The organism is Ruegeria sp. B1 (assembly GCF_056535885.1).
Window position 1 is genome coordinate 1,154,744 of sequence record NZ_JBQFJA010000001.1, and the last position, 57,197, is coordinate 1,211,940.

A 57,197-nucleotide genomic window follows, 5' to 3' on the forward strand; every position below is an offset into this window, starting at 1 on the left:
AAGAACTGTTCAACCTGATCTTCGGTCGCAAAGCCCATGACCCGCTCTACCCCGGCGCGGTTATACCAAGACCGGTCGAACAGCACGATCTCACCGGCAGCAGGCAAGTGCGGGACGTAACGCTGGAAATACCACTGGCTTTGCTCTCGGCGGCTGGGTGCAGGCAAAGCCACAACGCGAGCGACACGGGGGTTCAGGCGTTGCGTGATCCGTTTGATCACGCCACCCTTGCCGGCACTGTCGCGTCCTTCGAACAGGATGCAGACTTTGGCGCCGGTATGCTGAACCCAGTCCTGTACGCGGATCAATTCTGCCTGCAGTCGCAAAAGGTTGCGAAAATAGACCTTGCGATCCAGCATGTTGGGATGCTGATCCTTGTAAATCTTGCGGATTTCCATCGACAGCATCGGTTCACTGAACTCGATCTCAAAATCTTCGTCCAGCGTGTCTTCCAGTTCAGCCTCAAGCCAATCTTTGGAGTTATCGTTTTTGTAGTCCAAGGTCTGCTCCTTAGTATTCACTGGGTTCGGACCGTATCGGGTGTGTGTAACCGACTGATGTCATACCATAAGTCAACGTTTCTGTGACGCCGTAGCCTCATAAGTCAGGAACTATACCACATTGCTGACATCCGCGCCGCCTTTACCCAGAATGTGGGCGCTATTAGCGCGGATACAAGCGACAGAATTGACGCAATGCCAACGGTTTGACCCTGTCGGTTGCCGACGCATTTTGTGTCCGAAACACATTGGCCACCGGAATGTTTTCGGAAGTTGCTTGAAAGGGACAAGCTCTCCGTGACTGAGACCAGTTCGGTTCGTGCAATGAAGCCATCTCAACTTCACACGTTGGGCGGGCGCGCAGGAAGTCGCCCCAACCTTGGACTCCAGGCATGATGAAGGCAAGGTTTTCACATGGCAACCCCACTCCGCTTTGAGTGTGCCCAAAACAGCGTCGAATGAAAGTGGTGGGTGGCGGAGACGAAGGGACTAGAACCCAAGTTAAAATTAATTCATAAATAATATGAATTTGATACTAAATAGTAACATATACTGTAGCAGTATATTGTAGCAAATTGTGTCTGCTCGACGGATTCTGACCAGGTATTCACTACCATGTCGTTGGTGGTTTCCACAGACCTTCTAAGTCGCTGTTCATCGGGTCCAATTGTTCGATCTGTTCCCTGGTCCAAGCGACCCACTCGGCGGCTGGTATACCATCGATATCGTCGACCTGCTCAGTCTGCATTCGGTGTTCGATAGCATCAACAAATGCGCGAAGCCGCTCACACTCCCGCCATGATACAGCTTGTTCACGGAAGTGCTTCCACCGACGCGCTTCCAAATCACGTCGCTGCTGTTCCTCATACTGCTTACGCCGCTCTTCTTCATACCGCAGTCGCTGTGCTTCACGTTCAGTGCGTTGCTCGTCAAGCCGTGGACCACATCCCATGATGGAAGCGATGATCTTCGGCAGCAGATCGACCACCGTTTTGTTCTGCTTTTCGATCCACTCCAGCTTGGCACCGCCCACGTAAGTCTTGACCGCGATCCGCAAGAAGCCCGATGGATGCAACCCGTGTTGGTGGTGGTCAGGGTATGCCGACCAAGACTTATCGACATCGGACAAGCCTTGCCGCATCTTCTCCTTGATCGCGCATTCGAGGATGTGGTTTCCAACCTTGATGTCGAACTTGCCGATCATCTCAGCATCAACAACTTCCGCGCCTGCCTTCTCCAAAGCGGTGAAGACCGTGCTCGTTGCTTGGAATCTGTATCGATCTCGTTCTGTCAGGTCTGGGATTGGGTCCCGAACATAGCCCCAGGCCTCAAACCTGCGGCCTCGCCGTTCTTGCCGCCGTTCAGCCTGGTCCCCACGGTGTTGTTTGATCCAACGTTTGATGAGCGGATGTAGCTTTTTGAAGTCATCCAATACTGACACAGAAACCACAGCCATAGTCGCCTTAGCCTCAGCCTCTTCAACAGCCTGAGAGTGTTGACGCTTTGGTTCTGGCGGTATGATGTCAAATTCTTCGCGTTGGCCCTCACCCAAGTCAGGTAACGGGGTAACCTGGACTTGCTTACCAGCTTCTAACTTCGTCCAATGACCCTGAGGGGGTCGAGGAATACCATGACGGTCGCATATCTTGGCCAGGCCAGTGCCTGTGACGCCGTAGTGTTTTGCCAATTCGGTGAGTGGTTTTTCCCAAACCCGCTGATGTAATTCAGTTCTTGTTACTCTGTGCCTCTGCACGGGCTTACCTTCCAACCCTTGCCGTCAATCAAGGTTAGCCTCGCCGACGCTTCATTTGATACGCGACACCCGTCATCCGAGTCCGCCAAGTCAGCATCTCGGCACTGACCTGATAATGATCACAGGCAACGTGCTGTGGGGTTCGTCTACTTTGGATTGCCATTAGCGCAGGCCGTGGCAACAAGAGGGTTCCAGCCAACCAATCTGCTTCATCTTCCTGGTCCTGGTTAAAGTTGCCAGGGACCAGTGAGCCGTCTTCTAGGATGCAAGCTTCGGCAAGCTCGTGACCCAGGATTATGTGAGAGAGTTCGTGCATGATGACGTTGTTCCGACGACCCGAAGACGACACGGGTTTGAACAGCACCAGGTTAGACGTTCCGACCCGCATCGTAAGTGCAGACCACGAGTCGTCCCGTTCATCGTTGAGAACTTCAACATCGTTCGCACTTAGCTGTGTGATGTCGTCAGTGGACCACACGGTCACACCAAGATGCTTTGCCAACTCCTCTGCTGACAATGGAGCCGTAGTGTTCAGCCCAAGCTGTTTGCGGTATTCAACCGCTCGTCGTTCACACTGTGATTTGAAGCCGCGACGGAATGCCAACTAGTGGCCTCTGGCATCGACTTTGATGAACTGCTCCGATGCCTTTTCGATGAGATTGGCTAGTGATCTGGCAGTCTGCGGTGGCACCGCCTTCTTGTTCTTAAATGCGATCTGGAGATTCGCTACACCAGTGAATTTCGCGGTGTCCTCGCCGATCCACTGGCATATTTTTTCTAGCGTTCCCACGTCTGGCACATGGCCATTTTCGATTCTTGATAGTGTTGAAGGGCTGATGCCAATTTCTTTTGCAGCGGCCCTTACCCCCATATTTCCTCTATGTTTGGCGAGTATCCCGCCAAGTTCCCGGATATCCATGCGGCCTCCCAAGTGTCTCTCAGATTGGTATTAGTGTTTCACACGCTGGACAGGTGTTGGGTGATTTGTTAGTGTCCAACCTGTGAAACACTTCAAGCACTTCCTTTTGAGTGAGTCAACGTTGGTAGAATACTGGATGGGTGCTCGGCATCGATCTGCGCAGAAGCGAAAGAGGATGCGATGAAGGGTAGTAAGAACATTTTTATCAGCCACATTCACGAGGATGATGCTGGGCTCGCTAAGCTGAAGACTTTGACCCGTAACAACGGACTTACAGTGCGTGATGGGTCGATCAACAAAGCCAAACCAAATCGTGCAAAGAACGCCGACTACATCCTGAACAAGATCATTGGGCCGCGCATCAAATGGTGCAGCGTGATGGTCGTTTACATTACGCCAGGGACCAAGAACAGCAAATGGGTGAACAAGGAAATCATGCGGGCAGCCAGCTTGGGCAAACGCATTGTTGGTGTATGGGCCCACGGCCATGCTGGTTGCGAACCACCCTCCAACTTGGAAAAATTGGCCGATGCCATGGTGGGGTGGCATGGTGGTCGCGTCGTCGATGCTTTTACAGGTAACTTCAACGGTCGAGAAACAAAAGACGGGGAAGTCTGTGCTCCGATCCCGTTCAAGCGGGTGGTGTGTCAATGACGGTGTGGTCATACAAGGTTGCCCGTGACTACGGCTTCGCACCCAACCCATTTCATGGAGTCTGCACGTTGGCCTGCTGCAAGCCGATGATCCGAGGTCACGCTGAAATTGGAGACTGGATAATCGGGGCCGGGTCCAAGGCAAACGGGCTTTGGGGCAAGATCGTCTATGCGATGATCGTCGATGAAACGCTGACCTTCGACCAGTATTGGAATGACCCCAGGTTCCAAGTGAAGAAGCCCGTGATAGGCGGAACCCATAAGGGTTTTTTCGGCGACAACATCTATCAACGCAATGGCAGTGCTGACGGGTTTCGGCAAGCAGACTCCCACCACAGCCTGAACAATGGCCAGGTAAACAATGACAACCTGCGCCAGGACACCCAGCATGATCGTGTCCTATTGGCACGTAAGTATGTCTATTTCGGTGCCAACGCGGTTGCCCCACCGCCTGAAGCATTCGGCCATCTGCACGAACCATTTCCTCGCGATGTCCGCACATATAAAAGCTACTCACCTGCGATGCAGCAAACCATCAAAGACTGGTTGTCGGGCTCATTCGAATGGGGGCTGCACGGACTGCCCGAAGCATGGGACAACGCCATTGAGGGTCAGCGAAAGTGACCTATGACATCCAGGCATACTGCGATGAAGCCCAGGCAACAGACCGCTTCAGTAACGATGAAATCCAACCAATATTGTTGGGTCTGTTCGGCGAAGTCGGAGGCGTGATGTCGGCGGTAAAGAAGTTGCAACGGGAAGACAAGGCATACATTGGGTTCAGAGCAAACGTCATCGACGAGATGGGTGATGCGTTCTGGTATTACACCGCGTTGGCACGCAGGTTCGATGTTTCGGTAACCCAACTCTTGTCTGATTTGAACACCACCAATGAATCACAGTCCGTTCTGGCCTCAAACGACCCGCTGAGCCCAGTCGCAATCTCCAACAAGATCGGCCCAAAGAGGGGTATATGCGACCAAGCATTGCTGAAGCTAGGTCGTGTCAGTGCCGACATGATGCGCATACAGGGTATGGACCAAGATGAACGTCTCGATGTCATGAGGATGTTTGCACGAGTTTATCTTGCTGTGTTGGGCGAGTGTGAAGTCAATTTTGCAGAGGTTTTGTCCGTCAATGCCGACAAAACAAGATCACGGTTCGGCAAGCTGATCCTCGACACACAACCAGACTTCGACATCGGCTTTCCAGAATACGAACAACTACCTAGGCAATTTACCATCGAGATGCGGGAGCGGGACAACGGGAAAGTCTACTTACGCTGGAACGGCGTGTTTATCGGTGATCCGCTGACTGACAACATCGGCGAAGAAGATGGGTTCCGCTATCACGATGTCATCCATTTCGCCCATGCTGCGATCCTGCACTGGTCGCCGACGATGCGGGCACTGTTAAAGCGAAAACGCAAGAGTGATCACCACACGGATGAAAGCCAGGATGGTGGACGTGGTGTCGTGATCGAAGAAGGGCTGGCAGCTTGGTTGTTCTCCAAGGCCAAAGAACTGGACTACTTCGAAGGTCATAACAGCGTGTCACTGGACATCCTGAAGCACATCCAGGACTTTGTGCGCGGTTATGAGGTGGAGGAGTGCCCCATGAACTTATGGGAAAAGTGCATTCTCGACGGGTATGGGGTCTTCCGCCAAGTGCGTGAGAACAAGGGTGGCATGATTATCGGGGACCGTGACAAACGCACCCTTCATTTCAAGAAGCTCGACACATGACAGACCCAACCGAACAGGACGGTGAGCCATTGTTTTTGTTCCTTGTGGGCGATGACTTCGGCATCGCTTTCGAAGTCGGTGCGTGGGTTGCTCCTGCGATTCTGGCAATCGTAATCCTAATGCTCATCTGGCTTTGGTTCCGTGGTCGCATTGGCTTTGGGAGCTTTGAACTGGATAGCGCAGGTATCGGGATTGGCGACACAACAGTCAGCTTCAGGCCAAACCGAACAGACCGTCAGATTGCGTATGCTATATGGGTTGAATTGAGCACCAGAAAGGTGGGGCTGCCCATCGACCCAGATCACGACGTTATCTCTGAGGTCTATGATTCGTGGTATAGTTTCTTCGGCGTCACCCGTGACTTGATCAAGGAAGTGCCAGCCCACAAGTTGAAGAGCAAGGGGACCAGAGCAATTGTGCGGGCCTCAGTCCAAGTGCTAAATGAAGGACTGCGGCCACACCTCACTCAGTGGCAAGCTCGGTATAGACGTTGGAATGACGCTACGTTGAAAGTCGATGACATCAGGGACCCACAATCTGTCCAGCAGGAATTTCCAAAGTATGACGATCTTCTGAAGGACCTCTTGGAAATTAATGCCAAGCTGATCGAGTATCGGAAAGCAATATATGAATTGGCAACAGGCGATCCCGAAAGCATCATAGCCATAGACGATGAGACCCCGCTTTAGTTCTCGCTGATCATGCTGACACTTACATACCTCAACGCAGCTTGAGCTTCGTCGCGATTATCACGTATGCGTATATCCAGTCACTTTTTCGCCTTGGTAGAAGTTCCCTTGGCAACGCGTTCAAACATGCCCAATTCAACTATCTCTCGGGCAGCGTAGGCAGCAAGTTTCCCGCGAATTTTGCCTGTGGGCGCAATTCCCAGGTCACTAAGGAGTCCCATTATTTCACGTGACGAAACCATTCTATCATTGAAGTATCGGTTAAGCTCTTCAGCCGACATTTTAAGAAGGTAGTCCTTGGACTTCTCGATCCGCTTCAGGTCACTCATAGTCAACTCGATAACCAACTGCCGTCGAGGAGTCTTCTGCTCAACAACGTGCCCTGCTTCGCGGGCAATAACCATAAGTTCAGCATTGGTTAGATTACTTTTTTCAAGACCCGCCACAGCCCCTTTAACACCGAGCCAGTCGACAAGCTTGGCAATGTCATCTTTTGTCATGGGCATCTTCCCGTAAACTCTTGCACCAGGTTTCGAAATTGTGCGGCCTGCTTTTCCGCGTTGGCCAATGGAATGTCGAACACTGGAATCCGCTCGGCCGCCGCTTGACGCAATCCGTCGCCTTCGGTCACATAATGCTCAAATACATCACCCAGCCGTCTCAACCTGTTGTATTCAGTTTGTTCTGTCTGCTTCAATTCTTCGGCATATTCTCTCGCCATCATTCCTATTGACCCCGCAAAAACTGTGGGGTCGTATTCAAAGTCTTCTACGCTTTGACGTATCATCTCAACATCGTCATTCACGTTGGTGATCTCGCCGCGAATGGTTGCTACCCCGATGGATGACTGCCGATCCAGTTTGACGGGCGAAACGCAATAATCAGAAGCATAGATGACGGCACGCAGCACATCGGACACCTCGGGGTGGCTATCAATCAATATGTAATCATAGTCGTCTTGAATACTATCTAACGCGTAGTCGATGACCTGTAGGTGTTGAAGCAATAGGCGATTATTGGATCGAATATTATTGCTGCTCGGCAATTTATCGACTGTAACAGTCGATAATCGCGGGTCAGCAGCAATCACATCAATAGAGGTCGATCCGTAAGTCCATGTCCGCACATCGATATCAGGCGTCTGTTGACCTGCACTGTAAAGTTGCTGGAACTTATGGAATAGGGTGGTCCCCTCGATCTCTCCGCTTGCAAAGCTTTCAATGACATCTGGAAAGAAACGTCCCGATACACCACCTCGTTGATAGTCAGCATCCACAACCAAGACACGCATGTCATGATACCGAGCCAAACCAACAGCGACATGATAACAAGCCGTTGTTTTACCAACGCCTCCCTTCTCGCTTACGAATGAGACAACTGTGGCCATCAAAATACTCCAATCAATTTTGTATTATGGCACACTCGACGAACATTCAACCGAGGCGGCTCGACATCATAGCTGAACGGCCCGTTCTCACAAACGGTCGTTCTTGTGTCTCATAACCTAGCCGTCGAGCAGCGCTGTTTTTCTTGGCTTCCTGTGTTATCAAAACTCATTCTCGAAATACATCTTCGCGGATGATACAGTGAGATGAGTTTCAAGAATCGAAGGAGATGCAATGCTGATTGGATATGCGAGGGTATCAACGAATGGTCAGAACCTGGATGGTCAGATCGACCGATTACGAGAAGCTGGCTGTGAACGCATATTCGAAGAGGTTGCGTCAGGAGCTAAGCTGGACCGTCCTGTCCTTGACGAAGCCCTCAGCTACTGTCGTGCCGGTGATACCTTCGTGTGCCTCAGCCTTAGTCGGGTGGCACGGTCAGTGCAGCATCTGATCAAGATCGTCGCCGATTTTGAGGAACGGGATATCGGCTTCATGTCATTGACCGAGACTATCGATACCACCACGCCCACGGGCCGGATGCTATTCACCATCATGTCGGCCTGTGCTCAGCTTGAGCGTGATGTTCTCATTGAACGTACCAAGATCGGGCTGGCAGCGGCCAAGAGGCGCGGCAAGCTGGGAGGTCGCCCAAAAAAGATGACGGATGTACAGGTCACCTCTGCCAAAGAAATGTTCAACAAGGATATCCCCGCCGCAGAAATCGCCTCCGCCTTTGGAATATCGGTCGCAACTTTATACAGAACGATCCCGGCAAATAGTCGCTGACGACGATTTAGCACTAGCCCAGCGTTCGATTTGAAGATCGAGAAGTCAAACAAGACACGATCAAAGTGTCTTGTTTGTGACCGATACGATTATACTGAACTTTCGATAAAGCTGTTTTGGGTCACTCTTCTTCGAAATACGTCTCGTCAATCTGCTTGATGTGCAGGACTTCCTTGTCGCGACAGCCGATGTTGTACTTCATAAGTAACCTAGCCAGGTGTGTTCCATCGATCAGGACAATCCTTGAACCCAAGTCTCGTGCTGTTTGTTCTGCCGATGAAGTGAAGTATGAGGTTGTGACGAAAATGCCTTTGGTCGCCTTTTTTATGCTCAAGGCACCGTAGAAGTCGCGTATCTCACCAGAGCCAACTCCATTCTTCGAGCTATAGCGTTTAGCTTGCAGGTATATTTGGTCAACGCCAAGCGGGTCCTGGTCGATGACACCATCAACACCGTTGTCGCCAGACTGGCCCAACGCACGGCCCGCTTCCTCTGACGTTCCGCCGTAGCCCATCGCAATGAACAGATCGACAATCAAGTTTTCAAAGAACTGAGGTGACGAAGAGCGAACGCTGTCTAACAGATTGCTGGCCAGTGCTCGCTCCAACCGGCTGTGTGCGTCCTGCAAGCTTTCATCTGGCGTCCTAGCTGTTGTGGATGGATCATACTCGCCCGCTTTGGTATCTGTCGCACCATCATCCCTAGTCCTAGATCGAAAGTCCTGGAACTCATCAAACCGTTCTAGGTATTTTGCATCGAGTTGGACAGAAGGATTTTCGAGGACTTCTCGTCCTCGATCCGATAGCTCGTACCAGCCCCTCTTGATGTTCGTCACCAGCCCTGCTTGTTTCAGATAAGAACGGGCCCAATGAACTCTATTCGCAATAACAGTCTGCTTTCCACTGGGCAGCATTTGGCTGCGTTCATGATCTGACAACTCCAGTTGTTCAGAAATTTCATCTACAACGTCAGAGATTTTCCTTGCACCAGAAGTTGCGGCCTTCAGCACGGGTCGCATCAGGGATTGGTAATCGGGGATCAAAACACTTTGCCTCAAAAAACTATGTTGCTTGTAGGATGCCAAGTTTCTCATGGATGAGCAAATATCTCGGGCTGAAACTTCAGGTCCACAACCAGGTTTCGGTTGCCAATGAGTTCCAGTTTTCCTCAAATACCTTGAGAAACAGCTTTTTGAATCGTGATAACAGCCAATGTTTGCGTTTTATGATCTTGAAACGTCCGGTACATCACCGGCCTTCGACCAGCCACTTCAGTTCGCCGGAATTCTGACAGATGATACTCTGGAGGAAGTTGAACGCATCGACATCCGCTGTCGCCTTTCCCCACACATTCTGCCCGCCCCTTGGGCACTGGCTGTCACCGGCGTCAGTCCAGACATGTTGTCGGATTCAAGCCTGCCATCGGCATTTGAGTTTTCACAACAGATCAGCGGCCTGATACACCGATGGGGGCCAGCCACCTGGGTCGGTTTCAACAGCATCGCATTTGACGAACAGATGCTGCGTCAGATGTTCTATCAAAACCTGCATCCCAATCTCTATCTGACCCAGATGGATGGGAATGATCGTATGGACATCATGAAGCTCGTCTATGCGACCTGGGTGTTAGCCAATGATGCCTTGATCTGGCCAACTGACGATACTGGTAAGATCATTTTCAAACTCGATCAACTTGCTCCAGCCAACGGTTTTGTCAGTGACAATTTTCACGATGCCCTGGCCGATGTTGAAGCCACCATTCACATTGCCAAGCTAGTGCGGGATCGGGCACCAGAGGTCTGGACACAATCGCTGAGGAACCGATCAAAGACCGATGTCCAAGGCATGATTGAATCTGGTCAGGTGCTCACACTGGTCGAAAGGTTTGGTGCAGCATCGCCACGGGCGTACCGTGGTGCCTATGCGGGTTTGAACCCCAATAACAATAACTACGTGGCATTCATGGATTTGGACCTGGTTGATCCGGATACCTTGGACCATACCGACGCGACCGCAATGGCTGATGCGGTGACGGCATCCCCCAAGCGGGTCAGGACTGTCGCCATCAATAATGCCCCCAACATATTTGAAGTTCCAATTGACGATCCGGAATTGAAGAAACGTGCAGAAGACCTTCGCGGCAATCAAGACCTGCATACCGCACTCGGCGAGGCACTGTCAGAGCGCTTCTCAGATCGCCCTGACCCGGATGAAGTGGAGCAACAAATCTATTCTGGTTTTTACTCCACCGATGACAAGAAACTACTAAATCAGTTCCAAGATGCCACTTGGGCTAAGCGTGTTGGCATCGCCCAAGAGTTCGAGGATCGGCGGCTGCGTTGGCTGGCCAGTAGGTTGATTTATATGAACGAACCAAGTCTGCTTAGTCAATCCGCTGAGGATTATTGGCAGGACTCCATTGAACAACGTTGGCAAAGTGATGATCCCGGTAGTGAATGGACAACGTTTGACCAAGCCACTGACCAACTCGCTCAGATTGCTGAGCAAGGCGTGTTGAGCACTCACGATCTTAAAAAAATGGCGGAATACTTTTCGAAAGCGGCGACATCGAGGCAATAATCAAGTTTGGTTTAAAGCTGATTCACTCCTCTCCATCCGGACCCATGGTGTTGGATAACGCAATCCAGTTCGCATAGAGCTATTGATCATCGGCGATTTTGCACGATGTTACTCAGAGTAATGCAGTTGATATGGACGTTGTTCAGGCCCTGTCCGTGGTGACAGGTGATCGACATCATGGTGGACGAAGAACCCTGACGCCTAGACACAACTTGTTTGGCACCACCTGCGAAACCCCATGGGATAAGGGCTTTACGGCGATGGTGGGGCCAACCTCTTTATTACATGATAACCACTCAAGCTTTTGATCGCCCTTCTTAGTGTGCGAAATCACTGATGATGGTATCCAATCCTCTGAGAATACATTCACGTTCTGGATCGTTGCGACATCGTTCTTGCACTCATGCAGCGCTAAGCAATCAGCACTACCTGGGCCGTCCTGTACAATCTCTGTGCCCTTTTCTTTACAGGGATAGACTTCATCCTGGCTGTGAGCGCCAGGTGTATCGTCGTCAGCATCAACCCGATTGCGTTTGAAGATACCAAAAGAATGCATCTTTCTCTTGCCCTTTAGGGCACGTTCGATTTCTGTATCAGCATGGCATGCAATAACCATCTGCTCGTCGGTCATTGTCATCGCCACTGCTACAGGATTGTCAGGATCGACCGAATGATCAGCCAATCTGCTCTTTGCTTTTGGCAGGTGATCTTTACAGCAGTACCCAGCCCAACCGATCAAACCGGATAGCAGGTCGTGCTGATCTATGGTTGCCTGATCAACATGGAATTCCAATTGTTGATCATACTGATCTGCTAGGGCGTCCAGCCTTTCATCGATGGTAGGAGTATCTCGGTTTAGGTTTTGTGAACTGTAGCATTGATCCGACGAGCCATCTTCATCATTGGGATGGTCTGGTAGCCGATGTTCCACGTGCTGATCTGGGTACTTTAGTTGTAGCGGGTCCTGTAGCGTCAGCCACGACATGTCCCGGTTTAGGTCATTCAATGCATCATCCAGCTTTGGTTCTGCCACATGAACCTGCCAGGGGCCCTCAAAGACCATCCGGAAAAACTGACCAACTTCAAAATACTTGAAACCAGGCAAGTGGGCGAAGCCATGAGCATGAAACAGGCACACCACTTGGTCAGGATGCATGTCACCAACATCCATGAGACCAGGGGCTCTGAGCGGTAAGTCCCATTTGACCTGACCCGCTGCGGTCCAGGACCGTTCAAACCTGTAGGTCATCTTTACGTCGGGATGGATCAGGTCTTTGAAGCCTTTTCCGATCTCCCACATCCACCGGGCATAAAACTGCTTTGCGGCGAGGTAGTCCTCACCTCCCTGGAAAACGGCGAACTTGATGGTGAAGGGAGCAACCTCGTCCGCTGGCAGGCCGTAGAACGGCTCAATCATCTTCGTGATGTTCTGGATGTGGCGGTAACTACCTTTGCCAACATAGTGCGGGTAATAGACTGGGTTAACCACATCTGCGGCAATGTATCGACTGGGGTCCACACGCCACTCTTTGGGGGCCAGCGGGGCATTGTAGCACTTGTCACAGGACTTTTCCTGGCATGGGTAGGGATCACCGCATTTCCGTATCCTGTCCAGCACCGGCCAATTGACCGGATCGTGACTGAGGATTTCACGGTTAGCTGCGAACCGCGACTTCATCGACCCAGAGGACATCTGCTGGCCGAGCTTCAATTCGTGGTCGGATAACTGAGGTGTTTTTTGTTGATACTCCCACATCGCGATCAGCCTTTGATCACGGCAGAAAAGTCTGAGCCGAACAACTGGATATCATCACCGCCCAGCATCGCATTGCCAGCCGCAAAGCAGCTAAGCCCGATGTGCCCCATGATAGCGATATTCAAACCCAATCCTGTCCTCTCCAGCCTTGCACTGCATCCGCAATGCATCATTCGGCGAAGTATTTAGGAGCAAGTTGTCATCTCGATCAGAGGGAAATTTGAAAAATCTGAATTTGGCAATTTCGTTCGTCAGAAATGAAACTGCAAGGCGACTGAAATGCTAAATATCATTGGAGGTATCGCTCATGAACGAACGCAAACAAATCACTGTCAGATCAGTCAAGAAATCCACTTACGCGAAGCTTCAAGAAGTCAAATCAACGTCCCACGTACCACTTGGACCGCTCTTGGATGAGGCTGTCGAATTCTGGTTCGATCACTTACCAGAGGAAGGCGGAAATCAGCAAACCGTGGATACGACCACTTAATTAATCCGATCCGGGGCTCAACGCCGGACAGATGATACAGCGGAGCGGCATGTTGACTAGGCATGCACCCGGATCGGTGAATAGGAATGTTGAACAAACCAGCCTGAAATCAAGAGGCGAATAGATCGTCATAGGTGAATGGTGGATGCTTACGTTCATCATAGGACACACCCCAAAGCCCGAATCCAAGCATCATCAAATAGGGTCGCAGATACAGTGCCCGGAACCGATCTTCGATGTTCATCGCCTCACAGAAAGCCTGTTGATGCTCATTGCTCCAAACAAACGTGGCTTGAGCAGCCAGGATGTGGTTGTCTCGTCGATCCCACACCAAGATGTACCATCGGTTACTATCGTCAATACGACCGGTGCTGTGACCACCCAGGAAGTCAACCAAGGAACCGGGCATGGTGGTACCAGCCGCAATGAAACATGCTTCTGGTGTCAGGGGGTACGGTAATACTCTTCGTGCCCCAGGTTGTAGGTCAGATTGATGAAGGGAGAATTCCATAGTGATCTCCAGGCTTGTTGATGCCTGTATTTGGGGCGATCGGGTGATTTTCAGTGAGGTTTCGAGACGGGCACCAGTGGCAGTCCTCCGCCAGTGTAAAGCTTGAAGAATTCGATGAAGTTCACGGTTCGCTTTAGATGATCTGGGATACCCGCCAGGTCCTCGGCATACGCAATAACATCACTGTGCTGCTTGAGACGGGCTGGAAGCCCAGGGTTACCGGGATAACGATCATACGCCGCAGCCAGATAGGGCTTAATGGCATCATGGTATCGCTGATTCTCCAGCCTCTGCACCTTTCGCCTGAAGGTGGCTTTCACATCCAGCAACGGCAATCCCGTCTCTTTGCGGATGTGATTGCGCTCTACCAAACGCTCATAAATGACCCGCTTCTCGTCTGCGGTGACCTCAATATCCACCATAAGTTCAGTTTCATTTGTCATGAAAAAACGCTCCCTCAACTTTCTGTCACGAACGGTGACCCACCTCTATTTGGGGAAAGAGGCAGGCCAGTTGGTGAGGTTTTCTTGAGGGTTCAACGAGGAGGCGCTGCGATCTGAGCCTGGGCGTCACGTTCCAGCTTTTTTACCAGATCAGGGTTGGCCGCTTTCCAGGCCATATAGGCCAGTTTCCGTATGCATTGGCGACTTGATCTGGTTGTGGTGTCGAGATGTGAACCTGTGAGGGGCCGTCAAAGACCATCCTGAAGAACTGCCCTGCTTCAGCACGAGTGAAACCAGGGACCTGCCGACGTAAATCACCTGTCACCAATCTGGTGAATCTATCTGTCAATGTCGGCCAAAGCCTCGCAGAGGCGCTCTCCGAGACTCTGGAGGCCATTGGGTCCACCAAGCACCGACATAATCAACAAAGCGGCTTTGCGGCGTTCTACCCACGCTATCCGTTCGGCATCATCCATGGTGCACCAGCGTTGCCAGAACGATCCGCAATGGTGCTGGGGTAGGTCAGACAACGCAGCATCAATTTGGTTGACCCACTGGTCCGTCGTGAACACTGGTACAGTATCTGGTGGCAAGGTCGGGTGCAGGATTGGGTGCAGCAATCGACCCATCAGCCGATGAAACCAAGTCCGTTCGTCACGAGTGATCCGCACTTAGCTATCGGTGCGGGATAGCTGTTCACGTGCACGGGCTTCCATCTCTGCAACCAGATCAGGATTCTCAGCCCGCCATAAAACATACGCAGCATATCCGCGCTGGTTCACCTCAGCCCGTTCTACGGCATTCATAGACTGGTATGCAGCCATGTTCACATCAGGCAAGAACCCCAGCTTCACTTCGGTGTAGATGGTGGTGCAGGCTTCAACTTCGGAACGATCCAGAACACGCACTTCTGCGGCTTCGCTGCACAGGAAGTAAGATGCGATCAGGGCGAGGGCTTCAGCGGTCATTCGGTCTCCTTCAAATCGGTTTCATCAATGACGATGAGGTCCTGAATCTTCACAGCACCATCCGTCGCATTGACGATGGCATTCAACGTCCTGCGAGATGGCATATGCAAACCATCACGCACCCGAAGAACCGTCGGGGCGCTGAGTCCACATAGGTCCCCAAATGCCTTCAGGCTGAGTTTATTCTGATCCAAGTAGTCCTTGAGCGTCATGGGTGTGTTTCATAAAGTGAAACGTAATGATTCGCTATAGGTAACTTACATGAATGTTGCGTTTTCTCTCATGGTGTTTCACAACGTGAAACGTAGACACTTGAGAGAACCACTGTGGAACATCTGTACGAACGCATCAGGGATGCACGGGAACGTGCTGGGCTGTCTGTCAATGAAGCGGCAGAGAAGCTGGGTGTAAGTAGAGTTCAAATCTGGCGGATGGAAAACAAAACCAAAACAATCAGCGCGGAACGCCTGTTCATCATCGCGGCGATCTATCAGGTGGACCCATACCACCTGTTCAATGGCACGAAGGCAACCACGCAGTCGCAGACTGTCCTGTACCAACGCATCGGTGAAGTCGTCACCATGGTGGAAAGTGAAGCGCAGAAGCTCGACGTAAAACCACCGCCGCATCTGGTTGGAGAAGCCGTGGTTGAAGTTCTGCGTCAAGAAAACAGAGCGGATGCGACGCCCGACGATGAACCATTGGAAATAAGCAAGTATCAGGGCCTCGTTGCCCTCCTATTCAAGCAGGCAATCAAGTCATGACCCCAGTTACCCAGTCCGAAATTAACAATGCTGCGTGGTCAGCCTGTGACACGTTCCGTGGGGTTGTCGATCCGTCGGTGTACAAGGACTACGTTCTGACGATGCTCTTCCTCAAGTACATCTCAGATGTGTGGAAGGATCATCTAGCCACGTACCAAGCGGATCATCCTGACAGCCCTGAACTGGTCGATGCAATGATGCAGCAGGAGTCCTTTGTCCTGCCTTCAGATGCCAGCTTCGATGCACTTTACAACCGTCGTCATGAAGCTGGGAATGGTGAACGGATCGACAAGGCCCTTCACGCCATCCAAGAGGCTAATGGCAACAAGCTGGATCAGGTGTTTCAGGACATCCACTTCAACAGCACCAAGCTGGGGGATGAGGAGCAGAAGAACGACCTGCTGCGTCACCTATTGGAAGACTTCGCGAAAGACGCTCTCGATCTGCGTCCGTCCCGTGTGGGTCAGTTGGACATTATCGGTGGGGCCTATGAGTACCTGATCAAACACTTTGCAGCCACGGCAGGTAAAACAGCGGGTGAGTTCTATACGCCACCAGAGGTGTCTGACCTGATGGCCCGTCTGGCTGACCCTCAGGAAGGGGATGACATTTGTGACCCAACCTGTGGGTCCGCATCGCTGCTGATGAAATGTGGACGCCAGATCAGGAACAAGACGGGGACAAAACGTTACGCTCTGTATGGTCAGGAATCCATCGGGTCCACATGGGCCTTGGCCAAGATGAACCTGTTCCTGCACGGGGAAGAAAACCACGAAGTCCTTTGGGGTGACACCATCCGCAATCCCAAGCTGAAGGTGAAAGAGGACGCCCTGCGTCACTTCGATGTCGTCGTAGCCAACCCGCCGTTCAGTTTGGACAAGTGGGGAACCGCAACCGCAGAGGCGGACACATTCGGACGGTTCCGTCGTGGTATCCCGCCCAAGACCAAGGGTGACTATGCGTTCATCCTGCACATGATCGAAACGCTGAAACCCAAGTCTGGCCGTGCCGTTGTCGTTGTCCCCCATGGGGTTCTGTTCCGTGGGTCCAGCGAGGGCAAAATCCGTCAGAAGCTGTTGGAAGAGAACCTGCTGGATGCGGTGATCGGTCTGCCAGAGAAACTGTTCTTCGGGACTGGGATTCCTGCCGCATTGCTGGTGTTCCGCAAACAGAAGACGGACGACTCAGTCCTGTTCATCGACGCAAGTCGTGAATTTGAACCAGGTACGAACCAGAACTCCTTGGACCCGTCCCACATCGACAAGATCGTGCAGACATACGAGTCACGAGAAACCGTAGACAAATACGCCTACTGCGCTTCAAGGGACGAGGTCGCAGAGAATGATTTCAACCTGAACATCCCCAGATACGTGGACACGTTCGAAGAGGAGGAAGAGATCGACCTGATGGCCGTGCGGGCCGAACGGGTGAAGCTGAAGGATGATTTGGCCGAGCTAGAGGCCCGTATGGCGGGCTACCTTGAGGAGCTTGGATATGGTGCCTGAAGGGTGGGATTTGGTTGAAGCAGATGATGTCTGCGAACAAGTACGAGTCGGCATCGTTGTTAAACCGAAAGACTACTACGTCCCCGAAGGCCAAGGCGTCCGAGCATTTCGGTCCGCGAATGTTCGCGAAGGTTTTGTGGAAGACAGTAACTGGATTTACATATCTGAGGCGGGGCACAACAAGAACAAAAAATCGATCCTGCAAGCCGGTGATGTGCTTGTTGTCAGAACTGGCTACCCAGGCACAGCATGTGTAGTCCCAGAAAGCTACGCGGGTTCCAACTGCATCGACATCATCTTCGCACGACCTAATCAATCGCAGGTTCTTCCCAAATACCTCTGTGACTTCACCAATTCAGAGTATGGGAAGAAACAGGTCTTGGATGGTCAAGGCGGGTTGGCGCAGCAACATTTCAACGTTGGGGCATATAAAAAGCTGAGACTGCCACTTCCTCCACTCCCCGAACAACGAAAGATCGCGGATATCCTTTCGACGTGGGATGAGGCCATTGAGAAGACCGAGGCCCTGCTGACCAACGCCCAAACGCAAAAACGCGCCCTCATGCAGCAACTCCTCACAGGCAAACGCCGCTTCCCAGAGTTCGAAGGCCAGCCTTGGGTAATGAAGAAGATCGCAGAGATAGCGACTGAGGCATCGCAACGCAACAAGCAAAACGAACTGCTTACGGTGATCTCATGCACCAAGACAATTGGGTTTGTGAACTCGCTAGATTACTTCAAGAAGAAGGTCTTCAGCGATGATCTGACGGGCTACAAACGCATCCATCGCAATCAAATTGGTTACCCTTCGAACCATATTGAAGAGGGGTCCATTGGCATCCAGACATTACACGATGTGGCATTGGTTAGCCCAATCTACACGGTGTTCGAAACCAATGACTTGATGAACTCAATGTTCTTGTTCCGTGTGTTGAAGACAGAACGATATCGCCAAGAGTTTGCAGCAGCCACGAATGCCAGCGTTGATCGTCGTGGTAGTCTTAGGTGGAAAGCGTTCTCATTGATCAAAGTTCCCTGTCCAACTGGACGGGAACAGCGTTTGATCAACGACGTTTTGGACGCTGCTGACGCTGAGATTGCTAAGCTATCCTCTCAGGTCACCAAAATACGATCTGAGAAAAAAGCCCTGATGCAGCAGCTTCTGAGTGGTAAGAGAAGGGTTGTTGTCGATGCTTAGTGGGCTTGCCAGAGTTGCTTTGACGGCCACGGCCATTGCACCCGTTGGGTTTACCTATGCGGCAGTTGCGGCACTCAACGACCACTATGGTACGATGCTATGGTTGCTCTTCGGGTCAGCAATACTGGTGCGTCTGTGCGTCTGGGTTCTAGACGCTACGAAGGGAAAAAATGCACCCGCATCAGAGGAACATCCAATCACCTCGGTTGAACCCGCAGATCGTGAGAACACCGCAATAATTTTGCTGTATCTGATGCCGCTGTTCACGGCAGACTTCAACGACTTGAACTGGGTGATTTGGATACCCACGCTGCTGATCTTTGCAGTCATCGCGTTCACCAGCCACAGCTATTTTTTCAACCCGCTGCTCGGATTGTTCGGGTGGCACTTTTACAAGGTGGGGACGCCAGAGAACGTCACCCGCGTTCTGATATCGAAGCGCACGATCCGCAAAGGTAATTGCACCATCACTGGGATCGAGCTTGGGGATTATGTCATTTTGGATACGGAGTAATCTATGCCCAGAAGTTTTTTTGCCCTTTGCCGTGTTGGTGAAGACAACGTAGTTAAACGCATCCCTCTACAAGCTGCGGTGCAAAATGAACTAGAGCAATTGTTTGACGAGCAAGAAGCCGCTTTTCTCGCAGGGCGTGATGAAGAGGTAGAGTTCAATGGTGACTGGAAACCAGATCGCAATCAGTTGCTTACCATATCCGACGAAGACTTGATTGAACCCTTCACTAGCACTTTGGAAAATGGTCCAGCAGCGTTCGAGAACCTAGACATTGCGAACTATGATGATGCTGGCATCAAGGCGATCTTCACTCATTCAGATGATGAGGAGGGGCGCATCCTGGTACAGCGGTTCAGGACATCCCAATACTTGCAGAAGAGTGGCATCACGCTGGTTTTCAACAACAACCGTTTTGGCAAGTTGTCTGACCATGGCTTTGCCTTGGACGCACGTCTAACGCTTGTTATTGAAGATGATTTGATGAAGTTCCACAGTTTTCACAGCCTCCGAACGGTACTGACGGTCCAGTACCACTTCGAACAGGCGACTGATGCTGAGGTTAACACCTTCGCCGAACATAGCCATTTCCACATTGAAAACCGCGCACTATTTGATGCTGCGATGGACGAAAGATCACGAAAGCTGATCCGTGGAATATCGTCATCAGGAATACTCGCAGATCATGATGCTGCGACCATTCGTGACAAGGCTGCAAGCGTTGGTCTTCAGATTGACGCACAAGATGGAAAGCTTGTGTTACCAGGTGAAAAGCGTCGGCTGAAAACAATACTCAGCTTTCTGGAAGAAAGCGTTTTCAAGGGCGTCTTCTCAGATCAAGTTTACGAAACAAATTCAAAGCGGACTGTGTGATGACCAATCACCACACCCCCGACACCCGCGAAGAAGCAGTTTCTAAGCTTCCTGCATTACATGTGCTGATGGTTATGGGGTGGACCTACCTCTCTCCCGCTGATGCGATGGAAATGCGTGGGTCTGAGCGGACGGTGATCCTTGAGCCATTGTTGCGTGATTGGTTGTTGGCCCATCGGTTCGACTTCAAAGGCCATCAATATCCCCTGTCTGAAAATGGTATCACGCAGGTCGTCAAGGCCATCTCAGCACCGAAGCTTAACGAAGGGCTGATTGCCGCCAACGAAGCCATATATAAGCAGTTGACGCTGGGTATCACGGTGGATGAGTTCGTGGATGGTCAGAAGATATCGGTGACGGTGCCGCTGATCAACTGGGATGATGTCAACGCGAACCTGCTGCATGTCACAGAAGAACTGAGTGTAGAACGCCCCGCTGCACTGGGACGATATCGTCCTGACGTGGTGTGCTATGTGAACGGGCTGCCACTAGTGGTGATTGAGGCCAAGCGTCCCAACTCTTCGTCCGTCGATAAATCGATGATTCTTGAAGGCATCAGTCAACACAATAGGAACCAAAAGGATCAAGGCATCCAGGGTCTCTATGCCTATTCCCAGTTGCTGTTGTCGATCTCTGGTACTGACGCCAAGTACGGGACAACGAACACACCCAAAAAGTTCTGGGGATCGTGGACAGAGGAAGAAATCACTGAAGCCCAGATGCAGGAGATCAAATCCACTCCTCTTTCTGATCAACAGAAATCAGCATTGTTTGCGGATAAACCCAAATGGGCCAAGGATGACTTTGAACGGCTGCACAGCGGCCTTGTGCTGCTCACTGAGCAGGATCGGGTGATCATCAGCTTGCTGCGTCCAGACAGGTTGCTCGACTTTACCAGGCGGTTCATTTTCTTTGACCGTGGCAACAAGAAGATCGCAGCACGGTACCAGCAGTTTGGCGGTGTGAAGGCCATACTGTCACAGGTGTCCGAGCAGAAGCCTGATGGAAGCCGTGAAGGTGGTGTCATCTGGCATACAACTGGTTCGGGTAAATCCAATCTGATGGTTTTGTTGACCAAAGCTCTGCTGCTTGATCCTGAACTAGCCAACAGCCGCATCATCATCGTCACAGATCGGATTGATCTGGAGAAACAGCTTGCCGCGACCTTCCTGACAGGTGGGGCCTTTGGGTCAGCGGTCGCCACCAAGAAGGACGGTGAAAAGGCCAAGGTTCAATCGGGTCGCGATTTGGCCAAACGGATTGGTTCCGGTAACGAACGCATCATCTTCACCCTGCTGCAAAAGTTCAATTCGGCGACCAAGCTACCAGAGTGCAAGAACACGTCGGACAAACTGATCGTTCTGGTGGATGAGGGTCACCGCAGCCAAGGTGGTGAGAACCACGAACGGATGCGGCAGGCGCTACCGAATGCTGCCTTCATTGCCTTCACGGGCACCCCGCTGCTGAAAGAAGATAAAACCCGCAACAAGTTTGGACCCATTCTCCACGCCTACACCATGCAGGATGCGGTCGAAGATGGTACCGTCACACCTTTGGTTTATGAAGAACGCAAACCCATCGTGGACATCAACGAACGTGCTGTTGATGCCTGGTTCGACCAGCGCACCATGGGGCTATCAGATCAGCAGCTATCGGACCTGAAGCAGAAATATGCGACCCGTGGTCAGGTGTACAAAGCCGAAGCCCGCATCGAGATGATCGCATGGGATATCGCCGCCCACTTCAAAGAGAACTTCATCGACCAAAGTCCAGGACTGAAAGCTCAGCTTGCAACGGACAGCAAACTATCTGCAATCAGATACAAGAAGGCTTTAGACGATACTGGGATGGTCACCAGCGCCGTCGTGATCTCTGCACCTGACAGTCGCGAAGGGCATGATGATACCGACGAGGCTAAGACACCTGAGGTGCAGACATGGTGGAATCAGAACGTCGGTAACGATCCTGAGCGGTACGAAGCTGAAATCATTGACAGGTTTGCTACGGATGGTGCACCAGACATCCTGATCGTCGTGGACAAGCTTCTGACGGGTTTTGATGAACCACGAAACGCTGTTCTCTACATCGACAAGCACCTCAAGAGTCACAATCTGCTCCAAGCCATTGCACGGGTGAACCGTCTGCATGAAGCCAAGCAGTTTGGATTCTTGATCGACTACCGTGGTATCTTGGCTGAGTTGGACACGTCTATTCAGGACTATCAGGACCTCGCCCAAGAAACTCAGCAGGGCTACGATGTGGATGATCTGGCTGGAACATTCTCCAACATGTCTACAGAGTACAAACGCCTGCCAGGGCTTCATGATGCGCTTTGGGCCATCTTCTCAGAGGTTGAGAACAAGGAAGACGTGGAGCAGTTCCGTAGGGTTCTGGTACCACGGGTGGCAGAGGATGAAGCAGGTCACAGTTTCGACCAGGCACAAAAGGATCGAGAAGACTTCTATGACGCTTTGGCCGAATTTGGTCTATGCTTGAAACTGGCATTGTCGTCGCGGACGTTCTTTGATGATGGTGCCTTCGATGAAACGACGATCCAGACGTACAAACGTGACCTGCGTTTCTTTATCGAACTGCGTGTACAAGCCAAACGTGACGCCAATGAAACGGTAGACTTCTCTGAGTACGAAGAGCAGATTCGTCGGCTGGTTGATAAACAAGTGATCGGTGAAAGGATCGTTGATCCTGAAGGATTCATTCGAGTTGATACACTGGGACAAGATGACAATTCTGATGATTGGTCCGATGATAAGACCCGCACAGAAGCGGATGTCATCAAGACCCGCTTGCGGAAAACCATTGAGCAGGACCTCATCGATGATCCTTATGCACAACGGGTGTTTTCAGAACTTTTGAAAGAGGCCATCGAAGCCGCAGAAGCTTTGTTCGATCATCCGCACAAACAATACACGATGTTCAAAGACCTCGAAGCTCAGGTTGCTGATCGCAATACGCCAGGGGTTCCAGATCGCTTTACCGACCAGCCACGTGCCAAAGCATACTACGGTTTGCTATTGGAACACCTAAAAGGCCAAGAGGTCACCGAAGATGAATTGGTGACGGAAGCTTTGCACATCGAATCTGTCGTGATGGATGCTGTGCAGTCGCATTCAATCAGTCCTGGGAATCTTGAAGCGGCGATCAAGAAGGCCCTCTTGATCCGATACTTCAACATGCTGGGCGGCACCGATGCCGCTTACGCTTTGATTGATCAGGTCCTGACGGTTGTCCGTGCAGGTTCGTCAAAGGACGCCACATGACATCATTCGTGCTGGCTTATGGGGATCAGCGTATCCCGTACCAGGTTGCATTCGACGACAACCGCAGCACACGTGTGGCTATCCACGTGAACCCCGACGGGTCTGTATCTGTCGATGCACCCCATGGCTTTGATTACGCTGCCATCCGCAACGCTGTTCAGAAACGTGCCAGGTGGGTCGCCAATCACGTCAAAGACGCCCACCAACGCTATGCTCATGTGAGACCCAAGGAATACGTATCTGGAGAACAAGTTCTCTATCTCGGGCGGCGATACATGCTGAAGGTGGTGCCAGTCTCAGAGAAGCCCAGAGCAGTTCGATTGATGGGTAACCGACTGGAGATCGAATCGCAGTCTGGTGAAGCTGGTGACATCAAGGCACGAGTCAGAGCGTGGTACCGAGTGAAGGGACAGGACTATTTTGCCAGACGCCTAGGTGTCTTATCGAAGGCACTTCCATGGGTGGTTAAGGTCCCACCATTTCGGCTTTTGGAGATGCAACGCCAATGGGGTAGTTGCGCACCTTCAGGTGAGATCATCCTCAACCCGCACTTAGTCAAAGCTCCACGTCCGTGTATCGACTACGTGTTGCTACATGAGTTAGCCCACTTGAAGCATCACGACCATGGACCCGCATTCTGGGGCTTGATCGATGCACATGCAGGTGACTGGCGTAAGTCTAAACATCATTTGGACGGTCTGGTTGAGGTGCTGCTACAGGAGTAGAATTACGCTGCACTCTGTTTCCTGCCGATCAAATTTTGGACCAGTCCACCTGTGGGTAGTCCACTCTGATGATCTCAGCCTTGAGTTCCTCAACGCCAAAACCGCTGCCGTAGATATCAAAGGCATCCGTGTTGCTCCGCGTCCATCCACCCAGTGCACGACCAATCTCAGGATCAACCCGCCCTTTGCGCATTGCATCTCTGAAATTATGTCGGAACGAATGGAACTTGTGACGTGGACCATGGGTGCCGATTGATTTCAGATATCTGTTCACCTTCTTACTGAAGTTCGTCGAATAGTACCCGTCTGCGCCACGCGTGATGTCACCAAACAACTTTTCGTTAGCAGGGCGAGTACCATGATATTCAAGCAAGCCAAAGTCAATCAGACGTGGATGTATCGGAACGAAGCGGATCGAACTACCAGTCTTAACCGATTTGTCATCCTCACCAGTGGTGCTGATGTGGGTCACGTCAAAGCCCCAGACGTTTTCTTCTAGCTTGATGTCAGCCGCGTCCAGTTGGCAAATCTCATTGGAGCGCATTCCATTCCACAGAGCTATCAACGGCACCCAGAACAGGCTGCTATCGCGTTTCTGATCAATGTAAACACGGCTGGTGAAGATGGTGCTTAGGTGATCATTGCTAAACGCCTCACGCTTATCTTCTTTGCGTACAGGATCAGCGACCTTGATCTCAGCATACGCCGTCGGCATCCGATCCATCATGCCCTTTCGATGGCACCAGGTGAGGAATGTAATCAGCCAACGCAGATAGTTGTTCACCCCAGTGGGGGACAGCTTTGCCATCCCTTTGCGTTCGGCAACACCAGCCATCTCATGAAGGGTATGGCGCTCGGAGTCTGGTAACTTCTTAAAGTTTGGAGGAAGCCTCATGATCAGATCACGCACCTCCTCTATCGTTCCTTCACTGATGTCACTTACAGGCTTGTTGTCTCCAATGATCTGGAACACGACATCAAGGTAACCTCTGATGGAGTCTTTCGTCTTCTTGGTACGATGTTTGTTCGGGTTTGCCAGAAACTTTTCCATCAGCGCAGTTAAGCTAGGAGTTGGTTCAGGTGGTGCTGCTAGAAGTTCACCAAGGCTTACAACAGGGTGAGGACGTCCAGTTTGCAGATCAATGATCTTAGGATTCGGGTTATTGTGAACTGGAAACCCCTCAAGCAGCGCCAACTCGGCCTGCTTCGCCTCTGCAAAGGCATGACCACAGATTTCTAAGATCTGCTGGTATGCCTTTGACGACCTAGGACAGGTAACGCCATTATTCTCCATCAGGCGATGCGCTCGAATACGGAGAGCAGAGTTGTTGTAACCCTCGGCTCTCAGAGAGGCCACTATTGCTTTGTTGCGACTCGCGATCTTATCTACGAAGTTGTCCCAGCTTAGGCCGCTTTTCTGTTGCTCTACGATCAAAGCATCGGGTTCAATTCGATTAAGAGAATACTCTTCACGCATCAGCGCCGTAACCTGTTCATCCGTAAGCTCTGTGATCGTTTCGCGAATGTCCTCTAGGCGACGGTATACTGCGCTTATCTCACGTCTCTTCTCTTGGGTTTTAGCGGTGGCACGTTGAAGAGCTTCAGATTTTTCTGAAGTATTCAAAGAAACCCAATATTCTTTACGCTTTAGCCTCGTTTGCATTGACTTTGGTACCTGCACACGCACGTACCAACGGCTACCTCGGAGAAAGATTTTGGGAACAGACACACGTGGATTCATGCGCCAACTGTAGCAGCCTATTGTAGCACAGCAAGTTGTAAAATACCCTATTTTGCAGTATCATTTTGAAAAATATGGGTAAAATGTGTTGGTGGCGGAGACGAAGGGATTCGAACCCTCGAGACGATTCCTCGCCTACTCCCTTAGCAGGGGAGCGCCTTCGACCACTCGGCCACGTCTCCGCCGACGGGTATATCCGTGCATGTTAACGAGATACAAGGTCGATTTGTTCGCCCTGCGCAATTTTCTGACACGGTGATCACGATGTCCGTTCGCTTGGGTGTGGCTTTGGCGATGATCGATCAGACACCTCACTCAGTAAGGGCAGTCAGACACTATTCAAATATCAGACAACACGCGGCATGCGTTCTTGCGCCGCGTTTCAATTTGCTCATGATAAGCCGAAAAGGAAGAAGCGAAGCAGTCAGTGAATTGTCTCAGGCGCCAGACACAGTTTTGACAAAAGCATCTAAGGCAAAGGCCCTCACTGGAGGCACAATAATGGGACATGTCGCATGACATTCAGGCTGGTTTCCTGCGACGGTGGCGGGATCAGAGGGTATTTGACCTGCTTGATTTTACAGAGCCTTCACGAAGAAACGCAGTTTCTGGATAAGGCAGATGGATTTGCAGGCACTTCGACGGGTGGACTGGTTGCTGTTGCCTTGGCGGATGGTCGGTCCCAGGGGAAAGACATGGCCACCCTGATCGGTGATCTGGCGGCGCATTACCGCGAAGATGCGGATAAGATTTTCCGGGAGAATGAGCGCACGCTTCTGGACAAGGCGTTCGATGACATCCTGGCAAAGTTCAAACTGGGTGGAGGTCCCGGCATTACAGCAGCACAATATAATTCCAGCGGGCTTGCAGAAATCGGGCAAAGCCTTGTGGGTGAGAGGACGCTGGCGTCGCTGGACCCCGAGCTTGTGCTTGCGGTCAACACGGTTTGTCTGCACCGCAGCGACAAGGTCGGCTGGTCGCCGTTTACCGTCACAAACCAGGATCTGAGCCACGAGGCTTGGCTGGATATGAAGGCGGTCAAACTGTTGGATGTGGCGATGGCGAGCTCTGCAGCGCCCACGTATTTCCCGCCGCATCTCATCACGGCTGATGGCGTTGATTATGGCTATTTCGCGGATGGGGGAACCTTTGCCAACAACCCGGTGATGAACGGCATTAACGTTGCCATTGCGGCGGGGCGTGCAGATGGGCTGGACAATATCGAGGCGTTGTCCATCGGGACCGGGCAACAGCCGACGGACATATCCGAGGAGATGATCAAGAACCCGGATGATTGGGGTCTGCTCAAATGGTTTGGAATTACATCAAACGCGACCAAAGGCGCGCTGATCGAACTGTTGCTGACAACCTCGGCGGAAAACCAGTACTGGATGGCGCATTTGGTGCTCAAGGACCGGTTGGTGCGCCTGAACCCGCCGTTGCCGAAAGTTGTCGGGCTGGCAACGCACAAACCGGCCTCATACGACTTGATGGACGAGGCCTTCAAAGCCAGCAAGCAAACACATCATTGGGAAAAGGCCGTCACTTTGCTGAACCGATGGTAGACGGGGTAAGCGCTTAACAATGCAACGTCTCTGTTGCGTTTGCAGGCGGAGTGTTTAAGATTCGTTAATAAGCACTAAGAAATTGTCTGCGCATAGGGGAGGATATGGAGGAATCCGGCATCGCCGAGAAGCTGGTGGAGGTGTTGCATCGTCCGGACGGGGATACAGCACTGCGGCCCGTACACACGATCGGGATCAGCGCGACGGGTTTCTTTGAACCCTCTCCAATCGCCCGAAACTTTTGTATTGCCGAGCATTTCCGAGAAAAGCGAACCAACGTCATCGTGCGGTTCTCAAACGGATCCGGAAGCGCCACGGTGCGTGACGGCTGGTCCGATGTGCGCGGCCTTGCCGTGCGGTTTCATCTGTCCGATGGCAGCGATACCGACCTGATTTCGATGACGTTGCCTGAGTTTTTTTCGCCCACGCCCGAAGACTTTCTCGACTTCGCGGTGGCGGCAAAACCCAAGCAATATGAAGGCGAAACGCCCTGGCAGAAAATCTTCAACTTTCTACGTCTGATCCTGCCAAAACGCGATCCCTATCCGGGTGAGACGATCAGCCCGGATGAAGGGGCGATCGAGTTTGCCGACAAAACGCCCCATGCGCAACTGGCTGTACTGGAAGCCGCTGGAATCGGAGCGCCGGTCAGTTATGTGCGCGACGCCTATCACGCGGTGCACACATTTGTTGTGACCGGTCCCGACAAGACCCGGCGCTGGGTGCGCTTTTCCTGGCAGCCGATTGCCGGCGTTCTCAAAACCAATCCCGATCTGCCGCCGGTCGACGATTACCTGAGGCAGGAATTGAAGGATCGACTGGCCTCTGAACCGGCCCGTTTTTCGTTGATGATGGCGGTCGGCGAGGTTGGAGACGACTTCAACGACTCGTCGCGTCCCTGGCCGCCGCATCGCAAGCGGATCATGATGGGCACTCTGACCCTGGATGCGGTGCCGGATGATCAGATCGAACAGTCCGAAAAGCTCAGCTTTAATCCGGGTCTTTTGACTAACGGGATCGAAACGTCGGACGATCCTGTCCTCAAAATCCGTATTGAGTCCTACAAAGTCTCAAGCGCGTGGCGGGGTGGGACACCCTGCCCATTCTCGCAAGGGTAAAACCATGACTCGCCACAACACTTGGTTTAATCGCTACGTCAACAGCCTGCCGGAACGCGGGTGGTTCAAGTTCCTGTCCCGTTACGTCGTCGTTCCGTATTGGATCTGGAAGGAACCCAAACCCAAACTGCCCGGCGGTCCCAGACCGTCGCCACAGCCCAGTGAAAATGTGCAGCGCATGATGAACCTGATCATGCCGCTCAAAGACCCGTCGCCAGCCGGGCGTGCGCACGCAACTTTGGCTATCGCGCAAAACGTGGAAGAGGTTTTTGCCGGGCTCGACAATGTCGGCACGGTTCATTTCGCGCGGTTCCTGCTGATCGATGATAAGATTTGCATGATTTCCGTTTATGACGGCGATTTCAGCAACTACATCCGGGATTTCATCACCACAATCGGCAGCGTGTTCAACGATGTCATCTCGCTGGTGGATGGGGCAGAGCATCTGATCCCTACCGAGCACAATGTCGAAGAATTTATAGATTGGGTGCATGAGCACGATCTGTTTCAGGCACCGGATTTTCCGACTGATATGTTCGGATTGCAGGATGCGGCCAAAGGAAAAACACCCAACGATCCCCCTCACAAGCTGGCGTCGCTGCCGCGAGATTTCGTTTTGCAGCTGCACGCGAACCGCAACATTTCACTGGGTGGCGGCTATCGCGCCTATCCCGGGGTTTCAGCCGCGCAAGTGCGCCAGAAGTTTGGACAGGGCTGGTGAATAAAGCTTTCAACCTCGCCGATATTCAAGGCAACATATTACGCGGCTATCGCCGCGATTTCGTACGACATCTTGTCCTTGAAGTGACTGACGCCGCCGCAGCCCGGCAGTTTCTGGCTTCGGCGGTCGATGGTGGCCGTGAGGACGTGCCACTAATCACGCGGGATGTGACCTGGGAGGTGCGGCCGCCTTACTGCTTTAACATCGGGATCACGTTCGAAGGTCTGTGGGCACTTGGAACGCCGGAACAACATCTCAACACCTTCCCGACTGAATTCAGACAAGGCATGGCAAAACGTGCGATCAAAATCGGCGATTTTGGCGACAGTGCCCCAGAACACTGGCCCGCGCCTTTTGACCAGTCTGAACGCGTGCATGTGATCGCTTCGATTCATTCGGACGGCGAAGAGCACCTTGATCAGATCGAAGCGCAGGTTGCGAAAGCCTTTACCGTCGTCGGCGCGCGCAATGGGCGCAACCTGCCCGAAGGCCGCGTATTTTTCGGCTATGTCGATGGCATATCGCAGCCGCGGTTCAAGCATGTGATCGACCCGGAACAAGCGGGTGTAGACGAACCCATGGACCCGCTTGGAACCGCTCTGCTGGGTTATCCCACACGGCAGGAAGGCGTGGTGTTCCGCGTTCCGACGCCTCATGAACTTGGTTTCAACGGATCGTTCAACGCGTTTCGGGTGCTAGAACAGGATGTTGCTGGGTTCGAAGCTTATCTGGACGAGGCGGCGACCACGTTGATGGATCATCCCAAAAAACACATGCTGGCAAACCCGGACAGGCTGGACCTGATTGGCGAGGGCCTGGACATGCACGGCGCGTTGCGAGAAGTGGTCGCCGCACAAATGTGCGGGCGTTGGCGCAATGGCGTGCCATATGAGCTGTCCCCAGATGCGCAATTCCCGGAGACCGAGGTTTCGCTGACAAATTTTGACTATACCCACGCTTCGCGGTGTCCGGCAGGGTCACATCTGCGGCGCGGCAATCCGCGCGGTGGTCCGATCGTTCAGCGCATCGCGAACTACACGCGGCGATTGGTGCGACGCGGCATGTCTTACGGCCCGGATTTTGATCCACAGAACCCGGATGATCGCGAACGCGGCCTCCTGGGCAGTTTTATTGGTGCGAATATCGCTGCGCAGTTCGAAGCCGTTATGTGCGACTGGATCAATCTGGGTTTGCAGGACCCGAATATCACCGGGGCCAACGATCCGGTTCTGGGCGCAAACACGCCCGAAACCAGTTGGTTTGATATGACATTGCCGGATGGTGACTCGATCCGTTTGTTCGGATTCCCACGTCTTATTCACTCGCGCGGTGGGGCATACACATTCCTGCCAAGCCTGGCTGCCATCAAGTATTTGTCCGAGCTGAGGGATTAAGCCAGGTCGGCGAGTGCTTCGTCTATTCGGCTTAACAGGGGCGTCTGGCCGGCGGTCTCGACGATAACGCGGGCTTTGGTCAGATGTTCGACGGCCAGCGGTTTCTTTTTTCGGGCTTTGTAGAGCAGCCCAAGAATCATATCGCAGCGGGCAACATAGTGGCCTTTGTCGTCAAATTGCGGGTTTTGCCGCACCTCTGCAATCATCGACACCAGCTCTTTTTCGCCAAATAGCATTACACGGGCAATGGACCGCAGGTTTCGGAGCAGGACAGCAACCGATCCGCCACCTTCACCGGTCAGAATGGCCAGATACATCTCACACAAAAACAACCGCGCCCAGTCGGCTGAGACCTTTGTCCCCTCATCCGTTCGTTTCTGGATCGTGGCTTCTATCTGGCGCAGGCCTTCGGCAATTTGCCCGTTTAGCGCATACGCCACCCCGAGCATGGTCGCCGGCCCCATTGTAAACAGCGTCCAGCCTTTGGAGTCGCAGACCTCGATGTGACGCTCGACAGTGTCAATTGCACCGGGTTTCTCCAGCGGCACAAGCGCGCCGATTCTCGCTGCTTCGGCAATCGCCAGTTCAAATTCCACCTGCGAGGCTTTTTGGGCCTCCTCCGCCATGGTCAGCGCCAGTTCGTAGTCGTCGGTGACCATGGCGATCAGGGCTTTCATCGCGGTGCCGTAACCCAGAGATCTGGGATCGTTTTTCGACTTGCCCACCTCGATCATCAGATCAGAGGTGGCATGTGCCCGGGCGACGCGCCCCCGGGTTAGCTCGTTCCATCCCACCGTGGCGAGGAAGAAATTCTGGATATAGGCGTCATCGACCTTTTTCAATTCGGCTTCAACGAGACGTTTTTTGGCTTCGAACAATTCGTTGTCGATTGGCGAGAAATAGATCGAAACCGACAGCTCATTGACCATCGCATATGCTTTGGATGCAGGGTCGCCCAACCGATCGCCCATAGCAGTCAGTTCCTGCTGCACCAGATGCGCCTCGCGATACTTGCCGTTGCACACGAGGCAGGACACGTAGTGATGCAGGAACAGCGCGTGATCCGGGTTGTCACCAACCTGTTCGAGAATGGGTCGCACCGTTCCAGCCAGTTCGATGATCGTTTTGACCCGCAGCGAGATATTCGAGCACAATGCGAACCCTGCCAGAAACGCTGCAAACTGCTCTTTTGTCGCGCAGGCAGGATCACTTTGGTACAGTTCGAGGGCAGAGACGAAGTACCGATTGGCTTCGTCCAGCGAGTAAACGCCCAAGCTCTTGTCACCTGCCATTGCCGTATAGCGGAACGCTTGATCGTTTCGATCGGTCTGGCTGTAGTGGAAGGCCAGTGTTTCGGCGGCTTCTTGCAGCCGGTTTGAATTGCGCAATTCCAATGTGTCGGCAATGGCCAAATGCAGTTCTGAGCGGCGCGATGACACAAGGCTTTGGTAGACCGAGTCCCGCAACAGAACATGTTTGAAGATGTAGTCGGAGGAGTTGGGCTCGCGATACAAAACATCCTGTGCCTGCAGGCGTTGCAGGGCGGTTCCCGTCCCTTCGGCGTCGTCCACAAGTTGCGACAGCAAGCCCGGATCGAACCGGCGCCCGATGACCGCAGCCGCCTGCAACAGGTTTCGATCTTCGGGCGGCAGGCGTTCCAATCGCGTGGTCAACAGGCTGCGCATGCTGGCAGGCAAGCCGGAGGCAACCATTTCGGTATCGAGATAGGCCTGCCCGTCCTCAACCCGCAACGCCTCCTGGTCCATCAGAAAGCTCATAATCTCTTCTCCGAACAGCGGATTGCCACCGGCGCGTTCCGTCAGTTGCTCCGCAAAACCATCGGGCAGCGTTTCGACCCCCAATCGGTTTTGCGCCAGATGCCGGAAGTCCTCCGAACCGAGCGGCTGCAGAGTAAGGGTCGTCACGCCGGGCTGAGCCAACCAGCCCGGCTGGTATTCGGGGCGTCTCGTTTGAATGATCAGAAGGTTCGAAAGCTCTTCATTTTCGATCAGGTTGCGCAGCAATTCTTCTGACGCGTTGTCGATCCAGTGGCTGTCCTCGACCAGCAGGATTACCGTTTCCTGCATACATCTTGCTTTGAGCAAAACGGGCAGCAACTCGCGCGTACGCAGACCAATCAGAACGCCGTCCAAACCGTCCAATGCCCCCGGTGGGGGTTTGAGACCAAGAAGATTAAGCAGCAGCCCTAGATTCTCGTCCGAGTACTGGTCCCAGACTTTTAGGCCCGCCTCCAGCTTGAGCGCGACCTTTTCGGGATCGTCACGATCCCGGATTCGAAAGGTATTTCGAACAATTTCGATAATCGGTAAAAATGGAACCTGTTGCCGGTCGGCAAAACAGTATCCTTTCAGGATCAGTGTTGTGTCTGACGGTACGCGTTGTAAGAACTCGAACACAAGACGGGTTTTCCCAAGCCCTGGCTCTGCCACAAGGTCAACAACTGTTGTACCCTTTTGCGCCTTTACCAAAGCGTCGAACATGGCGTTCAGTTCACCATCACGTCCGACATAGCTGCTGAGGCCCTGTGCGACGGACGCATCAAAGCGGGTCGCGCCTGGATGTATGGCCTGCAACTCCCATAATTTCTGTGGGTTGGTCAAACCTTTGATCTGATGCTCGCCAAAGAACCGCAGATCGGTCACCCACTCGACCAGCCCGCGCGTTGTGTCACAGATCAGCGTTCCGCCGGTTTCGGCCAGATTTTCGATACGCGACGCCAGATTCACCGTACTGCCGACGGCTGTTGTTGGACCATCACTTCCTTGAACGGCGGCCATCAGCACATTGCCAGAACTGACGCCAACCCGCATAGCAGGGCGCACACCAAACCGGGCTTCGATGTCACCTGCGCCTGCGGTGAATGCGTCATGGATAGCAAACGCGGCCCGACAGGCCCGCAGTGCGGGGTCTTCAAGCGCGTCCGGTATCCCGAACAGAGCCATGATGCTGTCACCCGCAAAGTCGCGGACCGTGCCGCCTTGCTCTTCGACCGCGCCGGTCAGGGTATCGTAGACCATGCGCACGAATTCGAGGGCCTTCTCTTCCCCCAGTTCAGCGACAATCGCCGTGTAACCCACCATATCGGCAAACAGAACCGAGACCTGGCGCCGCTGCCCCAGGTCTGCCCGCTGCTGAGCAGTTATGTTTGTGACATCCCCCATTTTGGCAAAGTGTTTACAACACACTCGGGGATCCTGCTAGCTTTAGGCGACATCACAAGGTCAAGGTTCAGCCGAAAGGCAGCTAAAATGTCACGCAAGTCGGTCAGACGTTCTTATCTGAGACACGGAACAACTGCGTGCGCGTGTGCGTCAGGCAGAATACTCAAGCTTCAAGCCTGGGCGCGGCCATCTGGCTTTGTAGATTTTGCCCGTACTTGAGGCGGTGATCCAAATGTCCTGCATATCCGGACCGCCAAAGCACAAGTTGGTTGTGAACAGGTCTGGCACGGTCACATGCTCGGTGGTGCCGTCTAGGCTAAAGACCGTGATGCCGCCGTTGAAGATAGTGCCCACACAGACCCGCCCATCTGCCTCGACCTTAAGACTGTCCAGCCACTGATACCCCGGCAATGTCTGAACGACCTGACCGGGCATTCCCGGGATCGGGCCTGGTTTGACCTGTCCCGGCCCGGTGATCTCCATAGCCCAAAGTCGACCGAACACGGTATCCGAGACGTAAACGGTTTTGCCATCCGGTGACAGTCCCACCCCGTTGGGCATCGGGATTGTCGCCGCCTTGATCAGCGTGTTTCCATCGGTGGTCGCATAGTACAGTCCGCCGTAACGTGTCGATTCCTCGTCCTCGATCCCGGTATCGGTGAACCAGAACCCACCGGCGCTGTCGAACACGATGTCATCTGGCGCAATCAGGCGTTTTCCTTCGTAGGAATCAAACAGCTGCGTCACGCTTCCTGTTCCCAGATCGACCCGATGTACCGATCCACCTTTGTAGTTCGGACGTATCGGCGCTGGAACGGTGATCTGGTCGGGACCGTGCGGCACAAAGCTGTAGACGCCGCCGTTGTTGCAGACATAGGCCGCCCCGTCCGGACCTATGGCAACGCCGTTTGGACCGCCCGGGATATTTGCAACAACGTGCAGGTTGCCGTCCGTTCCAAGCCGGACCAATGTTTCTTCTTTGATATCGACGAACAACAGCGACCCGTCATTCATTTCAACCGGGCCTTCCGGAAACCCCAGTCCGCTGCACATTTCTTTCAGTTCTAATGCCACGCTGTTTCTCCCTCGTCTTATTGGTTGTTCATCTGTCTAGCTGACTAAACTGAAGAAAACACGTCATACCAAATGCGCAGTATGAACCGTGGGACAAAAGAGTACTGCGGCCGGTTGCCCGACCGCAGTTATAGACAGCGCCGTATCACTTAAAAATGTCTACGAGATCCGCAACGCTGACGCCCTCTTTGATTTCTTTGAGACGGGCAAAGATCATTGCGACGGCCACACTTGTCCAACCGTAGGCGATGGCGTTCAGAACAGTTTCCGCGAAAATCCATGGTCCAAATGTCGGGGTTGCCACGTCAAGCACAGAAAAGTCTCCGATGACCAGGGCGAAAATGAAGCCGATGACCAAGGACACCAAAAAGATGCACAGCACCGTAAGGATCAATGTCCCCACAATGGGCCAGCGATACTCTTTTGTCAGATCCGCGCTGCGCCGCATGGCGCCAAAGCCCGCCCGGTCGATCACAATGGCTGGGACCAAAGCAATGTAGACCGCGTACAACCAGATACCCGGCAGGATCAAAAACACCATGCCAATCATGATCAGTATCGCAACAACGATGGACAGAACCGCAATCGCCGGAAGGTTACTCATTGCCGCAGCAAAGTACCGTCCGATTTGGCTCGGGCGACCGAGTTTTGCATCGTAAGCCAACTGAATAACCATTGCGGTTGTAATCGCCGTAGCAAGCAGGGAAACAAGAACAGTGACGATCATTGTCGTGGCAAAACCAACACCGTCAAATTCTGCTCCTGGCGCGATGTCAAAGGATGTGTTCACCGCATAAGCGTTCACGATGACATCAATCAACGCGGGGATAAAACCCAACAGGATAACGAGGTGGAGTTTTCTGAAAAAAATCGAGAATGTATCGCTGATAACGCTGCCGACGCCGAACGGGGCGCGCATGCCGGGGTTTACCATGTCTGTCATATTAAGATCCTAAAATAAGTTGCGTAACATTCGAACCCGATAAAGCCGTCTGGACCCCTTTTTTCACAAGATGAAATTATGTCTTTTGCCTCGCGCCTAGGTAAAATTGCAACAGATCACTTTATCGCCGGTTGCGCTGCGCCGCTTCATGTTTGTCCGCCCGTTTATCCCCAAATAGCTGGCGTTGCTCCAGAAATGAACGCTGCGCCTTGTAAAAGGCTTCGAGGAAGGCCCGATAGTCCCGGGCGGGTACCGGCTCGGCATAGTCGATCTTTTGCCTGACTTGCGCGACGATTGCAGCCAGCGTCTGCTGGTGTTGTTTATAGGCAGCCCCCCCTCTGGCCTGTTTTGCTCCACGCAGGAAACCTTCGAGTGTTTGCAGTTCAAAGGCCCCGTAATGTTCCAACTGGTTTGTGAGAAACCGAAAGGTCGGTTTTACGGCGGACGGAGGGGCGTTCATACGGGCCATATCCGGCAGCAGGATCGGCTTTGGCAGATGAATGACGTAGGTTCCGGCGATGATGTCACCCAGACGTTGCCGACGGCGGTTGAAAAGGGGGACCGCCAACACCCCCAAAATCCACAGCAGCGACAGGATCGACGGTAGCGTTGTTGCGGCGTCCAACGTCAGGACCAATGTGCCGGGCAAAAAAATCTCAGCCTCTTTCATGAGGTTGCGCACGACCAGGGACTGAGTTGTCAGGGCCTGCCCATCGGCGGCGACAACCTTGATCTTCATCATGCGTTTGCCAATTGTTTGGCCGTTCCAGATCAGTTCGGACGCCGCATAATAAGGAATGCGGATGATGAAGAACAACATCGCCGCGACCGCGATAGTGGTCTCCGGTGACAGGATGCCCAAGACCAGTGCCAGCAGAAAAACGGCGACCGCGCCAACACCTGTGATCAGCAGATCGGTCAGTTGCGCGGCGGTCCGCACGCCGACACCGGCGACACGAAAGTGCAGAGGCACGCCCTCCGGCGGTAACAGGCGATCCAAGGCGACTTGGGTCATGGCCGCTTTCTCCCGCCCACGACGAACCAAGACAGCCACATGGCACCGATCCCCCAGCCGATGGCAATGCGTGTCGTGCGATCCTGAACAAGCTGACGCCCGAAACCTTCGAGAAGCGCAGCAACCACCAGCATCAGCGCCGCAATCAAGGCCAGCTTGACTGCATCATGGCCCGCCAGATGCAACGCATCGCGGCGGGTCCGATTTCCCGGAAACAGCACGGCAAGGCCGAGTTTCAGGCCACCTGCCGCTGCAATGCAAATGGCGGACAGCTCGGTTACACCGTGAATCGACAGCCAGCCAAAGAGGTCCCAGCCCAGCCCGCGATCTACGTGCAGGGCATAGAAAACACCCAGAATCAAGCCGTTATAGAACACAAGCAGAACCGTGGGCGCACATAAGAACGCCCCAAGGCCAAAGACGAAAATGGCAATGCGCGTGTTGTGTGAAAACAGATATGTCGCAAAGGCACCAAGACCTGAGGGCGCGTCATCACCATAGATGCTGGAGCGCAGATACGCGGTGCTTGCGTCGGGACCGCGCCCGCCAGCCAGGTCAGACGGCATGAAGACGTAGAACCATTCCGGGTTTTCAAAGTAAAAAAAGTAACCGGCAAGTGCCCCGGCGGCCATACACAAAAAGCCCAGCACCGTGACCCGCCAGGACGCCCTTATCGCCTGCGGCCCGCCGCGCGTCAGAAACCTGCGGAGGATGCCGCCCAACCGCTGTTGCGGCGCATAAACGCTCAGATAGGCACGGCTGGTCAGCGCTTCGAGGTAGGTGAGCAATCCCCGGTCCAGCGAAATCTCGCGAGCGATGGACAGCGAGGTGGTGGCCTGCCGATACAGGTCTGCCAGGTCGCGCGCCTCCTGAAAGGTCATGCGGTGCAGGCCCTGATCCTCGGCCTTGTCGACCAGTTCCGAGAGCCTGCGCCAGTCTCCTTCGCGCTCTTGTCGGAACCGCGCCGACCGGATCAGATCCTGGTCAGACATCAGATCATCTCCCGCGCTTTGATTTCCAGATAGGTGGAAATCAATTGGGTCGATACAGCGCCGGGCTCTGCGTCAATGACGGTGATGCCCAGCTGATGCAGTTTTTCCAGCACCAGGCGGCGCTCTTGCAGCAGTTGTCCGGTCGAAACGGTTTCGGCGACGCCGTCCATGTCCCCAGGCGCCTGGTTAACCTGCGCCTCCAGCAGTGGATCGCGCAACGCCACAAAAACGATGAGGTGTCGCTTTGCCAGAACGCCTATATTTTCGACCATGAGCTCGGCCGAGGTTGTATCCACAAAATCCGAAAACACGATGATCAGGCTGCGTTTCGGGGTGCGCCCGTTCAACTCGGTCATGGCCAAAGTGTGATTGGTTTCAACGCTCTCATAGCTCAGCTCGGCCGTGCGACTCCGGATAAGGGCAAAGGCCTGTCGGCCCGGTTCGGGTGGCAGGAACAGTCGCGGCCGCGCGTCATAGGCATAGAGACCGACAAGATCTCCGCCAATGGCTGCTGCCCACGCGGTTGCCAAAGCCGCCGTGATCGCGTGATCGATCTTTGGCAGCCCGGCGATTTCCTCGCGCATCTGATATCCGTTATCCAGCGCAATGATGACATGGTGGTTGCGCTCGGCTCTGACTTCTTTGGCCACCAATGCCCGGTGGCGCGCGGACCGCTTCCAGTCGATCGAACTGGCGTCCATTCCGGGTACGAAATCCCGAAGCTGGTGAAACTCGGTTCCTTCCCCGATGGCGCGGTTCTCCTTGACGCCAAACAGCCTGGACTGAACGGTCGTGGAAATCTCACCCGATTGCACCCGGCGGATGTTGGGCACGACGGCGATCTTCAGGCCAAAGGGAATCTTGGGCACAAATTCAAACAGTCTGAACCGGGATCGCCACGTCAGCCACAGATTGGAAAGCTCCCAATTCCCCCGCCGGGCCGCTTTGAACGTAATCTGCGCCCGACCGTTCGACAGGTCAAAACTGCCGGGACCATTCAGCCCCTCGGGCCAGTCGAGATGTCCCAGCATCTGCGCCGCCGCCGGGGTGATTGTAAGGTCGAGGATGTGGTCCTCACCCACAAAAACATCCCCCAGCGGCGCGACCGCCAGTGATCGCCTGCGCGGCCAGGACAGGACCAGGTCACAGCTTGCCAGAATGCACAGGACGACCCAGGGTAGACCGGCGACGGGCCGCGTCGCGTCCCCCATGATGATCGCGATCAGCGACAATCCCAGCGCCACGCAGGCGGCGACAAGCAATATCGGTGATGGACGGATCAGCGGGGCGCCTCAATCTGATTGACAATGTTCTCCAGAACCTGCCGCGCGCCGCGCCCTTCGATCTCTGCCGCCGGACTGAGAACGATCCGGTGTTGCAACGCGGGAATAATCAGTTTCTTGACGTCATCGGGTATCGCGAAATCCCGCCCGCTGAGCGCGGCGGTCGCGCGGGATGCCCCGGCGATGGCGTCGGCGGCCCGGGTTGACGCGCCAAAGGCGATGTCCGCGCTGTTGCGCGTCGCGCGGACCAACCTGAGGATGTAGGCCAGAATGTCATCGTCCAGAACGATGCCATCGATCAACCCCCGGGCCTCTGCCATGGCCTGTGCACCAAGCAGGGGCTTGAGCGCCTGTGTCGTGCCCAGAAAATCCAGCGGCTTGGCCGCGTGCTGCCGCAGAACGGAAAGCTCCACATCTTCCGGCGGGAAAGTCAGGTTCACCTTGAACAAAAACCGGTCAAGCTGGGCCTCGGGAAGCGGGTAGGTACCCTGCTGTTCGATGGGGTTCTGCGTCGCCACGACGATGAATTCACTGCCCAGCGAGTGATCCGTTCCATCGATGGTGACCATGCGTTCGTTCATGGCCTGCAACAGCGCGGCCTGTGTCTTTGGGGGCGCCCGGTTGATTTCATCTGCCAGCAGAATTTGGCTGAACACCGGCCCCTTTGTCAGAACGAACTCGCTGGTTTGAAAATTGTAGATCGATGTGCCCAGGACGTCGCCCGGCATCAAATCCGGTGTAAACTGGATGCGTCCGAATTCCAGATTCAGAACGCCCGCAAAGCTGCGCGCCAACAGTGTTTTTGCGGTGCCGGGTGGCCCTTCGAGCAGGATGTGGCCACGGGCAAACAACGCCGTCAGCAAAAGATCGACGGCCTCGTGCTGCCCCTGGACCACAGTGCCGATTTCGGTCTTTAGGGCCTCAGCATGTGCAAACAAATCATCAAGGGTCATGGGCAAGTTGCTCCAGTATCAGTTCAAATTGGTCGACATGGGATATCGCGTCAGCCGCCGCAATGTGCGGCGGAAGGGCACGTATCGCGCCAATAACCCGTTCCAGATGCGATGCCTGATCTGGGTGTTTGGATCTGACGTATTTCAGATAGGCTTCTTCGGGCTGGCCGGAGAGTTTGTGGGAGGTCCCGAACAGGCTGGTCGCGCAGGCCCGCAGCCGTGTGTCGATATAGTCGGACAGCAGGGCACCGTCCTGATCCGTCATCCGCATCAGTCGCGCCCGAACCCTGTTGGCTGTGCGTTTTCCGGTGCCCAGTGGGGATTGCGAGCTGACAATAGGCCCGCTACGGATACCGCCGCGCCAGATGGCCACGGCCAGCAGCAAAGCGGCCCCGATCCACAAGGTCAGAAATGGCGGTTCGAACAGGCGTTTGAGGTCCTCCCAGGTGCGTTCACGCTGGACCGCGCGTTCCGGTTCGGTGAGCCAGTTCCCGTCGCTGTAATCAATGACAATCCTGCGATCCCCCGCGATTTCGGGCAAAAGCTGTGCTGCGATCCGTGCATTATCCCCCAGGCTCAGCCCGTGATTGTTCAGCAGGTCCGGATCGGACAGCACATACACTTGGTTCTGGTCACCGTCGCCGGGCAACGGACACAACCCAAAGATCATTGCACCGCGCCTGCCCACGATGGGTTCACATCCGCGACCCTCAAAAACCTGTGCCGCATAAAGCTTTGCAACTAGCCCGTCATCCGCCGCCAACGACAGTTCTGAAAACGGCGTACGGGCGTAAAAAACCCGTCCGACATCCGGTCCGACCAGCCCGTGCAGGATGGTCTGTACCGCTGGCCTCGGCACAATCAGGACGGGATGCCCGAACCCGGTCAGACGCAGGCCGCTGCGCCATTTGGGCAGCATCACAAGGCTGGGAACGGATTGCGCCTTGTCGTGAATGATTTCTAGGCTCTGGTCGAATTCCTCCGGTTGCAGCAGAAACTCCTGCTCGGTTTTCGCAGCGCTGCGGTCCGTGTCCGGATATGTATCGTAGATCGGCTGGATCAGCAGGCCAACCGTGTCGCGGTCCAGCGGCCATCCTCCGGTAAAGCTCTGCGTGACGTGGCCCTGACTGTTGAGCCAGCGGTCCAGCCCGTTGAACCCGGTCGCCGAGTCGCGCAGGGCGTATTGCCGTCCCGCCGAAAGATAAAGAAAGATGCCGATGCAAAGCATCACCACAACCCCAACGACGATCCAATCCAGTCGAATCCGGTCCCCTGCCCCGAAATCGGTCATGCCCGACCCTCCTGCAAGATCGGGCGGACACGTTCAAGCAGGGCATCGAAGTCATGCTGGCTGATGGAGCGATGACCGAAATTCACCCGTTCACTTTCAAGGATCAGCGCACGTAAATCCGGGATGTACCACAGGCTCTGCGGCAGGTTCTGCAATGCTTCGCGGTGCGTCCAACTGCGTTTGAAGAGTACTTCGTTTGCGCTCAGACAGTGGCTCAGTACGAGTTGCGCCAGAGCGGAAACGGCCAGATCGAGGTTCCTTTGCGCCAGAATCGCACTGAGACTCGAGGCTTCCCCATCGCCTGCTCTCCTCTCAGAGGGCGTCTGACCGGCCTTGCGCCGTGCATTGTCTGCCGACGTGCGAAAAGACACCGACATGCGCCCGGCCCCGAAGTAGACGAACGCAACTAAGAATATAAGGACAAGGGCGGAAACCAGCCCGACGCCCCATTGATTTTCAATTGAGATTGTCCTGCCGCTGTCCCGAGTTTCCTGCTTGGGGGAGAAATCCGTATCCAGCGGCGGGGCTGGTTGCGAGGGGTCGAAATAGACCACATCCGTGTCAATACCCCGATACCTGATGGCCCTTTGGTATTCCTGTCCGGATGGGCCGATCTCTGGCGGCGAAATGATCGTTTCCTGCGCCTTTGCAGAAACCGCCGCGCAGAGACAACAAGAGACAGTAAGGACCATTACACAGCGCATCGGGGTATCGATAGATCACTCTCGTTTTGCATGCAACGACTTGGTCCGTTTTCTCTTATTGATTGCCACAGACCGGCATCGCACGCTTCCAAAGGCGGTTTTAAACACATTCTCGGCAGACGCCTGAAACTGGCAGGACCGGTTATGCGATTTTGCAAGCCAAAGCCCGCACCAACCCCAAGAGTGTGACGCGCAGTTCCTGGTCGGATCAGAGGGAAGTATATATTTTTCAATGTATTAAAACCCCTCAACAGATGTGGTCACGATCCGGTAACGCCGGTCATGGCACCCCTTCAGTGCTGATGAGGAGACCACAATGCCGCAACATACGACGAACATCCAACCGGCCCCCAAACAGGCCACGTCAGATCATCCGAGCCGGTCGGCCCGGCGCCAGGCGGCGGCTTTGGTATTCAACGCGTCGGCCTCGGTGGCCGCGCATAACGGTGAATCTGACGCTTTTGCCGGGACCTGGCCCACGAATTTCTCGAAAGGCCTACCGCACGACGTTCACGGCATCGTCGATGCACAGGCCTATAGCGAGTTTTTCGAGGAAATCGCGCATCCCACCTATACCGACAACAGCGGCAACCGGGTCGCGCTGTTTGACACCCCGGCCTTTCACGGGCCGTTTCGGACCAAATCAGTGAGCGAGGGTTCGGATTTCAAATGGCGTGCCTGGGACAGTCCGGTCTGCGCCCGCCCTTTCAGCCTCAAGGGACCCGATGCCGGTGCCGTTGGGATTGCCCCTGCGCCCCGGCTTGGTTCGGACGAACTGGCTGCGGAAATGGCAGAGCTGTATGCAATGGCCTATCTGCGCGATGTCTCGTTTGAGGACATGCGCGATGGTGCGTGCGGTGCAGACGCTGTGAGCGCCGCGTTGTCGCAGATGACCTGGTTTCGGCCTGACGCTCATCCGCTGGAGGCAAACGGCGAGGAGATCGGCAAAGTTGCATCGGCGCGCCGCATCCGGGACGGTGCCGCATTGTCGCCCCGGACCCTGTTCCGGGGGTCGAGTCAGGGCAATGCGCAAGGACCATATCTGTCACAATTTCTGCTACAAGGCCTTGGCCTTTCGCTGGATGGCCGATCTCCGATCGGTGCGGCACCCTTGCCTGCCGCTCTGGTTCCGACATCGCGCATCGATGCCTTGGGCGGGATGATGCCGTTGGCTGTCTACCGCATAGACCCGCGCATCAAACCACAAACCGCAGGGGTCGATTACCTGCGCGACTGGGCTGAGTGGTTGGATGTGCAAAACGGCGCCGACACACAAAGCGAACTGGACTTTGCACCCTATGGGCCGAAGTTCATCGAGACGCCCCGTGACTTGGCAAGCCATACCCGCACAGATATGATTTTTCAGGCTTATTTGAATGCTTGCATGGTGATGCTCTGCTGGGGCACGCCTACAGACGAAGGCTTGCCGGACCATGGTAGAAACGGGCCACGCAATCCATTTGCGGCATGGGGCGGGCCACACATCCTGACCCTTTTGACCGAAACGGCTGCGCGCGCCTTGCGTGCCGTGCGGCAGCAAACATTCCAGGTGCACAACCGCGCCCGTCCTGAAAAACTGGGTGGTGTGGCCAGCCTGATTGCGAACCGGCATGGCGCGACCCTGGGTGCGGCCGAAACACTGGCCGAGGCACATCTCAGCAAGCTTGAAAGTGCTGCGTGCGACGGATTCAACCTGATGGATGCAATTGCCGCATTGCCGATCAAAAAACGCTTTGCACACGATGCCAACTCGCACAGGGGATTACCAAAGACAGAACGCAACCTCTTGTTGCCAATGGCTTTTCCCGAGGGGTCGCCGATGCACCCCGCCTATGGTGCCGGGCAGGCGGCGGTTGCGGGCGCCTGTGTCACGGTGCTCAAGGCCTTTTTCAGGACCCATGCGGCAGATGGCACCCGTCTGTCCCTGGACGACGCCGGTGCGCGGACGGTTTGCGTTCCTGCACGGGGTGGAAAAGTGTTGGTGAATGCCACGCGGACCGGTGATGACATCACTTGCCTGACGCTGAACGGCGAGCTGAACAAGCTTGCGGCCAATATGTCGCTAGGGGGCAGCATGGCCGGTGTTCACTATTACAGCGATTACTTTGACAGTGTCCGTATGGGCGAGCGGATCGCGGTCGGTATCCTTGCCGAGCAAGTGGCCGCATATACGGACACAGCGCGGATGACGCTGGAAACCTTTGACGGCGACCGCCTCAGCATAATTGGCGGCGGCAAAGTTGGCAGTGAAATCCATGTCCAGAACAGCACGCCTGAGGTGTGGTGGACCCGCCATCTGCCGGAACAGGCAGGGTGGTAGGCGATGTACGAGGTTAAATCACGCGGGCGGGTGCGCATGGCTGCCCCAAGCCCGCCGTCCATCGATCCGCCGCCGGCGTCGTTGGGTAATCCGGAGCCCCGGCAAAAACCGGTGCGGTCATGCTTTTCTGCCATCGAACGGATCATGGACATGCCTGTTTTTCAAACGCCCGGCCTAGCCGATCAGGGTGTCAGCAAAGCGGTGCTGACGGCCTGGAATGCACGGGTCAAGTCGTTGCTCGACGATCTTGGTGTCAGTCCCTTTCTGGTGCTTGATCCGCGAGACATTCTGGATGGTGAGACATCCGCCGCGTTCAAATGGCCCGCAAACCCGCGCGAGCCGCTGGACTGTCTGGGAGAAGATCTGGCCGTGAGCCTGTCCGATCTGGGCTGGATGAGCCGCGCCGAGCTGCATAACGAGTATCTGGAATACGCGCTGGTGATGCGGCCTGATCCCCGCGGCACTTTGCGCCCCAAACGCTTTGTTGCAACCACCGAGTTTGCGGAGTGGTGGGCCATCATGGCCGCGCATGACATGCCGCAGTTTCTGGATGCTATCCGCACGGTCACGCGGCGAGACTACAGCCTAGATGAACTCTTTGGCATGCCGGCGGCGGAATGGACCGCTCTCGACATATCAGAGCGCATGGCGTGTTTCCAAAAACGTTTGTTGGGCATGGGCCCCGGGTGTCCGCCCGAGCACCCCGTGAACATTGAACATGCCCTGTTCATGGCCAGGGGCACAAACGGTCTGAAAGACCTTCTGTCTGTCGTTCATTTCGGGTCGTTCCCTTATGTCGCGTCAGATGCGGGAACAACACGGCGGGCGCGGCTGGATGAGATTTTCAGCGCCGGCAATCGTCAGGACCAGTTTTGCCGCAATGCGTCCGCCAGCGTGGTGCAGGATGTATATGATCACGCCTATATCGATGGCACGGGCTCACCTCAGGGTCGTACCATGGCCTTCACCGATCCGCTGGGTCTGTACATTCGCGCCTTTGACACATCCGGCCTGCGTGTGGGTGGCGCAGATATCCCATCAGATTGGCTGCGGTTTCCGCGCGGGGCGAGCAACATGCCCATACGCGCCGAATTCGGACCGGCCGATGACGACCCGAGATTTCTGGATGAGGTCACAATTGGTGCCGGTGCATCGGCCCGACCGGTTTCAGGCTATGGTCTTGCAAAACTGATTGAGGTCGGCCCGCTGATGAAAGTCGCCGCACAGCCGCGCATAATCACAAGGGTCGAATTCGCCGAAATCCCTGCCATGGACCCATCCGGTATCATCTGTGGCCTGCCCGGAACTCCACGTTGCAAACAGATTTCCGACTTTGCGGACCTGTGCGAGAGCGGGAATTACAGCTGCTCCGATCTCGCCGAGCTGCCCGATGAGTGAAACGCCCCAGATTGCGACACAGTCAGACAGGTATGACTTTTACAACCGGCAGAGGAATCTCCTGCGCGGTCATATCAAAAGCGGCAACGGGGCGTCCCAGCCTTTCGGCCGCCGCGTTCAGCGCCGAACCCAGGGTCGGGTTCGGCGCCCGCCAGCCCGCGATATCGAAAGGTACATCAGGATCAACTGGCCGGTTCTGGCAGGCGCCGCGATACAGTCGGAAGAGCCGCAGTACCTCGCCCGTCATCCCCTCGGGTGTGACGCCTGTGTGTTCCAGCGTGACCATGTTGCGCCAGGACACGACGGCTTCGGACGCGGCATGCCAGACGCCCCGTTCCAAATCGGCGGAGAATGCCGTGCCGTAGGTCGGCCTGCCTCCGTCGGCGTCGCTGCACACTGTGCGGATCAAAAGACCGACATCGGGCAAGATGGCGACACAAACAACCAGCTTTCGCAAATGCGCGGCCAGCCAGTCCGTCAGATCTTTGGGCATCGCCGAAGTCGGCAACAAGTACTTGCAATCGCTGGCGTCAACGGCGTGTTCGAGGCACTCCAGCGCCGCATTCAGGGCGGCCGCCTCAATGGTGGGGCCAGCTGCGGACCCCTTGGATGTGACCTGCCCATTGGTGAGCGGCGCGCCCAGAGACAGGGTATCGAGTGATGCCCGATGTGACTTGCCATCCGATGCAATCAGGCTTGTGCGTATTGCGGGTGCGGTCGAACTGTATTGCAGAGCATACCGCTCAATGGCCTCGAACCCGGCCAACCGAGCCGCAACATCGGCAGTGCGTGCGGTTCCAAACGATAGCCGGCGCGCCATTGCGCCCTTCGGAGGCTGGGTTCCGTCCCGTAGTTCAACCTTTCGAAAGGCCGCGTGGATGGGCGCGCCTTTCGGAAATTCGGCAAAGGATGGTTTGGAAATGAGCTTTGCCGTTTCGGCTCGCTCGATCAGCGTGTCGGTCATTTTCGTTTCCGCATAACAACGTAAGGAGGTATACAAATGGTTGTAGGTCTGAGGGAAGGGATTTTGAAATGGCCCGATTGATACTGAATCCGGACTATTCACTGAAAGACCTCGGTTGCGAGGTTTTGAGAGCCGCCCGTGGCAGAGCGCAGGATGACAAAGGCGAAGAGGGGGTCGCGGAGCGGAAGATCCATGAGATTCTCGCAAATGTCGGCAATCCCGACATCAAATTCGTCTACGACTCGCCGAATTTGGCACATATCGTCGTCCCTGATTTGAGCGGGAAGGTCACGGAAAAAGAAGATGACCACGAGTCGTGGTGCTGCAAACTCGCCTACGAGGCGATGGGCGGAATCGTCGTCTACGGTTGCAGTTCCTGAGCCTCGTCTCTCAGTTCGCCTGAGGGCCACCTGTGACCAAGACACGGACCAAGATATTCCTGACTGGCCCATTTCAGGTGATCTGCGACGATGGGCGCGATGCAACACCGCGCGGCACCAAGGCAAAAGCACTGCTGGCCTTGGTGCTGCTGTCAAAAACGCGATCCGCAGCCGTGCCTGGTTGCAGGACAGGCTGTGGAGCCAAAGCTCACCGACGCAGGGTGCTGCCTCGCTGCGCAAGGAACTAAGCGTTCTGACAAAGCACTTCGGCGCGTATGATCTGGCATTTCTTGAGATCGACCGCGAGAATGTGTCGGTCGACCTGACAGTGCTGGAGGTCGATCTTTTCGACGAACAGTTGCAGCCGGACCGCGCCGAACTGCTGGAGGGACTCGACGTCGCGGACCCCGAGTTCGAGGATTGGCTGACGATCGAACGTCAGGCGTACTGGGATATCGAGGCTGACGCCGATGGCGCGGGCCCGCTTGCAGGGCGGGTACCGACCCGATGGGGCCGTCAGCGGCCGGCGGTTGTGGTTGAACCGATGGAAGTGGTCGGCGAAACGCCGGACATCGCTATTGCCGCGACCTCGATACGCGACGAGCTTTTGTTTTTGCTGGGCACATTGTCGGATGTCATCGAACTGCGCGATGCCCGCAGACAGGAGGGACCGGTTGACGGGTACATCCTCAGCGGCAGCGTTGTCGGGGCCGAAGGGCTGCGGGTGGCCGCACAGTTAACCTCGACCTCGGATCAGGTCTGCCTGTGGACCGAGCGTTTCCGCTTTAAAGGTCAGGACACGTTCGATGCAGTCGAAGAGATCGCCATGAAAGTGGTCGAGGCCCTGCATCTGCGCTTGCGCGACGGGCACTGGTCCGAGATCTGGTCTGCGCGCGCCACATCGACAGAGGCATGGACCGCCTTTCAGAAAGGCCGGATTCTGGAACATCAGGCAACCGAGGACGGATTGCGTCAGGCGATCGGGCAATACAAAACCTGTCTGAATTGCGACCCCGGATATCTGCCTGCCCGTATCGCGATTGGGTTCTGCAGTCTGGACCTGATCCGGTTGGGTATGGATGACACGCCCGAACAGACATTGGAGCGGGTAAAGGCAGATTGTCTGGACCTGCGTCAAAAACACCCCACAGATCCTTATTGCACGGCACTTGAAGCCTTCACGCGTAATGTAGCGGGCGATACGTCCCAAGCCTGCAAACTGATGCGCACCGTGGTGGACCGGTTTCATAGCAGTCCCGAAATGCTGGGATACTACGCGGTTCTGCTGCTCTATGACGATCAGGTCGAAGCGGGTATCGCCGTCTATCGACAGGCTCTTTCCCTGACGCCGCACCCGCCGATCTGGATCGAGGCAAATCTGGCGATGGCCATGGCGTTGGTCGGGGACAAAGCGGCCTGGCAGCATGCACATAACGTGCTGCGCATCGACCCAGGACGCGTTCGACCCAGGGTGGTGCTGTGTATGCTGTCAGCCGAGGCCGGGAATGACTCGTTGGCCCGCCGCCATGCCCGGCACATTCTGGAACTGCAACCCGGGTTTACGGCCGAGCGCTGGGCGTGGCCCGCCTGTTTCAAGAACCAGAGCCACTATGGCGACGTTGTAAGGTTGCTGTCCAAAGCCGGGCTGTAGACGGCTAGGTCTCGTCCAGCACTTTGCGGGCTACACGAAAACACTCCAACGCTTGCGGAACACCGCAGTAAATCCCGATAACATGCAGGATGGCGCGGATTTCTTCACGGGTCACGCCGTTGGTGATTGCGCCCCGGCAATGGATTTCCCATTCATGCATCTTGCCCAGCGCACCGAGCATCGTCAGGTTCATCATCGACCGCGTCTTGGCATCGATCACATCATCCCCCCAGCCGAACCCCCAGCACCAGGCCGTCATCGCCTCCTGAAACGGGCGGGTAAAATCGTCCGCCGCCGCCAGGTTCTTTTCCACGTAATCGGCGCCGAGGGTGCCCTTACGCCGTTCGAGCCCTTTCAGAAAAAGGTCTTCGTCAAATATGTTGGCCATTGGTGGTCTCCGGGTCTTTCAGGTCGGGTTCAGTATTTGGTTGCGCCTGCGCCGACTGTTGTGATGGTCCTGTCGAAACAACCGGACACTATCCTTTTGCCGCTTCGAAAGAAAAGCACAGAAACACAGGCGGCGTCAGGAGCCGGGGATCGTCAAAAACGCCCCGGATCATCCGCCATCCACGCCTTCGCGCATCCATTGCTGCAATCGTGCAATCGAATGCTCGGACATCACACCGCAATCGGGGTCCAAAACCAGCGGGCCGGGACGATAGCCGCGCGATTTCAGACCACGATGGACGGATTCGACCAGGTGAATATCCTCTTCAACCGTTGTTTCGCGATCCTGTATGGCCAGTTGCCGGATCACCGCGCTTTCCGACCCTCCTTCGGTGTACCATCCACGCCAAACCGTGCAATGGTCGGCATCCAAGGCGCGCCAGTGGTAGGTGTTCAGCACATTCCCCGGATAGCATTGAAACGAAAACATAGGCCACAGGAACCAAGACCGGTAATCGCCCGCATGGGGCACGGACAGGTCGATTGGGTAGGTCATCCTTTCCAGACTTTGGCATTCAGTGATGTGACGCAGAACATAACCGCCATTTGCATCCGGCTGTATGTCATAGGTTTCCGGCTTGACCACGCCCTCGGCAAAGGTCGGGTGGTTGGTCGGGCAATGATAGCATTCCGAGTAGTTCTCGATGCTGACCTTCCAGTTACAGTTTTCCGGGACCTCGACCCATTCCAGCGGCTCAAGATCCTCGATACGCGGCACGAAGGCACGAGTTTCCGCGCGCACGCCGGGATACCAGTCATCCATCGGCGCGGCGTCATCGTCCAGATTCACAAAAATGAAGCCGTTGAAAATTTCTGTGCGGACGGGTGTCAAACAGATCGCAGTGCGATCAAAGCCGGGGACGGATTTGATATTCGGTCCGGCACGCAACTGTCCCGACAGTTCGTAGGTCCACGAGTGGTAGGGACAGACAACAACGCGGGTGTTGCCAGCACCGGTCACCATCTCATGCGCGCGGTGCTGGCAGACATTGTAGAATGTTCGAATTTCACCGTCACGACCACGGACACAGAACAGGTTTTGCCCTGCGATCTCGAATGCGAAGTAGTCCCCTGTTTCCCGGACCTGTGCGACGTGTCCGGCAAACTGCCACGTGCGGGCCAGCAGGCCCTGCATCTCATGCTCGAAAATCGCAGGATCGGTATAGTAGCGCGCGTCGAGAGAATGGGTCAGAGGTGTGTTCATCGCCGCTCACCAGAACTTGGAAGAGATCAGGAAGAAGAAAATTGCGACCACGATGGCGGTTCCCGCAAGCGCCCCCGCCAGCCCCACTAGTTCAAGTTTCACATACGCGCGCTTGAACCTTGGGTGTTCGTCTTCGGGGCATTCCTGCTGAATCCGGCTCAGCAACTCATGCCCAGCCCGTCTGACCAGGTAGACGATCCCCCACATGAAAAGCAGAATCGCAACCGAGAACAGAAGAGCCACCAGACGAGCGATGGTCACGGTTTCCGAGCTTGTTTGGTCGGAGACGGCAAGCGTTACAAAAATTGTCGCCGTGGCGAGGTAGATCGTGAACGCAGCCGAAAAGAGTGTGATAAAGAACTTTATGGCGTCAAAGCTGTAATCCATAACTTTGGTGTTGAATTCTGTCCGGTTCATGGTTCGGGCTCCTCCGCATAGAGACCAAGCTGATGTCTGCGTTGATGAAACCGTTCCACGCGCTCGACAATCTCATCGCTTGAAACGGAGATCACGAAGGACAGCAGCGTTTCCAGCAGCGCGATGGTCGAGACAGAGGACGGGAAGAATTGCGGCGTATCGGCGGCGACGACAAATCCGTGATGGGCGTTCAGGATGACCGGGCTGGCCGGGCTGTCCGATAGCCCGACGACAGTCAGCCCTTGTTCGCGGGCCAGTTTGATCGCGTCGATCACTTCTGTCCGGTAGGGGTGACAGGTAATGGCAATCAGCACGTCCTGTTCATCGGCCCAGGCCAGATCGTCGACCGGGGTCGAGCCGGGTCTGGGGATGGCGTGAAACTGTTTCATCCCGGTCGATGCGAGATAGGTAAAGTTGCGTGCGTTCGAATTGTTGACGCCTACGCCCAAAGTGAAAATCTGGCGGCAGTTCCAAATATCTTCGGCGGCGGCTTTCAGGCGCGCGGCGGTGATTCCGGCAAAAGTGTCTTCGATATTCTGGATCGCAGCGCCGACCATATCGGCGTAGAGGCCACCCAATTCGCCGGACTTACCGATTTCTTGCAGCCACCGGGTCCGATCCGGGAATGACACGCTGCCCTGCCGAATCGCATCGCGGAACGGCGCCCGAAAATCCTCGTACCCCTCAAAACCGACTTGTCGGGCCATTCGTACAACAGTGTTGGGTTTTACTTTGGCAGCCTCGGCAATTTCGCGCACCGTGGATACCCCCACATCTGTTGGGTTTTCCAGTACATAACGTGCGGCTTTCTGCGCCTCGGGTGTCAGGGCATCCCATTCTTCGGTCAGGCGGTTCAGAACGGTCGATGATACATTTGTGTCATTCATGATTGACGATGGTACAAATGTGGAATTAGCCTGTCGAGCAGAAAACGCGACTCGGGAAGAGGAAAAATCATGTCCGGGAAGAATCTACCGTCTCATGCCCGCGTGGTGATTGTTGGTGGCGGTGTCATGGGCGTCGGTCTGGCCTATCATCTGGCGCATGAGGGCTGGGGCAGCAACACTGTTTTGCTGGAGAAGGCGGAACTGACCAGTGGCAGCACCTGGCATGCAGCGGGGCAGATCACGCATTCAACCTCGAGCTTCGGGCTCGGCAAGTGTGTGGATTACAACATCGGTCTGTACTCGGGGCAGTTGGAGGCTGAGACGGGTCAGCCGGTCACATGGCATGGCTGTGGCTCATTCCGGCTGGCCTACACCGAGGATGAGATGGACTGGCTGCGCCACACCCTGTCGGTGGGCCGGTCGCTGGGTTTCAACATCGAACTTGTCGGCCCCGATAAGGTGGCCCAACTGCATCCGTTTTATAATCTCGAAGGCGTTTTGGTCGCGTTACACACGCCGGATGACGGGCATGTGGACCCGACCAACGTTACCATGGCGATGGCCGCTGGCGCACGTCAGAAGGGCGTTCGCATCTTCCGCAACTGCCGCGCGACCAACATCACGCAGGCCCAGAATGGCGAGTGGGTGATCGAGACTGAGCAGGGCACAATCACCTGTGAGCATGTGGTGAATGCGGGTGGCACCTATGCGCGGCAGATGGGTGAATGGTCGGGGCTGCAACTGCCCATGACCTCAATGACGCACCACTATTTTGTGACCGAACCGGTGCCGGAGTTTCAGAACTTGGATAAAGAGTTGCCGGTGATCCGGGACGACCGCAAAGTCTCGGGCTACATCCGGATGGAGCAGCAGCGCGGGCTGATCGGGATCTACGAAAAGGAGAATCCGAACTCGGTCTGGCACGACCATTGCCCGTGGGAATACGAAAACTGGCTGTTTGATGCGGACTATGACCGGGTGATGCCGTGGTTGGAAGAGAGCCTGAACCGCATGCCGATTTTTGCGGAGCTGGGTATCCAACGCGATGTGCACGGCGCGATTTCACATCCGCCGGACGGGAATCCCCTGATCGGGCCTGCGCCCGGTGTTCGGAATTACTGGTGCTGCTGCGGAACGCAAATTGGGATTGGGTGGGGGCCGGGTCTGACCCGCGAACTGGCGCGCTGGATGGTGCATGGGGCGGCAGATATCTCGATGCGCGAATACGATCCCCGCCGCTTTGGCAGCTATGCCATCAAGGATTGGCAGGTGATCAAGGCGGAAGAGGATTACTGCCTGCGCCACGAGGTTCCGTTTCCGCATTTCAACCGATTGGCCGGACGCCCGATCAAGCCATCGCCGTTACATGAACTGCTGAAGTCGAAAGGTGCGGTGCATGAGGAAGTGTACGGATTTGAGCGCCCCCGCTGGTTTGCCCGAGACGGCGTGGAACAGCGCGATCACTATTCCTTTCGTCGCACCCCTGCCGACGACATGGTCGCGGCTGAGGTCAAGGCAGTGCGCGAGCGAGTAGGAATCATGGATGTCACCGCCTTTACCAAGGTCGAGGTGTCGGGACCGGACGCCTATGTCCTGCTGGATCGTTTGACAGCCAACCGGATGCCGCAAAAAGTCGGTTCGATTACCTTGACCCATATGCTCAACCGGCGCGGACGGATCGAGTTGGAGACAACCATCGTCCGGATGGCCGAAGATCGATTTTATCTGGTCTGCGCGGCGTTCTTTGAACAACGTTTGCTGGACCATCTCGCGCAACAGCGCGTGGATGAGGACGTGCAGATCACCGCGCTGTCCGCCGACTGGTCGGCCCTGTCTCTGAACGGTCCCCGGTCGCGCGATGTACTGTCCCGCTGCACCGATGCCGATCTGACCAATGCTGGGTTCCGCTGGCTGTCTGCGCAGGAGATTACAATCGCAGGCCACATAGTCTGGGCCTTCCGTATGTCCTATGCTGGTGAACTGGGGTGGGAGTTGCACATGCCCAACGCCGCGTGTCTCGATGTCTACACGGCGCTTTGGGCGGCCGGTGAGCCGCATGGCATCGCCGACTATGGCAGCTTTGCCATGAACGTAATGCGGATGGAGAAAGGGTTCAAAGGTGCGGGCGAGTTGACCAACGAGGTCACTCTGGCCGAGGCGGACGTTTTACGCTTTGCGCGGACGGACAAAGACTATCTGGGCAAGGAGAAGACCCTGACCTCTGATCTGCCCTGGATTTGCGCCTATCTGGAAATCGAACCTGACGGCGAGGTCGACGGCCATGGCGGCGAGGCGGTTACTCTGAACGGCCGCGTCGTGGGCTCAACCGCTTCGGTTGCCTACGGCCATACGGTCGGCAAAATCCTAGCATTTGCCTATATCAAGCCCGAAGCGGCGAAACCGGGAACAGCGCTGGACGTTGTGGTCCACGGCCAACCCCGCGCGGCCCGTGTCCTGGGCGAGCCCGCCTATGATCCACAAAGCCTGTTGCCCAGAACTGATGCCATGATGGAGCCGGTCTGATGACCCTGCCCGAAACGATGAAAGCCATGGTTCTGACAGGTCATGGCGACATGGACAAATACGAGTGGCATGAGAACTGGCCAACACCGCAAGCCGGCCCTATGGAGGTCGTCATCAAAGTCGGCGCCTGCGGGTTGAACAACACCGATGTGAACACACGAACCGGCTGGTACTCAAAAGCCGTCGATGAGGCCACGACCGGCGAATCCTATGACGAATTGAATGACGAGGACAGCACCTGGGGTGGGGCACCGCTCACCTTCCCGCGCATTCAGGGCGCAGACGCTGTGGGTAGAGTTGTGGCCGTTGGCGAAGGGGCGGAATCGGGTCTGCTTGGCAAACGCGTCATGGTGGCGGGATGGCTGCGCGATTGGGATGAGCCTATGAGCCGTGACAAGGCGGGCTATTTCGGCTCTGAATGTGACGGTGGTTTTGCGGAATACACCAAGGCAGATATGCGCGGGGTTGCCCCGATCAACAGCGACCTGAGTGATGCGGAACTTGCGACGTTCATATGTTCATACGTGACCGCCGAAGGCATGTTGGACCGCGCCAATGTTGATGCGAAAGACACCGTTCTGATCCCTGGCGCCTCTGGCGGTGTCGGGGGCGCGTTGATCCAGCTGTCAAAACTGCGCGGTGCACGCGTGATCGCCATGGCGTCCGAGGCCAAACACACCGAGGTCGCCAACCTTGGGCCAGATCGTATTCTGCCGCGAAGCCCCCAGAACCTGAAAACCGCATTGTCGGGTGAGAAAGTCACTGTGGTTGCCGATGTCGTCGGCGGGCCGACATGGCCCCGCCTGATCGACGTTCTGCAACGCGGGGGGCGCTATACCTGTTCCGGTGCTATTGCGGGCCCGCTGGTTGAGCTTGATCTGCGCACCTTCTATCTGCGCGATCTGACATTCACCGGGTCGACCGTGAACAGGCCGGAAAACTTCATGGATGTCGTGAAATACATAGAGGACGGTAAAATCAAGCCAGCACTGGCGGCCACTTATCCGCTAGCCGAGCTGCGTGAAGCCCAACAGGCTTTTATCGACAAAACACATACCGGCAACATTGTGGTGGTCCCATGACGCTCGACGACGTTCTTGATACAGCCCGCCTTGTGCACCAGTCCCATCCCGATCTTTCGGCGTTTGGGGCGTGGCCTGACGATCTGGCACAAAAGGATTTGGCGCCGAATTTGGTACCTGCTGCCGATCAGGTGCAGCAATCCGGTTTTCAGGGAAATGATGTAACGCAACACTTAACCCAGGCGATTATGGCGACGGCACATCTGGCGCATTGGAAACTTACCTATACAGAGGCAGAGGTGGGCGCGGATTTTTTGAATCGGTACGGCTATTACGAACTGTTCGGTCCGACAGGTCACTACCACTCGACCCAGCTGCGCGGTTATGTGGCCTATTGGGGTTCGGGTCTGAATTATGGTTGGCATAGTCACCAGGCTGAGGAACTCTACCTGACTTTGGCCGGCGGCGCTTTATTCCGGATTGACGGAGATGAACGCTACGTTCCCCCGGGCAGCACTCGCTTGCATGCAAGCTGGCAGAGCCACGCGATGATCACGACCGATCAACCGATCCTGACCCTCGTACTTTGGCGGGGCGCAGGGTTGCAGGATGTGCCTCGAATGGACGCGGCATGAAGACTGACAGTCGGTACACCTCTCGAATCCAAATGGCCACCTGCGCGAGTTTTATCGTCATGGCGCACGAATAGAGGAGTCTGCCGCATGAGAGCGCAAGCCGTTGCAACCCAAATGATCGATGATGCGCGTGTGCGCGTGACACGATTTGACTTTGCTCCCGGTGCCGAAACCGGGTGGCACCGTCATGCAATGGATTACGTCATAACTGCGGTGACGGGCTGCCACATGCGATTGGAACTGCCGGATGGCTCGGTCAATGACGTCACGGTCCCGGCCGGAACCGCGTATCGCCGCAACGAAGGGGTTGAGCATAACGTGATCAACGCCGGCGACGCGCCGATGTCCTTTGTCGAGGTTGAATTGAAATGAAGATTACCCGGATTTCGGTCTACCATATCGATTTACCGCTCGAGCATCCCTACTGGCTGTCCGGCGGGCGGCTGAAGTTCGAAGTGCTGGATGCCACACTCGTCAAGATCGAAACCGATAGCGGCCTTACGGGATGGGGTGAGGGGACGCCTTGGGGGCACACCTATGTGCCTGCGCATGGCCCGGGCATTCGTGCTGGCATTGAAACCATGGCGCCCTTTGTGCTGGGCCTTGATCCGCGCCGCGTGCTGGAGGTGGAGCGGGCGATGGACATCGCGTTGCCCGGCCACCTTTATGCCAAAGGCCCGATCGACATGGCCTGTTGGGACATTGCCGGACAGGCCGCTGGTGTTCCGATCGCCGATCTGATGGGAGGTGGGTCGCGGACACCACGTCCGATTGCATCCTCGGTTGGGGCCAAGACGGCGGATGAAACCCGAGAGGTCATCGAACGGTATCGCCAGCGCGGCTATGTCGCGCATTCAGTGAAAATCGGCGGTGACGTCGAACAGGATATCGCCCGCGTGCGCGATGTGGAAAGCATACGTCGTCCCGGAGAGATTGTTCTTTATGACGTCAATCGTGGCTGGACCCGGCAACGGGCCCTGCGCGTGATGCGATCGTGTGAGGACCTGAGCGTGATGTTCGAACAACCGTGTGAGACGCTGGATGACATCGCCGCAATTGCAACCCGGCATGCTGCGCCGGTTTCAGTGGATGAAAGCCTTGTAACGCTGCAGGATGCGACCCGGATCGCGCGTGACGGGTTGGCCGAAGTGTTCGGGATCAAACTGAACCGCGTCGGCGGGCTGACCAAAGCGGCCCGGATGCGGGATATTGCTTTGGCGCACGGCATCGACATGTTCGTGATGGCCACCGGTGGTTCGGTTCTGGCGGATGCCGAAGCGCTGCATTTGGCTGCGACGGTTCCGGATGACAATTGTCACGCGGTTTGGGCGTGTCAGGA

General features: G+C 55.1%; 54 protein-coding genes and 1 tRNA gene (2 of these 55 running past the window's edge). 27 read left to right on the top strand and 28 right to left on the bottom strand.

Annotation, left to right across the window (positions count from 1 at the left end; all coding sequences use genetic code 11):
- The 4 genes from ppk2 to ACR3ES_RS05640 form a co-directional block, all read right to left on the bottom strand.
- Positions 1-500 carry the 5' portion of a polyphosphate kinase 2 gene (ppk2, locus tag ACR3ES_RS05625; protein ID WP_170427679.1) on the bottom strand. It extends 415 nt beyond the left edge of the window, so the window shows 500 of its 915 coding nt (coding positions 1-500); the start codon lies at positions 498-500; the stop codon falls past the left edge of the window.
- A gap of 610 nt (positions 501-1,110) precedes the next feature.
- On the bottom strand, positions 1,111-2,187 hold the full coding sequence (locus ACR3ES_RS05630) for a hypothetical protein (protein WP_480493440.1): 1,077 nt from the start codon (positions 2,185-2,187) through the stop codon (positions 1,111-1,113).
- 100 nt (positions 2,188-2,287) lie between these two features.
- Complete coding sequence (locus ACR3ES_RS05635) at positions 2,288-2,641, bottom strand: ImmA/IrrE family metallo-endopeptidase (RefSeq protein ID WP_480634768.1); 354 nt, start codon at positions 2,639-2,641, stop codon at positions 2,288-2,290.
- A 216-nt stretch (positions 2,642-2,857) separates the two neighbouring features.
- The gene (locus ACR3ES_RS05640; RefSeq protein WP_170427670.1) at positions 2,858-3,172 is read right to left on the bottom strand and encodes a helix-turn-helix domain-containing protein; all 315 of its coding nucleotides are present in this window, start codon (positions 3,170-3,172) and stop codon (positions 2,858-2,860) included.
- Between the two features lie 180 nt (positions 3,173-3,352).
- Between ACR3ES_RS05640 and ACR3ES_RS05645 the strand changes: the two genes are divergently transcribed.
- The 4 genes from ACR3ES_RS05645 to ACR3ES_RS05660 are packed head-to-tail and all read left to right on the top strand — an operon-like array spanning position 3,353 to position 6,259.
- On the top strand, positions 3,353-3,826 hold the full coding sequence (locus tag ACR3ES_RS05645) for a TIR domain-containing protein (RefSeq protein ID WP_170427667.1): 474 nt from the start codon (positions 3,353-3,355) through the stop codon (positions 3,824-3,826).
- Positions 3,823-4,449: an Nmad2 family putative nucleotide modification protein gene (locus ACR3ES_RS05650; protein WP_170427664.1), complete on the top strand. Its 627-nt coding sequence runs from the start codon at positions 3,823-3,825 to the stop codon at positions 4,447-4,449. The genes ACR3ES_RS05645 and ACR3ES_RS05650 overlap by 4 nt, the downstream gene beginning before the upstream one ends.
- Complete coding sequence (locus ACR3ES_RS05655) at positions 4,446-5,570, top strand: hypothetical protein (protein ID WP_480424992.1); 1,125 nt, start codon at positions 4,446-4,448, stop codon at positions 5,568-5,570. Before ACR3ES_RS05650 ends, ACR3ES_RS05655 begins: the two co-directional genes overlap by 4 nt.
- Positions 5,567-6,259, top strand: coding sequence for a hypothetical protein (locus tag ACR3ES_RS05660; protein ID WP_480424993.1), 693 nt, complete (start codon positions 5,567-5,569; stop codon positions 6,257-6,259). Before ACR3ES_RS05655 ends, ACR3ES_RS05660 begins: the two co-directional genes overlap by 4 nt.
- 80 nt (positions 6,260-6,339) lie before the next feature.
- On the opposite strand, the gene ACR3ES_RS05665 is transcribed toward ACR3ES_RS05660, so the two are convergent.
- Together ACR3ES_RS05665 and ACR3ES_RS05670 are read right to left on the bottom strand one after the other, a co-directional pair.
- Entirely contained in the window at positions 6,340-6,759 is a 420-nt protein-coding gene (locus ACR3ES_RS05665) for a hypothetical protein (protein ID WP_170427658.1), read from the bottom strand.
- Positions 6,756-7,646: a ParA family protein gene (locus ACR3ES_RS05670; RefSeq protein WP_170427655.1), complete on the bottom strand. Its 891-nt coding sequence runs from the start codon at positions 7,644-7,646 to the stop codon at positions 6,756-6,758. The genes ACR3ES_RS05665 and ACR3ES_RS05670 overlap by 4 nt, the downstream gene beginning before the upstream one ends.
- A 232-nt stretch (positions 7,647-7,878) precedes the next feature.
- Here ACR3ES_RS05670 and ACR3ES_RS05675 point away from each other — a divergent pair, with 232 nt between their 5' ends.
- On the top strand, positions 7,879-8,433 hold the full coding sequence (locus ACR3ES_RS05675) for a recombinase family protein (RefSeq protein WP_170427650.1): 555 nt from the start codon (positions 7,879-7,881) through the stop codon (positions 8,431-8,433).
- Between the two features lie 121 nt (positions 8,434-8,554).
- Here ACR3ES_RS05675 and ACR3ES_RS05680 read toward each other — a convergent pair whose 3' ends face one another.
- Positions 8,555-9,517, bottom strand: coding sequence for a restriction endonuclease (locus tag ACR3ES_RS05680; protein WP_480634697.1), 963 nt, complete (start codon positions 9,515-9,517; stop codon positions 8,555-8,557).
- A gap of 127 nt (positions 9,518-9,644) precedes the next feature.
- On the opposite strand from ACR3ES_RS05680, the gene ACR3ES_RS05685 reads away from it, so the two are divergent.
- Positions 9,645-11,012: an exonuclease domain-containing protein gene (locus ACR3ES_RS05685; RefSeq protein ID WP_170427646.1), complete on the top strand. Its 1,368-nt coding sequence runs from the start codon at positions 9,645-9,647 to the stop codon at positions 11,010-11,012.
- A 175-nt stretch (positions 11,013-11,187) separates the two neighbouring features.
- Here the strand turns inward: ACR3ES_RS05685 and ACR3ES_RS05690 are convergent, their stop codons facing one another.
- The 3 genes from ACR3ES_RS05690 to ACR3ES_RS05700 form a co-directional block, all read right to left on the bottom strand.
- On the bottom strand, positions 11,188-12,768 hold the full coding sequence (locus tag ACR3ES_RS05690) for a hypothetical protein (protein ID WP_170427643.1): 1,581 nt from the start codon (positions 12,766-12,768) through the stop codon (positions 11,188-11,190).
- 599 nt (positions 12,769-13,367) lie between these two features.
- Entirely contained in the window at positions 13,368-13,667 is a 300-nt protein-coding gene (locus ACR3ES_RS05695) for a hypothetical protein (RefSeq protein WP_170427640.1), read from the bottom strand.
- A gap of 152 nt (positions 13,668-13,819) precedes the next feature.
- Positions 13,820-14,212, bottom strand: a complete 393-nt coding sequence (locus ACR3ES_RS05700) for a hypothetical protein (protein WP_170427636.1) — start codon at positions 14,210-14,212, stop codon at positions 13,820-13,822.
- 287 nt (positions 14,213-14,499) lie between these two features.
- Here ACR3ES_RS05700 and ACR3ES_RS05705 point away from each other — a divergent pair, with 287 nt between their 5' ends.
- On the top strand, positions 14,500-14,733 hold the full coding sequence (locus ACR3ES_RS05705; RefSeq protein ID WP_480493436.1) for a hypothetical protein: 234 nt from the start codon (positions 14,500-14,502) through the stop codon (positions 14,731-14,733).
- Positions 14,734-14,883: 150 nt separating this feature from the next.
- Here ACR3ES_RS05705 and ACR3ES_RS05710 read toward each other — a convergent pair whose 3' ends face one another.
- Both ACR3ES_RS05710 and ACR3ES_RS05715 read right to left on the bottom strand, forming a co-directional pair.
- On the bottom strand, positions 14,884-15,180 hold the full coding sequence (locus ACR3ES_RS05710) for a hypothetical protein (RefSeq protein WP_170427633.1): 297 nt from the start codon (positions 15,178-15,180) through the stop codon (positions 14,884-14,886).
- Positions 15,177-15,392: a helix-turn-helix domain-containing protein gene (locus ACR3ES_RS05715; RefSeq protein WP_170427630.1), complete on the bottom strand. Its 216-nt coding sequence runs from the start codon at positions 15,390-15,392 to the stop codon at positions 15,177-15,179. Before ACR3ES_RS05715 ends, ACR3ES_RS05710 begins: the two co-directional genes overlap by 4 nt.
- A gap of 114 nt (positions 15,393-15,506) precedes the next feature.
- On the opposite strand from ACR3ES_RS05715, the gene ACR3ES_RS05720 reads away from it, so the two are divergent.
- The 7 genes from ACR3ES_RS05720 to ACR3ES_RS05750 are packed head-to-tail and all read left to right on the top strand — an operon-like array spanning position 15,507 to position 24,034.
- Positions 15,507-15,944 (top strand): helix-turn-helix domain-containing protein, encoded by a 438-nt coding sequence (locus tag ACR3ES_RS05720; protein WP_170427627.1) that lies wholly within the window; start codon positions 15,507-15,509, stop codon positions 15,942-15,944.
- Positions 15,941-17,449 (top strand): type I restriction-modification system subunit M, encoded by a 1,509-nt coding sequence (locus ACR3ES_RS05725; RefSeq protein ID WP_170427624.1) that lies wholly within the window; start codon positions 15,941-15,943, stop codon positions 17,447-17,449. Before ACR3ES_RS05720 ends, ACR3ES_RS05725 begins: the two co-directional genes overlap by 4 nt.
- A complete protein-coding gene (locus tag ACR3ES_RS05730) occupies positions 17,439-18,647 on the top strand; it encodes a restriction endonuclease subunit S (RefSeq protein ID WP_170427621.1) in 1,209 nt (402 codons plus the stop codon). The genes ACR3ES_RS05725 and ACR3ES_RS05730 overlap by 11 nt, the downstream gene beginning before the upstream one ends.
- The gene (locus ACR3ES_RS05735) at positions 18,640-19,161 is read left to right on the top strand and encodes a hypothetical protein (protein ID WP_480634698.1); all 522 of its coding nucleotides are present in this window, start codon (positions 18,640-18,642) and stop codon (positions 19,159-19,161) included. The genes ACR3ES_RS05730 and ACR3ES_RS05735 overlap by 8 nt, the downstream gene beginning before the upstream one ends.
- A gap of 3 nt (positions 19,162-19,164) precedes the next feature.
- Positions 19,165-20,031 (top strand): hypothetical protein, encoded by an 867-nt coding sequence (locus ACR3ES_RS05740; protein WP_170427618.1) that lies wholly within the window; start codon positions 19,165-19,167, stop codon positions 20,029-20,031.
- The gene (locus ACR3ES_RS05745) at positions 20,031-23,309 is read left to right on the top strand and encodes a type I restriction endonuclease subunit R (protein WP_480424998.1); all 3,279 of its coding nucleotides are present in this window, start codon (positions 20,031-20,033) and stop codon (positions 23,307-23,309) included. Before ACR3ES_RS05740 ends, ACR3ES_RS05745 begins: the two co-directional genes overlap by 1 nt.
- Positions 23,306-24,034, top strand: a complete 729-nt coding sequence (locus tag ACR3ES_RS05750) for a YgjP family zinc-dependent metalloprotease (protein WP_170427612.1) — start codon at positions 23,306-23,308, stop codon at positions 24,032-24,034. Before ACR3ES_RS05745 ends, ACR3ES_RS05750 begins: the two co-directional genes overlap by 4 nt.
- A gap of 28 nt (positions 24,035-24,062) precedes the next feature.
- On the opposite strand, the gene ACR3ES_RS05755 is transcribed toward ACR3ES_RS05750, so the two are convergent.
- Positions 24,063-25,775: a DUF6538 domain-containing protein gene (locus ACR3ES_RS05755; RefSeq protein ID WP_480425000.1), complete on the bottom strand. Its 1,713-nt coding sequence runs from the start codon at positions 25,773-25,775 to the stop codon at positions 24,063-24,065.
- A 92-nt stretch (positions 25,776-25,867) separates the two neighbouring features.
- A tRNA-Ser gene (locus ACR3ES_RS05760) sits at positions 25,868-25,957 on the bottom strand.
- A 333-nt stretch (positions 25,958-26,290) separates the two neighbouring features.
- Here ACR3ES_RS05760 and ACR3ES_RS05765 point away from each other — a divergent pair.
- The 4 genes from ACR3ES_RS05765 (at position 26,291) to ACR3ES_RS05780 (ending at position 30,573) form a co-directional block, all read left to right on the top strand.
- A complete protein-coding gene (locus ACR3ES_RS05765; protein WP_170427607.1) occupies positions 26,291-27,340 on the top strand; it encodes a patatin-like phospholipase family protein in 1,050 nt (349 codons plus the stop codon).
- A 104-nt stretch (positions 27,341-27,444) separates the two neighbouring features.
- Positions 27,445-28,458: a catalase gene (locus ACR3ES_RS05770; RefSeq protein WP_170427606.1), complete on the top strand. Its 1,014-nt coding sequence runs from the start codon at positions 27,445-27,447 to the stop codon at positions 28,456-28,458.
- 4 nt (positions 28,459-28,462) lie between these two features.
- The gene (locus ACR3ES_RS05775; RefSeq protein ID WP_170427605.1) at positions 28,463-29,179 is read left to right on the top strand and encodes a hypothetical protein; all 717 of its coding nucleotides are present in this window, start codon (positions 28,463-28,465) and stop codon (positions 29,177-29,179) included.
- The gene (locus ACR3ES_RS05780; protein ID WP_170427604.1) at positions 29,176-30,573 is read left to right on the top strand and encodes a Dyp-type peroxidase; all 1,398 of its coding nucleotides are present in this window, start codon (positions 29,176-29,178) and stop codon (positions 30,571-30,573) included. The genes ACR3ES_RS05775 and ACR3ES_RS05780 overlap by 4 nt, the downstream gene beginning before the upstream one ends.
- On the opposite strand, the gene ACR3ES_RS05785 is transcribed toward ACR3ES_RS05780, so the two are convergent.
- The 9 genes from ACR3ES_RS05785 to ACR3ES_RS05825 all read right to left on the bottom strand — a co-directional run bounded on the left by ACR3ES_RS05785 (position 30,570) and on the right by ACR3ES_RS05825 (position 41,998).
- Positions 30,570-33,755, bottom strand: coding sequence for an ATP-binding protein (locus ACR3ES_RS05785; RefSeq protein WP_480493434.1), 3,186 nt, complete (start codon positions 33,753-33,755; stop codon positions 30,570-30,572). The genes ACR3ES_RS05780 and ACR3ES_RS05785 overlap by 4 nt on opposite strands.
- A 150-nt stretch (positions 33,756-33,905) precedes the next feature.
- Positions 33,906-34,829: an SMP-30/gluconolactonase/LRE family protein gene (locus tag ACR3ES_RS05790; protein WP_480425002.1), complete on the bottom strand. Its 924-nt coding sequence runs from the start codon at positions 34,827-34,829 to the stop codon at positions 33,906-33,908.
- A gap of 145 nt (positions 34,830-34,974) precedes the next feature.
- Entirely contained in the window at positions 34,975-35,772 is a 798-nt protein-coding gene (locus ACR3ES_RS05795) for a hypothetical protein (protein WP_170427602.1), read from the bottom strand.
- A gap of 121 nt (positions 35,773-35,893) precedes the next feature.
- Entirely contained in the window at positions 35,894-36,787 is an 894-nt protein-coding gene (locus ACR3ES_RS05800) for an RDD family protein (RefSeq protein WP_170427601.1), read from the bottom strand.
- Positions 36,784-37,779, bottom strand: coding sequence for a stage II sporulation protein M (locus tag ACR3ES_RS05805; RefSeq protein WP_170427600.1), 996 nt, complete (start codon positions 37,777-37,779; stop codon positions 36,784-36,786). Before ACR3ES_RS05805 ends, ACR3ES_RS05800 begins: the two co-directional genes overlap by 4 nt.
- A complete protein-coding gene (locus ACR3ES_RS05810) occupies positions 37,779-39,041 on the bottom strand; it encodes a DUF58 domain-containing protein (protein ID WP_480425005.1) in 1,263 nt (420 codons plus the stop codon). Before ACR3ES_RS05810 ends, ACR3ES_RS05805 begins: the two co-directional genes overlap by 1 nt.
- A gap of 17 nt (positions 39,042-39,058) precedes the next feature.
- Positions 39,059-40,015, bottom strand: a complete 957-nt coding sequence (locus ACR3ES_RS05815; protein ID WP_170427599.1) for an AAA family ATPase — start codon at positions 40,013-40,015, stop codon at positions 39,059-39,061.
- Positions 40,005-41,306, bottom strand: coding sequence for a hypothetical protein (locus tag ACR3ES_RS05820; RefSeq protein WP_170427597.1), 1,302 nt, complete (start codon positions 41,304-41,306; stop codon positions 40,005-40,007). Before ACR3ES_RS05820 ends, ACR3ES_RS05815 begins: the two co-directional genes overlap by 11 nt.
- Complete coding sequence (locus ACR3ES_RS05825) at positions 41,303-41,998, bottom strand: DUF4129 domain-containing protein (RefSeq protein ID WP_170427594.1); 696 nt, start codon at positions 41,996-41,998, stop codon at positions 41,303-41,305. The genes ACR3ES_RS05820 and ACR3ES_RS05825 overlap by 4 nt, the downstream gene beginning before the upstream one ends.
- A 328-nt stretch (positions 41,999-42,326) precedes the next feature.
- Here ACR3ES_RS05825 and ACR3ES_RS05830 point away from each other — a divergent pair, with 328 nt between their 5' ends.
- Both ACR3ES_RS05830 and ACR3ES_RS05835 read left to right on the top strand, forming a co-directional pair.
- Complete coding sequence (locus ACR3ES_RS05830) at positions 42,327-44,330, top strand: phosphatase PAP2 family protein (RefSeq protein WP_170427591.1); 2,004 nt, start codon at positions 42,327-42,329, stop codon at positions 44,328-44,330.
- A gap of 3 nt (positions 44,331-44,333) precedes the next feature.
- Entirely contained in the window at positions 44,334-45,728 is a 1,395-nt protein-coding gene (locus tag ACR3ES_RS05835; protein WP_170427588.1) for a hypothetical protein, read from the top strand.
- A 22-nt stretch (positions 45,729-45,750) separates the two neighbouring features.
- On the opposite strand, the gene ACR3ES_RS05840 is transcribed toward ACR3ES_RS05835, so the two are convergent.
- Complete coding sequence (locus ACR3ES_RS05840) at positions 45,751-46,692, bottom strand: YcaO-like family protein (RefSeq protein ID WP_170427584.1); 942 nt, start codon at positions 46,690-46,692, stop codon at positions 45,751-45,753.
- A 68-nt stretch (positions 46,693-46,760) separates the two neighbouring features.
- Here ACR3ES_RS05840 and ACR3ES_RS05845 point away from each other — a divergent pair, with 68 nt between their 5' ends.
- Together ACR3ES_RS05845 and ACR3ES_RS05850 are read left to right on the top strand one after the other, a co-directional pair.
- Entirely contained in the window at positions 46,761-47,072 is a 312-nt protein-coding gene (locus ACR3ES_RS05845; protein ID WP_480425008.1) for a hypothetical protein, read from the top strand.
- Positions 47,073-47,253: 181 nt separating this feature from the next.
- Positions 47,254-48,723 carry a hypothetical protein gene (locus tag ACR3ES_RS05850; protein ID WP_480634699.1) on the top strand — a complete coding sequence of 490 codons (1,470 nt, stop codon included), beginning with the start codon at positions 47,254-47,256 and terminating at the stop codon, positions 48,721-48,723.
- A 4-nt stretch (positions 48,724-48,727) separates the two neighbouring features.
- Here ACR3ES_RS05850 and ACR3ES_RS05855 read toward each other — a convergent pair whose 3' ends face one another.
- The 4 genes from ACR3ES_RS05855 to ACR3ES_RS05870 form a co-directional block, all read right to left on the bottom strand.
- Positions 48,728-49,111 (bottom strand): carboxymuconolactone decarboxylase family protein, encoded by a 384-nt coding sequence (locus tag ACR3ES_RS05855; protein WP_170427576.1) that lies wholly within the window; start codon positions 49,109-49,111, stop codon positions 48,728-48,730.
- A gap of 168 nt (positions 49,112-49,279) precedes the next feature.
- Complete coding sequence (locus ACR3ES_RS05860; protein WP_480425011.1) at positions 49,280-50,374, bottom strand: aromatic ring-hydroxylating oxygenase subunit alpha; 1,095 nt, start codon at positions 50,372-50,374, stop codon at positions 49,280-49,282.
- Between the two features lie 6 nt (positions 50,375-50,380).
- The gene (locus ACR3ES_RS05865; protein WP_170427572.1) at positions 50,381-50,791 is read right to left on the bottom strand and encodes a hypothetical protein; all 411 of its coding nucleotides are present in this window, start codon (positions 50,789-50,791) and stop codon (positions 50,381-50,383) included.
- Positions 50,788-51,678, bottom strand: coding sequence for a MurR/RpiR family transcriptional regulator (locus ACR3ES_RS05870; protein WP_170427569.1), 891 nt, complete (start codon positions 51,676-51,678; stop codon positions 50,788-50,790). The genes ACR3ES_RS05865 and ACR3ES_RS05870 overlap by 4 nt, the downstream gene beginning before the upstream one ends.
- Positions 51,679-51,747: 69 nt before the next feature.
- Between ACR3ES_RS05870 and ACR3ES_RS05875 the strand changes: the two genes are divergently transcribed.
- From ACR3ES_RS05875 to ACR3ES_RS05895, 5 genes are all read left to right on the top strand, one after another.
- Positions 51,748-54,201: an FAD-dependent oxidoreductase gene (locus tag ACR3ES_RS05875; protein ID WP_170427566.1), complete on the top strand. Its 2,454-nt coding sequence runs from the start codon at positions 51,748-51,750 to the stop codon at positions 54,199-54,201.
- Positions 54,201-55,283, top strand: coding sequence for an alcohol dehydrogenase family protein (locus ACR3ES_RS05880; RefSeq protein WP_480425014.1), 1,083 nt, complete (start codon positions 54,201-54,203; stop codon positions 55,281-55,283). Before ACR3ES_RS05875 ends, ACR3ES_RS05880 begins: the two co-directional genes overlap by 1 nt.
- Positions 55,280-55,858 carry a dimethylsulfonioproprionate lyase family protein gene (locus ACR3ES_RS05885; RefSeq protein WP_170427563.1) on the top strand — a complete coding sequence of 193 codons (579 nt, stop codon included), beginning with the start codon at positions 55,280-55,282 and terminating at the stop codon, positions 55,856-55,858. Before ACR3ES_RS05880 ends, ACR3ES_RS05885 begins: the two co-directional genes overlap by 4 nt.
- Before the next feature lie 87 nt (positions 55,859-55,945).
- Entirely contained in the window at positions 55,946-56,230 is a 285-nt protein-coding gene (locus ACR3ES_RS05890; protein ID WP_480425016.1) for a cupin domain-containing protein, read from the top strand.
- A protein-coding gene (locus tag ACR3ES_RS05895) for an enolase C-terminal domain-like protein (RefSeq protein ID WP_170427561.1) crosses the window boundary here: on the top strand, positions 56,227-57,197 show its 5' portion. It continues 136 nt past the right edge of the window; 971 of the gene's 1,107 nt are visible here — the first part of the coding sequence; its start codon is at positions 56,227-56,229; the stop codon falls past the right edge of the window. Before ACR3ES_RS05890 ends, ACR3ES_RS05895 begins: the two co-directional genes overlap by 4 nt.

What these genes read in the sequence shown, in the direction of transcription:
- ACR3ES_RS05770 (WP_170427606.1), top strand. Translation starts at nt 27,445, where the DNA reads ATGGAGGAATCCGGCATCGCCGAGAAGCTGGTGGAGGTGTTGCATCGT.
- ACR3ES_RS05775 (WP_170427605.1), top strand. Translation starts at nt 28,463, where the DNA reads ATGACTCGCCACAACACTTGGTTTAATCGCTACGTCAACAGCCTGCCG.
- ACR3ES_RS05885 (WP_170427563.1), top strand. Translation starts at nt 55,280, where the DNA reads ATGACGCTCGACGACGTTCTTGATACAGCCCGCCTTGTGCACCAGTCC.
- ACR3ES_RS05805 (WP_170427600.1), bottom strand. Translation starts at nt 37,779, where the DNA reads ATGTCTGACCAGGATCTGATCCGGTCGGCGCGGTTCCGACAAGAGCGC.
- ACR3ES_RS05645 (WP_170427667.1), top strand. Translation starts at nt 3,353, where the DNA reads ATGAAGGGTAGTAAGAACATTTTTATCAGCCACATTCACGAGGATGAT.
- ACR3ES_RS05715 (WP_170427630.1), bottom strand. Translation starts at nt 15,392, where the DNA reads ATGACGCTCAAGGACTACTTGGATCAGAATAAACTCAGCCTGAAGGCA.
- ACR3ES_RS05890 (WP_480425016.1), top strand. Translation starts at nt 55,946, where the DNA reads ATGAGAGCGCAAGCCGTTGCAACCCAAATGATCGATGATGCGCGTGTG.
- ACR3ES_RS05875 (WP_170427566.1), top strand. Translation starts at nt 51,748, where the DNA reads ATGTCCGGGAAGAATCTACCGTCTCATGCCCGCGTGGTGATTGTTGGT.
- ACR3ES_RS05830 (WP_170427591.1), top strand. Translation starts at nt 42,327, where the DNA reads ATGCCGCAACATACGACGAACATCCAACCGGCCCCCAAACAGGCCACG.
- ACR3ES_RS05685 (WP_170427646.1), top strand. Translation starts at nt 9,645, where the DNA reads ATGTTTGCGTTTTATGATCTTGAAACGTCCGGTACATCACCGGCCTTC.
- ACR3ES_RS05845 (WP_480425008.1), top strand. Translation starts at nt 46,761, where the DNA reads ATGGCCCGATTGATACTGAATCCGGACTATTCACTGAAAGACCTCGGT.
- ACR3ES_RS05800 (WP_170427601.1), bottom strand. Translation starts at nt 36,787, where the DNA reads ATGACCCAAGTCGCCTTGGATCGCCTGTTACCGCCGGAGGGCGTGCCT.
- ACR3ES_RS05815 (WP_170427599.1), bottom strand. Translation starts at nt 40,015, where the DNA reads ATGACCCTTGATGATTTGTTTGCACATGCTGAGGCCCTAAAGACCGAA.
- ACR3ES_RS05710 (WP_170427633.1), bottom strand. Translation starts at nt 15,180, where the DNA reads ATGACCGCTGAAGCCCTCGCCCTGATCGCATCTTACTTCCTGTGCAGC.
- ACR3ES_RS05695 (WP_170427640.1), bottom strand. Translation starts at nt 13,667, where the DNA reads ATGCCCGGTTCCTTGGTTGACTTCCTGGGTGGTCACAGCACCGGTCGT.
- ACR3ES_RS05785 (WP_480493434.1), bottom strand. Translation starts at nt 33,755, where the DNA reads ATGGGGGATGTCACAAACATAACTGCTCAGCAGCGGGCAGACCTGGGG.
- ACR3ES_RS05835 (WP_170427588.1), top strand. Translation starts at nt 44,334, where the DNA reads ATGTACGAGGTTAAATCACGCGGGCGGGTGCGCATGGCTGCCCCAAGC.
- ACR3ES_RS05735 (WP_480634698.1), top strand. Translation starts at nt 18,640, where the DNA reads ATGCTTAGTGGGCTTGCCAGAGTTGCTTTGACGGCCACGGCCATTGCA.
- ACR3ES_RS05870 (WP_170427569.1), bottom strand. Translation starts at nt 51,678, where the DNA reads ATGAATGACACAAATGTATCATCGACCGTTCTGAACCGCCTGACCGAA.
- ACR3ES_RS05840 (WP_170427584.1), bottom strand. Translation starts at nt 46,692, where the DNA reads ATGACCGACACGCTGATCGAGCGAGCCGAAACGGCAAAGCTCATTTCC.
- ACR3ES_RS05660 (WP_480424993.1), top strand. Translation starts at nt 5,567, where the DNA reads ATGACAGACCCAACCGAACAGGACGGTGAGCCATTGTTTTTGTTCCTT.
- ACR3ES_RS05670 (WP_170427655.1), bottom strand. Translation starts at nt 7,646, where the DNA reads ATGGCCACAGTTGTCTCATTCGTAAGCGAGAAGGGAGGCGTTGGTAAA.
- ACR3ES_RS05795 (WP_170427602.1), bottom strand. Translation starts at nt 35,772, where the DNA reads ATGACAGACATGGTAAACCCCGGCATGCGCGCCCCGTTCGGCGTCGGC.
- ACR3ES_RS05855 (WP_170427576.1), bottom strand. Translation starts at nt 49,111, where the DNA reads ATGGCCAACATATTTGACGAAGACCTTTTTCTGAAAGGGCTCGAACGG.
- ACR3ES_RS05650 (WP_170427664.1), top strand. Translation starts at nt 3,823, where the DNA reads ATGACGGTGTGGTCATACAAGGTTGCCCGTGACTACGGCTTCGCACCC.
- ACR3ES_RS05700 (WP_170427636.1), bottom strand. Translation starts at nt 14,212, where the DNA reads ATGACAAATGAAACTGAACTTATGGTGGATATTGAGGTCACCGCAGAC.
- ACR3ES_RS05745 (WP_480424998.1), top strand. Translation starts at nt 20,031, where the DNA reads ATGACCAATCACCACACCCCCGACACCCGCGAAGAAGCAGTTTCTAAG.
- ACR3ES_RS05860 (WP_480425011.1), bottom strand. Translation starts at nt 50,374, where the DNA reads ATGAACACACCTCTGACCCATTCTCTCGACGCGCGCTACTATACCGAT.
- ACR3ES_RS05640 (WP_170427670.1), bottom strand. Translation starts at nt 3,172, where the DNA reads ATGGATATCCGGGAACTTGGCGGGATACTCGCCAAACATAGAGGAAAT.
- ACR3ES_RS05880 (WP_480425014.1), top strand. Translation starts at nt 54,201, where the DNA reads ATGACCCTGCCCGAAACGATGAAAGCCATGGTTCTGACAGGTCATGGC.
- ACR3ES_RS05765 (WP_170427607.1), top strand. Translation starts at nt 26,291, where the DNA reads ATGACATTCAGGCTGGTTTCCTGCGACGGTGGCGGGATCAGAGGGTAT.
- ACR3ES_RS05725 (WP_170427624.1), top strand. Translation starts at nt 15,941, where the DNA reads ATGACCCCAGTTACCCAGTCCGAAATTAACAATGCTGCGTGGTCAGCC.
- ACR3ES_RS05730 (WP_170427621.1), top strand. Translation starts at nt 17,439, where the DNA reads ATGGTGCCTGAAGGGTGGGATTTGGTTGAAGCAGATGATGTCTGCGAA.
- ACR3ES_RS05865 (WP_170427572.1), bottom strand. Translation starts at nt 50,791, where the DNA reads ATGAACCGGACAGAATTCAACACCAAAGTTATGGATTACAGCTTTGAC.
- ACR3ES_RS05635 (WP_480634768.1), bottom strand. Translation starts at nt 2,641, where the DNA reads ATGCGGGTCGGAACGTCTAACCTGGTGCTGTTCAAACCCGTGTCGTCT.
- ACR3ES_RS05825 (WP_170427594.1), bottom strand. Translation starts at nt 41,998, where the DNA reads ATGGTCCTTACTGTCTCTTGTTGTCTCTGCGCGGCGGTTTCTGCAAAG.
- ACR3ES_RS05820 (WP_170427597.1), bottom strand. Translation starts at nt 41,306, where the DNA reads ATGACCGATTTCGGGGCAGGGGACCGGATTCGACTGGATTGGATCGTC.
- ACR3ES_RS05690 (WP_170427643.1), bottom strand. Translation starts at nt 12,768, where the DNA reads ATGTGGGAGTATCAACAAAAAACACCTCAGTTATCCGACCACGAATTG.
- ACR3ES_RS05755 (WP_480425000.1), bottom strand. Translation starts at nt 25,775, where the DNA reads ATGAATCCACGTGTGTCTGTTCCCAAAATCTTTCTCCGAGGTAGCCGT.
- ACR3ES_RS05675 (WP_170427650.1), top strand. Translation starts at nt 7,879, where the DNA reads ATGCTGATTGGATATGCGAGGGTATCAACGAATGGTCAGAACCTGGAT.
- ACR3ES_RS05750 (WP_170427612.1), top strand. Translation starts at nt 23,306, where the DNA reads ATGACATCATTCGTGCTGGCTTATGGGGATCAGCGTATCCCGTACCAG.
- ACR3ES_RS05740 (WP_170427618.1), top strand. Translation starts at nt 19,165, where the DNA reads ATGCCCAGAAGTTTTTTTGCCCTTTGCCGTGTTGGTGAAGACAACGTA.
- ACR3ES_RS05665 (WP_170427658.1), bottom strand. Translation starts at nt 6,759, where the DNA reads ATGACAAAAGATGACATTGCCAAGCTTGTCGACTGGCTCGGTGTTAAA.